This window comes from Acrocarpospora pleiomorpha (assembly GCF_009687885.1).
GTDB lineage: Bacteria > Actinomycetota > Actinomycetes > Streptosporangiales > Streptosporangiaceae > Acrocarpospora > Acrocarpospora pleiomorpha.
Map to the genome: position 1 here is coordinate 59,030 of NZ_BLAF01000035.1, position 56,543 is coordinate 115,572.

Here is a 56,543-nt window from a genome sequence, read left to right on the forward strand (position 1 = left end):
CCGATGGCGGCGCGGGCCGTCGCCACCAAGCCGCTCACCATCACGATCACCAAGGTGCGCTGCGTCGACGACTGCCGCAACGAGGGCCTGGAAGCCGCGGGCGAGTCAGCCGCCGACTTCTACGCCAAGGTCTTCATCAACGGCGTCGAACACCGCACCCCGCGCGGCGCGGAGGACCAGGAGCTGATCGAGCCGTACTGGGCGGTGACCCAGCAGGTCGACGAGAACGCCCAGAGCGTGCCCGTGGCCATCCAGCTGTGGGACCACGACAGCACGAGCGGCGACGACCTCGGCGACACCAGCCCCCGCAACGACGACAACAACCTCGACTTCACCGTCAACTACGCCGACGGCCGCTGGTCCGGTGACGTGAACTGGCCGCAGTCGTGCGCGACCGGCGACGGCGACGATGACGACGAGCCGCGCGTCGAGGTCTGCTTCGACGTCAGCCCCACGCCCGGCTCCGACGCCGACGGGGACGGCCTGCTGGACGGCTGGGAGCGCAACGGCTACAACGACAACGGCGACGGGACCATCGACGTCGACCTGCCCGCGATGGGGGCCGACCCGAACCACAAGGACCTGTTCCTAGAACTCGACTACGAGCAGGGCCGCAACCTCAGCAAGTCCGACGTGACCGCGATGAAAGCCGCGTTCGCGGCCGCCCCCAAGAACGCGGGCACCCTGGCGGGCACCCGGGGAGGGGTGAGCGCGCAGCCCAATCCGGACGGCGCGCGCGGCATCAACCTGCACGTCGACATGGGCAACCTGGCCGACGCCAACCTGCGCGAGGGTACGGCGGCCGGAACCTGCCACGACGGCCTGGACAACAACGGGGACGGCCTGACCGACGGCAGGGACACCGGCGACTGCCTGAACCTGGACGGCGACGTCGAGGATCCGCTCCCCGGCAACTGCGGGAACAACGCCGACGACGACGGCGACGGCCGGGCCGACGCCGACGACCCCGACTGCCTGATCGGCGACGACCTGGGCGCCAACGGCCGCGGCAACATGATCTCCGGGCTGACCGCCTGCGACCTGGACGACGCGTTCTACGCCGCGAAGAACCTGATGTTCGACAAGCCCCGCCGCCTGATCTTCCGCTACGGGATCAGCGCCAACCCCGACGGCTGCACCGATCCCCCAGGCGGCAGCGGCGAGTACGGCGGCAACGACTTCATCGACTTCAACAACGACGGCGTCAGCGTCATGCACGAGCTGGGCCACACGCTCCTGCTCGACCACGGCGGTTTCGAGGACGACAACTGCAAGCCCAACTACGTCAGCATCATGAACTACTTCCTCAGCGGCGCCGGGATCGCCCGTCAGGGCGGCGGGCGCATCCTCGACTACTCCCCGCCGAGGGTCGCCTTCGACGGCGAATCCCGGGGGAACGCGCCCCTCGCCAACCTGATCGAGAACCAGCTCAACGAGAACGTGATCGTGGACGACGCCGACCCGGCCAACCGGTTCGTCTTCGTCAACGGCGCGGGCCGCCGCGCCCCGCGCGACCTGGACGTCCGGCCGGACTGGAACGGCGACCGCGCCGACCCGCCGTACGAGAACCCGGTGATCGCCAACATCGACACGGTGGGTCTCAACGGCGAGCCGGTGGAGTGCATGAACGCCAGCACCGACAGCACGCTGCGCGGATCCGACGACTGGACCTTCATCTCGCTGCCGTTCCGCCAGTTCGGCGACTCCGCCAACGCCCCGGTGCACCGGGCCGACCACCACGAGCCCACCGCCGCCCGGCTGGAGGCCATCTGGCGGGACCTGAACACCACCGACCTGGCCGTGACCGTGGCCGACGCCCCCGACCCGGTGGCGGCGGGCACCGAGCTCACCTACACGGTCACCGTCACGAACGAGGGCGACGCCCCCGCCACCTCGGTCCGCGTCGTCGACACCCTCCCCGCCGTCGTCACTTACACCGGCGCTTCCACCCCCTGTACGGCCTCCGGCGCGACCGTCACCTGCAACCTGGGCGAGCTGGGCGCGGGCGGCACCAGGCAGTTCACCCTCCGGGCGAGCGTGCCCGCCGGTCTGGTCCACGCCAACGGCGGCCCCAAGACGCTCACCAACCGGGCGGTCGTCAGCAACCTGGCCGGCCCCGACTCCGAATCGGCCGACAACGAGGCGAGCACCGCCACCCGGGTGGTCGCCGTCGCCGACCTGTCGGTCACCGCGCTCCAGGCCACGGCCCCCAGCCAGATCCTGATCGGGCAGACCCTGCCCGTGACGGTCACCGGCACGGTCGCCAACAGCGGCCCGTCCACCCCGATGAACGCCACCCTGACCACGGCCGCGACGGCCGCGTCGGGCGCGTCCATCACCCCGGCCTCAACCACCACCCCGGTGGCCGCGCTCGCCGCCGGAACCCCGCAAACCGTCCAGAAGACGCTCACCATCGGCTGCGCCCAGCCGGGACCGCACACCTACACGGTGACCGGCACGGTCACCCCCGCCAGTACGGACGACTCCGACCCCACTCCCGCCAACAACCAGCGCCAGGCCACCTTCACGGTCGACTGCATCGTCCCGGTCGCCATCAACATCGTGCCCGGCCTCAACCCCAACCTGGTCAACCTCGCCCACGGCGTCGTCCCGGTCGCGGCCCTGACCACCCGGGCGGGCGAATACAACCTCCCCCTCGCCTTCGACGCCACCAAGATCAAGCCGGAGACCGTGCGCTTCGGCACCAGAAACGGCGCCGCCGCCCACGGCGCGCCCCCCATCCACAACATCGGCATCAAGACCCTCAGCATCGAACGCGGCCCCCTCGAGATCGTCATCGACCTCGACCTAGACATGCTGATGACCTTCACCGCCCACGACACCGACCTACCCGCCAACGCCACCGAAGCCTGCCTCGCGGGCTCCTACTCACCCCGCCAGGGAGAGACCTACCGTTTCTTCGGCTGCGACGCCGTCCGCATGTTCCCCTGACCCCACAACCCAACGCGCGGCCCGCTCCGGCGGGCCGCGCGTCTTTCGGCGGCCAATGATAAGCGCACTTATAATAGGCAGACTTATTATTGGCTTCCGGTCAGCCGGTCAGGGCTGTGGTGTCGAGGAGCCAGTACTTTTCGGGGACGGCGAAGAGGGCGTCGACGCCCTGGTGGGTCATCGCGAAGGTGGCGGCGGAGCGGACCAGGTTGCGTTTGGACTCGCTTTTGGGGGCGGTGGTGGCCTTGTCGGGGGTGGCCCAGTAGACGAGGGGGTCGGCGACGCCGGGGTTGACGCCGCCGGCGCCGAGGACGGGCTCGGTGCCGTAGAGGGTCATCAGGGTGGCGGTGATGCCGGTGTCCAGGTCGTAGACGATCGAGCTGGGGGCCTTGTCGCCGGCGGGGGAGCCGCGCGGGGGGACGGTCTGCAGGAGCAGGTAGCGCTGGCCGAGCAGGCCGAACGGGAAGACCACCCAGGGCGGGAGCATGGCGCGGCGGGAGCCGTCGGGGCGCTGCACGAAGACGCGCACCGTGGTGGTGGAGACGATCTGGGTGCCGACGCACCAGCGAGGGCCGCAGGTGATGTCGGCGTCGGCGGGGGCGCGGACGGTGATGCGCTCGCCGGTGGCCAGGTTGAGCAGGCGGCGGTTGTCGCCGATCCACGGCCAGTCCTTCAGCCGCATGCCGTCGGTGTTCTGGATCCGCTGGACGTCGCCGCCCTTGAGCGGGATGCGGTCGAGGCCGCCCGCCGGGAAGGTCCAGAACAGGTCCTCGCCGCTGATGGCGAGTTTGGGGTCGCGGCCGACGGTGACGCCGGGGATGGTGGCGAGCAGCAGGGCCTCGCCGCCGTCGGCGGGCATGGTCCAGAGCTCGCCGACCGTGCCCGACTTCTCCTCGACGGTTCGGTACCAGGCGACCGCGCCGTCCGCGGCGACGGCCGAGGTGATCTCGTGTTCCTCGCGGCCCCGCCGGTTCGGGATCGTGCCCAGCGGCACGCCCAGGCCCATCTGGAGGTTGAAGGCGATGAGCGTGGACTCCTTGCCCGGGTCGCCGACCTCCTCCATGAGCACCCGGGTCGCGTCCATCCGGGCCAGCGGGCGCAGCGCCCAGTCCCGGAACGACCAGGCCGGGATCTTGGCCACGGCCTCCGGCCAGACCTCCCGTACGGACGGGAAGGCGGCCAATTGGGCCGGGAACGACGGCGCGGCCAGCGGGCGCGGCGGCGGTGTGACCGAGGGCGGACGGACCAGCAGCGCGGTCACGCCCGCCAGGACTAAGACGAGAAATCCAACGAAGGCGATATCACCCCAGGATCTCCGCGCCACGGGACCTCCCCCTTGTTGTCAGGCGATTTCATCGTGAATTGCGGGGCCCTATCTGTCGAGAGGCGGGCTCGACACCGGAAGTGTAGGTGGCTAACGTCCGTAGATGAGGTGATCTGATCCGCAGTTAACGAGAAACCTGTCTCATGGCCAGCCGCAAGCCGCCGACCAGGCGACGCACCGCCGCGGCCGTCCGAGATCACAGCTTTCTCATTAGATCCTGGGAGGCCGTTATGGCGGACCCGGACATAGCCTGGCCCGAGGAGAACCTCGAGCAGGTGGACGGAGAGGGCGGCGAAGCGGACGTGGGCGACGGGGCCAACTTACGCCTGCTGATCAGGGAAGAGGGCGCGACCGGATTCGCGGCGGCGCTGCTGGTGCTGAAAGGCGCGCTGATCGCGCTGGCGGCGGACCATCGGGACGGGGCCGCGCATCCGGACCTGGCGCCCGAGAACGTGATCGTCACCCCGGCCGGGGGGATCCGGCTGGTCGCCGACCCGGCCGAGGCGCCCGCGTACAAGGCGCCGGAACTGTGGCGGGGCGCGCCCGCCAGCCCGGCGAGCGACATCTACGCGGTGACCGCCGTGTTCTTCGAATGCCTCACCGGCGGGCCGCCGTTCGACGCGGCCGCGGCGGCGCGGCTGGGCTGGCTGCACCGGACCGTGCCGCCGCCGGTCGAGCAGGTGCCGGAAGGGCTGCGGCGGCTGGTCGAGCGCGGCCTGTCCAAGGCCCCGCAGCACCGGCCGTCCTCGGCCGCGGCCTTCGCCGCCGAGGTGGAGGCGGTGGCGGTGGCCGCGCTCGGCCCCGACTGGGAGCGGCCCGGCCGGGTCGCCCTGGCCGCCCTCGCGTCCTCCCACGCCTCCGCCGTCCCCGAGGAGCCGGTAGAGCCCCCAGCCCCCCGGCCCAGCCGCGTCAAGGTCGCCACCCTGGTGGCCCTCGCCGCGGCCGCGGTCGTCGTGGTGGCCGTCTCCGCCGGCGATCGGCCGTCGCGGCAGTCGTACCAGGCCGCGCAGCCGCAGCCCCGTCCGGCGGTGACGCTGCTCCCGACGCCCAGCCTGGTGACCGTCCAGCCGGCCGAGAACAGCGAGCCGCTCCCGGTGCACCACAAACCGGTGGTGATCGCCGAGGAGACCGGCGCCCCGCGCACCGCCAAGCCGCGAAAGAGCTCGACGCCCACGCCCACGGCGAAGGACGACCCCTCGAAATCGCACGCTCCGAGCGCCGAGCCCGAGGATGACCCGGCGACCGTGCCGGACGGCGAGTCGAAGCAGCCGCCGCCCCCCGCCTCCGAGCCGACCAGCGCGCCTATCCTGGAGGTCGAGGCCTCCGTCGAGCTGCCGATTCTCGGCGGCAACGGCCTGGACGTGTCGGTGGGCGTGCAGACCGGGCTGCTGGGCCTGTCCCTGTAGCCGACCCTGGAGGGTTCATTGATCGAGAAGATCCTGCCGGCGTGGGTGGAGAGCGCCGAGGCGTTCGCCGATCCGGTGGAGGCCACCCTGTTCCCCGAGGAGGAGCGGTACATCGCGAAGGCGGTGGACAAGCGGCGGCGGGAGTTCACCACGGCGCGCCACTGCGCGCGGCAGGTCATGGCCAGGCTCGGAATCCCGCCCGCGCCGATCGTGCCGGGCGAGCGCGGCGCGCCGGGCTGGCCGCCGGGCGTGGTCGGGGCGATGACCCACTGCGACGGCTACCGCGCCGCCGCGCTCTCCGTCGAAGCGGTCACGGTCGGCATTGACGCAGAGCCGGACGCGCCGCTGCCGGAGGGCGTGCTGGACACGATCGCGCTTCCCGGCGAGCGGCAGGCGCTCGGCGAGCTGGACGACTCGGTGCACTGGGACCGGCTGCTGTTCAGCGCCAAGGAGTCGGTCTACAAGGCCTGGTTCCCGCTGGCCCGCCGCTGGCTCGGCTTCGAGGAGGCGGAGATCACCCTCGACCCGGCGGGCACGTTCGCCGCCCGCCTGCTGGTCCCGGGGCCGCGCGGGCTCACCGGCTTCGACGGGCGCTGGCTGCGCGAGTCTGGCCTGGTGGTGACCGCGATCACGCTGGACTTTAACTAGAAAGTCGTGATCTGGACAGCCGCGACGGTGAATCGTCTGGTCGGCGGCTATGCGGCTGGCTATGGGACGGGTTTCTGGTTAACCGGGAAGGATCTGCCGCAAAACTCCGGGCGGGGCCGCGCGCGGACGCCACTCGCGCGGGTAGCCGAGCGAGACCTCCTCGAAGCGCACGCCGTCATACCAGGTGGTGCGGGGGATGTGCAGGTGGCCGTAGACGACCGTGCGGGCGTTGAAGCGCAGGTGCCAGTCGGCGGTCCGCTCGGTGCCGCACCAGATCGCGAACTCCGGATAGCGCAGCACGAACGTCGGATCCCTGACCAGCGGATAGTGGTTGACCAGGATGGTCGCCGTGCCGGGCGGGAGCTCGCTCAGGCGGCGCTCGGTCTCGTCCAGGCGGGCCTGGCACCAGGCGTCGATGCTCGGGTAGGGGTCGGGGTGGAGCAGCATCTCGTCGGTGCAGACGACCCCGGCCGCGTGGGCGATCCGCAGCGCCTCCGCCTTCGTGGTGACCCCCGGCATCCGGTAGGTGTAGTCGTAGAGCAGCAGCAGCGGCGCCACCGTGACCGGCCCCTCCGGCCCGGTCCAGATCGGGTACGGATCCTCCGGCGTCACCACCCCGAGCTCCCGGCACGACTTCACCAGCCGCTCGTACCGCTCCACGCCGCGGATCTGGTCCGGGTCGGAGGGATGGGTCCACAGGTCGTGGTTGCCCGGCGCCCACACCACCTTCTCGAACCGGGACGCCAGCAGGCCCAGCGCCCACTCGATGTCGGCGGCCTTCTCCGAGATGTCTCCCGGCACCAGCAGCCAGTCCGACGTCGTCCGCGGCCGGATCCGCTCGACGATCTCGCGGTTCTCCGGATACCCGATGTGCAGATCGCTGAGGGCCAGCAGAAAACTCATGGTCGAAAGTCTCTCAAGTGCACCGGGCGCGGCGGCAGGGGGGTTGAGGATCCCTGTCAACGCCCGGTAGCCGTTATCGTGTGCTGCATGCCTTCTCGAGTGCGGGCCTGATGCCCAGGAGCACCGCGCTGGAGATCGTGTTCCCGCCGCGGGCTCTCGTCCTGCTCACCGGCCTGCCCGGCGCGGGCAAGAGCACCCTGCTCGACCAGCTGTACGGCTTGCGCGGCGACGAGCCCCGCCCCGTCCTGCACGATGGCACCCTGGTGATCGACTCCCGCCAGGCCCGGGTCCGCTGGGCCCGCCTGCTCGCGCGCCTGCCCCGCCGGGGCCGCAGCCTGGTCGTGCATCTCGCTCACACGTGGCGGATCGTCCGCAGCCTCCCGAACGGGCGGCCCGTGGTCGCCCACTCCCGGGCGGCCTGGCCGCACCTGCTGTACGGCTTCGCCCTGCTGGCCCGCCTCACCGGCCGCCAGCTCCACGTGATCATGCTGGACGTGCCGGCGGAGACGGCCATGGCCGGGCAGATCGCGCGCGGCCGGGTCGTGCCGGAGGTGACCTTCGACCGGCACCGCCGCCGCTGGCGGGTGCTGCTGGACCGGGCCAGGACCGGCGCGCTGCCACCCGCGCACGGCGTACGCGTCCTCGACCGCCCCTCGGCGGACCGGTTACGTCGAATCGTTTTCGAACGTTCCCGGTGAAACGTACATGGGATGGCCCTGCGTACTTGTCATCCGTGGTTGACCAGGTCAGTCGTCGGGTCTAACATCCCGGGTTGCGTCGATGGTGAAAGTTTCGTGTGGATAAAGAAACTTTCGGAGAACTCGCACCCGGAGGTCGCGTCATGGCAAGGCTCTCCGCAGGTTCAGTTGTGTCCAGAATCCTGTTAGCCGCTGGGGTGGTGATCGCGGCCGGCGTCACGGCCGTGCCCGCCGAGGCGGGTGCCCAGCACGGTTCCTACATCGTCGGCAGTCCGGGAAACGGGCGATTCCCCCTGGTCGCCGGGGGCCGGGCGGCTCCGCTGGTGGTCAGCGCCGACGACTATCCCGGCGTGGTCAGGGCGGTCGGCGACCTGCGGTCCGACATCCAGAAGGTGACCGGCGTGCGCCCCGCCGTGTCCGGCCAGGCCCAGGGCGAGGTGGTGATCGTCGGCACGCTCGGGCACAGCCCGCTCGTGGACGGCCTGGTCGCCGCCGGGAAGCTGGACGTCTCCAGCATCGCGGGCAAGTGGGAGACCACCATCGAGCAGGTCGTGCGCGACCCGTTGCCCGGCGTGCGGAGCGCGTTCGTGATCGCCGGAAGCGACCAGCGCGGCACGATCTTCGGGGTTTACGACGTGTCCAAACAGATCGGCGTCTCGCCCTGGTACTGGTGGGACGACGTGCCGATCAGGCATCGGAGCTCGCTCTACGTCGAGCCGGGGCGGCACACCCAGGGCACTCCCGCCGTGAAGTACCGGGGCTTCTTCATCAACGACGAGAACCCGGCGCTCGGCACCTGGGGGCCCGAGTTCTTCGGCCCGGGCCTCGCGCCCGGCTTCGAGGGCGGGTTCAACCGGCACCTGTTCGCGAAGGTCTTCGAGACCATGCTGCGGCTGAAGGCCAACTATCTGTGGCCCGCCGTGTGGGGGCGGGCGTTCGCCGAGGACGATCCGCAGAACCACGCCACCGCCAAGGCGTACGGGGTGGTGATGGGCACCTCGCACGAGGCGCCGATGATGCGCGGCATCGAGGAGTGGAACCGGCACGCGGTGGCCGCCGTACGCGACTCGGCCGGGAACATCGTCACGCCGGGCCGTGACCCCTACGGGGGAACCGGCGAGTGGAGCTTCCGGCGCAACCCCGACGCGATCAAGGCGTACTGGCGGGACGGGATCCGCCGGATGCGGGACGAGGACTTCGAGGGCGTCGTCACGCTCGGCATGCGTGGCAACGGCGACGTGAGCCTGCCCGACGGCGACGGCATCGAGCTGATGCGCGGCATCATCGACAGCGAGCGCGAGATCCTCGCCCAGGAGTCCGGCCGGGACGTCACGGAGGTCCCGCAGGTGTGGACCCTCTACAAGGAGGTCCAGCGGTACTGGGACCGCGGCCTGCGCGTGCCCGACGACGTGACCGTCGTCTTCACCGACGACAACTGGGGCAACATGCGCAAGCTGCCCGACCAGAGCATGCCGCCCCGCGCCGGCGGCTACGGCCTCTACTACCACTACGACTACGTTGGCGGCGGCCGCAACTACAAGTGGGTGGACACCAACCAGCTGCCCAACATCTGGGAGCAGCTCAACCTCTCCTATGAGTACGGCGTGGACCGGCTCTGGGTGGTCAACGTCGGCGACATGAAGAACGAGGAACTCCCGCTCCAGTTCTTCCTCGACTACGCCTGGAACCCGGACAAATGGCCGCTGGAGAAACTGCCCGAATGGGAGAAGCAGTACGCGGCCCAGAACTTCGGCGACAGCAAGGCCGAGGCCGTCGCCGACGTCCTGCACACCTACGCCGCCCTGCAGTCCCGCCGCAAGCCGGAACTGCTCAACCGCCTGATCGGCCTGGACCCGGCCAAGGACCTGTCCACCGACTCCAGCGCGGTGCTCTACGACGACCAGGCCAGCCCCTACAGCCTGACCAACTACCGCGAACTGGAACGCGTGACCGCCGAGTGGGCCGCCCTGTCCGCCCAGGCCGAGAAGATCGGCCGCCAGCTCGGCAGCGCCGCCCAGGACGCCTACTTCCAGCTCGTGCTCTACCAGGTCAAGGCCACCGCCAACCTGTACGCGCTGCGCCTGGCCGAGTTCAACAACCTCCGCTACGCGGCGCAGGGCCGGGCCGCCACCAACGACCTCGCCGCGCTGGCCGAGGCCAGGTTCGCCGACGACCAGGCACTCAACCAGCACTACAACACCGGCCTGGCGGGCGGGAAGTGGAAGAACTGGCAGCTCCAGCCCAAGATCGGGTACGGCGACATCGCCCGCTACGGCCCGAACGCGCCCTGGCAGCAGCCCGAGCTCAACAACGTCGCGCTGCCCGACGAGATCTTCCCCGCGGTCAAGCGCATCCAGCTGCCCGCCGCCGCCGAGATGGGCGTGGCCGTGGACGGCTCGAACGCCTGGTGGCCGAACGCGACGACGCCGGCGGTGCTGCCCGCGTTCAGCCCGTACCAGAGCCAGCCGGAGCAGTACATCGAGGTGTTCAACCGGGGCACGACGGCGTTCGACTACCAGATCAGGCCGTCGGTCTCCTGGCTGAAGGCCGAGCCCAGCAGGGGCAGGCTGGACAAGCAGGTCCGCAGCACGCTGCGGGTGGACTGGTCGAAGGCGCCCAAGGGCACCACCAACGTGCCGATCACCGTCACCGGGCCCGGCGGGTCCAGGGTGGTCGTTCAGGCGGTCGTGCAGAAGCCGAACGTGTCGCAGGTCAAGGGGTTCGTCGAGGCGAACGGGTATGTGTCGATCGAGGCGGACAAGTACACCAAGGCGGTCTCCTCCGGCGGGGTGTCGTGGCGGCGCATTCCGGGCATCGGCCGTACCGGATCGGGTCTGACGCCGGTGCCGGTCACGGCGGCGCGGCAGACGCCGGGCGGGAACAGCCCGCGGCTGGAATACACGATGCACCTGTTCAGCACCGGTCCCGTCAAGGTCACGGCCTACCTGTCGCCGCGTAACAACGTGCTGCCCACCGATGGCCTCAAGTACGCGGTCTCGATCGACGACGGCGTCCCGCAGGTGGTGGACGTCATCGCCGCCACCGGCTCGAACGACACCGTGATGAACCGCCAGTGGGAGCGCAACACCTCCGACAACGTCAACCGGACGGTCACCACGCACACCATCGCGCAGCCGGGCGCGCACACGCTCAAGTTCTGGATGGTGGACCCGACGGTGGTCGTGCAGAAGCTGGTGGTGGACACCGGCGGGGTGCTCACCAGCTATCTCGGCCCGCCGCAGAGCACGCGGAGCTAACCCCCTCAGGGGCGCGCGGACCCGTTAGGTCGGGACGGGTCCGCGCGCCCATTCCCGTGTTTTTCCCTGACAGATTGCGACACTGACGGACAAAACACTTTGTGGTACCGAGAAACCCCGAAATTATTTAGGTTTCTTGGCAGATAAAGCCACTTGTGCCTGATCGGTATGACAGGTAGTCACGTCTATGTCAGCGCATCTGTCATGCGCGACGAACCAGCCACGAGCTATCCGAGCACCCAAGGGGGATCCATGGCCCGCAACCGATTAATCGGGTTAGCAGCCACGGCGCTTGTCCTGCCCTTCCTGTCCCTCCTCCCGGCGCAGGCCAGCGCCGCCCAGACCGCCGCGCCACCACCCGCTCCGAGCGACATGCGCGAACTCGACGCCAAGATCACCAAGCTGGACGGCAAGGTGGTCGACACCCCGTCCCGCTACCAGGCCTCCTCAGCCAAGGCGCGCACCGCCGTCGCGGGCGTGACTCCGCCGGTCGGCACGGTCCGCAGCCTGATCGCCCTCAACGACGTCGCGGGCAGCGCCTACCGCAAGGACTACACGCTGCGCGGCGTCGGCGACAAGATCGAGGTCTGGGTCGCCAACGACCTGGCGTTCCCGGCCGGGGACTGCCGCGCGCAGATCCCGAACACCACGACGATCACCGACGCGCAGGTCGCGTCCTTCGTCCACGAGTTCGACACCAACATGTACCCGAAGGAGACGGCGGCCTTCAGCACGCCGCCCGACCGGGACGGCTCGAACGCGCTGATCTCCGGCGACTTCTCCGGTGAGGGCGACAACACGGTCGCGCTCATCGACAACGTCAAGGACGACAACTTCTTCGACTTCCCCGCCGCTCCGACGTACATCGCGGGCTTCTTCTCCTCGGTGTTCAACGAGTGGATGGACCGCAACGTGATGACCGTGGACGCCTTCGACTGGGCGCACCGCACCGGCGCGAACCCGCCGGACGAGCCGACCGCGGACCTGTGCACCAGCCGCCCGGCCCGCCCGCAGGCGTACGAGGGCACGTTCGCGCACGAGTGGCAGCACCTGCTGCACTACTACACCGACCCGATCGAGGGCACCTGGATCAACGAGGGCCTGTCGGACTTCGCCCAGACCCTGACCGGCTACGTGGACGCGACCCGCACCGTGTTCGACCGCGGCGCCGACAGCCACATCTACTGCTACCAGGGCTTCGGCTCGGTGCAGACGGAGTTCAACCCCAACCCGCGCGACTGCGGCGGCCCGGAGAACTCGCTCAACCTGTGGGGCGAGGGCAACCCGAGCGAGGTCCTCGCCGACTACGGCCACGCCTACTCCCTGATGCTCTTCCTGTACGACAGGTACGGCACCGACTTCCTGACCAGGCTGCACCTCGACAACGAACGCCAGGGTCTGGCCAGCCTGGACGCGGCGCTCGAGGCCGAGGGCGTCGCCGACATGTACAAGGTGCTCCACGACCACCAGACCATGACCCTGGTGGACAAGATCGTCGGAGAGTCCCGCAACGGCGTCATGCTGGGCGTGCCGAAGAGCCGGGTGACCACCAAGAGCCTGCGCTCGACCGTCAACTTCGCCAACCCCAACGTCAACGACAACCCCGGCGCCGCCCCCAACGGCGCGGACTTCGTGGCGCTGCAGAAGACCAACGGCACCGTGCTCAAGGGCAGCGAGCTGAGGTCGCTCAGCTTCAAGGGCGCCAAGACGCTGCCGACGGCCCCGCTGACCTGGACGATCGTGAACAACGATCCGGACAGGCCGGGCAACCCGGTGCTCTGGTCCGGCAACGAGAACAACCTCAACTCCACCGCGGTCGCCCGCGTCACCGTGCCGGCCGCCGACCCGACGCTGCGCTTCCTGGGCAAGTACGGCGCCGAGTTCGGCTTCGACTACGCCTACGTGGTGGTCTCCACCGACGGAGGGGCCACCTACACGGCGCTGTCCAGCGACCGCACCATCGAAGGACCGCTCGGCCCGGCGCTCAACGGCACCACGACCGGCTTCGAGCCGCACACCTTCGACCTGTCGGCGTACGCGGGCCAGCAGATCCTGCTCGGCTTCCAGTACGTCAGCGACGGCGGTGTCAACGAGGGCGGGTTCCTGGTCGACGACGTCGCCGTCGGCGCGACGGCGGTCAGCGACGGGTCCAGCCTGGACCCGTTCGACTCGCCGACCGAGATCAAGCCGGTGACGGTGAAGAACTGGAACGTGCGCCTGGTCGGGCTCGACGAGTCCAACAAGATCGCGTTGCAGGTCGAGTTCAACAACAAGACCAGTTTCTCGCTGAACCGGCTGGAGCTGCTGCTGGCGGTTCCGTTCAAGAAGGTCGTCGCCATCGTGGCCTATGACGAGCCGACCGAGCAGGTCCAGCAGTACGCGCCGTACCAGCTGACGGTGAACGGCGTGGTCCAGCCGGGAGGCGCCACGCTGCCCTGACCCATCTGTTGTGAGCAGACGCCCGGCCGGGGCTTCCCGGCCGGGCGTCTGTGTCCGCTTCCGGCGGGCGTGATTGACCTGTCCGATCAGATAAACGGGCCGATGAGGCCGGCGAACTCCTCTGGGCCGACGATCCGTACGCCTAGACTTTCGGCCTTGGTCCGCTTGGAGCCCGCCTTCTCCCCCGCCACCAGCAGCGACGTCTTCGCCGAGACGTTGGAGGACGCCTTGCCTCCCGCGCGCTCGATCAGCTCGTTCATCTGGTTACGCGTCAGTGCCTCCAGCGCTCCGCTCATCGCGCCGGTCACCACGACGGACATCCCCGCCAGTGGGAGCTCGGACCCGCCACTCTCCTCCGCGGCAGTGCCGGGATCGGCAGGCGGCGTCCACCCCGGCTCTGTCATGGTGACCCCGGCCTTGATCAGCTTGTCGATGAGGTTGGCGAGCTCGACCAGCTCTGCCAGGACCACCGGCGCCTTCTCGGGGCCGATTCCCTCCACCGCCTGGATCGCCTCGACGTCGGCCGCGCGGATGGCGTCCATGCTGCCGAAGTGCCTGGCGATGCGGCGGCTCATGGATCGACCGGTGCCGCGGACCCCGAGCGCGCAGAACACCCTGCTGAGCGGCTGGCCTTTGGCCCGATCGATAGCGGCCAGCAGGTTGTCGGTGCTCGTCTCTCCCATCCGTTCCAGGCCTAGAACCTGGTCGCGGGTCAAGAAGAACAAGTCGGCGAAGTCGGCGATGAATCCCGCGTCCAGAAGCTGTTGGATGCGGTTTTCGGCCAGGCCCTCGATGTCGAGCTGGTCCCGGCCGACGGCGTAGCCGATAGAGGCGATCGCCCGGCAAGCGCGCCCGCGCACGCACCGCCACCGCTCCTGAGAGGAGTCGATCGCGTCGCCGCAGGAGGGGCAGACCTGGGGGATCTCGATCGGCTGCTCGTCGCCCGTGCGCAAGTGGACGACCGGAGCCTCGACCCGGGGGATCACATCACCCGCTTTGTAGACGACTACGCTATCGCCCAGCATCAAACCCCGGCGGCGGATATCGGCCGCATTATGCAGGGTCGCGTACGTGACGATGCTGCCATCCAGCTCGACCGGCTCCAGTACGGCGCGAGGGGCGATGATGCCGGTGCGGCCGGTGTTCCACTCCACGGCGAGCAGCTTGGTGATCTTCTCGGTGGCGGGCAGCTTGTAGGCGATCGCCCAGCGCGGCGCCCGCGAGCTGAATCCGGCCGCTGTCTGGTCGGCCGTCAGGTCGCACTTGATCACGATGCCGTCGATGCCGAACGGCAACTCGGGACGGGCAGCCGCGATCTCCTCGACACGCTCACGCACCCGCTCCAGAGTCTCGGCCATGATCCCCGCCACCGCCGTCGCGGCGGTCGTCTGCACACCCTGCGCCGCCACCCACTCCATGATCTCGCTGTGCGGCAGCTCCCGCAGACGCGTGGCCAGTTCGGAGTCGTCATCCGGTGGCGGCAGCACTCCGTAGCCGAAAAACGTCAACTCGCACACATACGGTCGATCCTGCGCCCGCAGCGTGCCCGCGGCGGCGCTGCGCGGGTTGGCGAACGTCGTCCCGTCATGCGCCTGCCGCTTGGCACACGCCTGCTCGAACTGCGCGGCCGTCATCATGACCTCGCCGCGCAGCTCAACCGTGACCGGGTCGGCGAGTCGATCGGGCAGGCCGACGACAGTGCCGATGGCGTGGCTGACGTCCTCACCTGAGATGCCGTCGCCGCGCGTGACGAGTTGCGCCAATCGGCCGTGCCGGTATCGGGCCGAGATCGCCAACCCATCGAGCTTGGGCTCCACGCTCCATGTCGTGACGGGCCTGCCGAGCCTGCGCTCCAGCCCGGCCGCCCAGTCGGTGAGCTGCTCGGCGCCGAACACATTGTCCAGGCTTAGCATGGGCACCGTGTGTGGCACATCGCCGACCACGGCTCCACCGGCCACCTTCCCCGTGGGTGAGGACGGCAGCACCGACTCGGGGTGGGCCTCCTCATACGCCTGGATGCCGCGGACCAGCCGGTCGTAGGTGTCGTCGTCGAGCGTCGAGGTGCCGTCGGCGTAGTAGGCCGCAGCGGAGTCCACAGCCAGCTGGACGGCTTCGGCGTAGGCCGTGTCGTCGGCCAGGACGGTGATCGGGGGCGCGTCGCTCATACGTTTATCATGCCGGGCGCCACTGACAATTCCGCCCTGCTATCTCTCCAGTTCGACGCTGACGGTGAGCGCGACCAGTAGGAGCGCGATCAAGGGGAGCGCGAGTGGTGTCAGGGGAGTGGCCAGGACGAGGGCGGCCGTGATGGGGAAGGCGAGGTTGGTCCGGTGGGATACCTGGTGAGGGCGGATGTGCACGAACCATACGCTGAGCAGGAAGATCGCGACTGGTACTGCGGTGGAGGCGCCCGCCGGGAAGGCGCTGATGTGTGCGATGTGTGTTTCGTAGTCGATCGAGACGGCCAGTCCGGCGCCTACGCCGGCGGCCGACGAGAAGATCAGGTAGTGGCCGTAGCCCCATGGGAACGAGGCTCGGTTGGAGGTGAGCAGTGGATGCGCGGGCCACGCGAAATACAGCCACCACATTCCGAACACGATCACCACCCCGCTCAGCGCCACTGTCAGCAGTTGCGCCGTGGCCAGTCCTCGGTCCAGCCCTGTCTGAATGGCCAGCGTGGCCGCCAGCACCGACTCACCCAGCACGATCAGCGTGAACAGCCCGTATCGCTCGGCGATGTGCCGCGGATGCCAGCTCGTCTGCTGGCGGCGCTCCGCCCACAACGGCACCACCATCTCCGCCCCCGCCAGCGCCACGAACACGACCAGCCCCAGCACCCCGTCCAGGTCGACCACCTGGGCGAGCCCCAGCCGCGCCAGCCACCCCGCCTGCACGACCCCGATCCCGATCGCATACCGGACCGCGCACGCCCGCCCCGCCGCGTCCTCCTTCGCGGCCCGCGACCACAGCGCCACCATGGCCAGCCGCATCACCGCGTACCCCAGGGTGATCAGCCCGAAGTCCTTGTCCTCGAACGCCCGCGGCACCCCCGCCGCGAGAATCAGCACCCCCACGATCTGCACCATCACCAGCACCCGATAGGGCACGTCATCGGTGTCGTACGCCGACGCGAACCAGGTGAAGTTCATCCAGGCCCACCAGATGGCGAAAAACACCATCAGATACCCGATGAGCCCCGCCCCCGCATGCCCCTCCGCCAACGCGTGATGCAAACTGGCCGCCGCCTGCGCCACCCCCACCACGAAACAAAGATCGAACAGCAACTCCAACGGCGTAGCCGCCCGATGCCCCTCCCGACTCCGCCCCACCATGACCCGCCGAAACCCCGGTCCACCCATAACCGCCCCAAAGACCCAAAAGAAAAAGACGCGCCACATGCTATTGCGCGCAAGGAGCCCCCCACCCCGGAGAAGACCGCCGTCGGTCAGCCGACCCGGTCGGACGCGGGCGTCATCCTCGGGAACGCCCGTTCACCCGCAACGCTGCTCAACCTTTCGATCTGGTGTCGATTGGTTGCGGCAACACTCCCACCCACCCATCCCTTTGATCTACCTTGGGCTCCGCCCGACCCCGTCATCCCCGTGGTCGCTTGAATGAAGGGGCGGCTTGATCCGCGTGGTTCTCCCACCCACCCATGGAGATAAGCCATCAGGGGGAGGGCGAGATGTGAGCTTCCCCGGCTGGCCGCGGGAGCCGGGAGGCGGTAGCTCGATGGAACGGTGTGGAACGCCTTTCAGGTATACCAACCTGGAAGGAGCTCCAGATGGCACCAACAGATCGACCCGCCGACCCCGTTCGTCGCGCGCCTGAATGGGGCCCGCCGCTGATCTACAGCATCGTAAGCCTGCTTTTCACCGCAGCGATATCGTCGATCATTACCCAGCGACACGGGCTCGTCCCCGGCATCTTGGCGGGGATCGCGTACGGAGCGATGTTCCTCCCCAGCATCCTGTGGAGCGCATGGGCCTCCGCCTGGTACCAACGGCATCCCTGGCTCAACGTCGTACAGTTCACACTCATCTACTTCATCCTGATCGCCGCGATCTTCCCCGACTACTCGTTGATCCGCTCCGGCCTGGGTGCATTGGCGGCGGGCGTGATCGTCGGTGGTTTGATAGCGCTCATACGGCGCTACCAGCGGCGTTCGACGCCCTGACAGGCGGCGGAGCGCGGCCTGGACGCTCGAGACCGGACGTATGGTGCTGCGCTCTGTCCCCATGGCCCAGCGTCATTTCGCCGCCGTTGGGAACTCAGTGAGGTCCTGGCCATCAGCCCGCCGAAGGGCGCAATTACATCCTGAGAAAGGTGCCGAGCCCTGCCTGGTGTTGTTTCGACGTGACGGACCGCGGGACGCGGCGGTGGTCCGCGGGCGGTTTATTTCGTTGCGGGCGGGGATGATCGGGGCTCAGACTGTGCCGGTGCTGATTCGACGTGAAGGACCGCAGGACGTGGCGGTGATCCGGGCTGTGGTGGGTGCCGCTTTTGCCAAGCCGGGGGAGGCTGAGCCGGTCGAGGCTCCGTTGGTGGATGAGTTGAGGGCCGATGTGGGGTGGTTGCCCGCGCTGTCGATGGTGGCTGTGACGGGGGCGGGTGAGGTTGTCGGGCATGTGGTGTGTACGCGGGGATATGCGGGGGACACGGCCGCGCTCGGGCTTGGGCCGCTTAGTGTGCTGCCCGGGTATCAGCGGCAGGGTGTCGGGCTCGCGTTGATGCACGCGACGCTGGGTGCCGCGGACGCGCTTGGGGAACCGCTGGTGGCGTTGCTCGGTAATCCCGCCTACTACGGTCGTTACGGGTTTCGGGCCGCCACGGGATTCGGCATCGAGTCTCCTGACCCGGCGTGGGGCGAGTACTTCCAGGTCCGGCCGTTGGCGGAGTACAGGCCGTCGATCAAGGGTGTTTTTCGCTACTCCGCGCCGTTCGACAATCTCTGAGTGTCGTCTGGTTATGCCGGGCGGATGGCTGCGAGTTGCTCGGCGAAGGGAACGACCTCGAAGTTCTTCGCGTCCTTGAAGTTCTTGGCGTCCTCGAAGTTCTTTGTGTCCTCGGTGCTGTTCGCGGGCTCGTCGGTGCCGGTGGGGACGGCGGTGAGGGACGGGCGGTGGAGGAGTAGGGCGGCGAGTTCGTGTGCGGCGCGGGTGATGCGGGTGGAAAGGGCGGATGCGCCGGTTGAGGCCCAGTCCTCGGAGGCCGCGTAGACGGCGGTGGGGATGACCGTCGCGTGGAGGTAGCTGAAGAGTGGCCGGAGGGCGTGTTCCAGGGCCAGGGAGTGGCGTGCGCTGCCGCCGGTCGCGGCGATCAGGACGGGCTTGCCGGTCAGGGCGGTGTTGTCGAGCACGTCGAAGAAGGACTTGAAGAGGCCGCTGTAGGAGGCGGTGAAGATCGGGGTGACCGCGATCAGGGCGTCCGCCCTGGTGACCGCGTCCAAGGCGTCGGCGAGGGCGGAGGAGGGGAAGCCGGTGACCAGGTTCTTGGCGATGTCGACCGCCAGCTCGCGAAGTTCGATCACGCGGACCTCGGCCGGGCGCTCGGCGGCCAGGGCGAGCCGGGTCGCCTCCGCCAGGCGGTCGCCCAGCATCCGGGTCGAGGACGGCTGGCTCAGTCCTGCGGTCACGACGGCGAGCTGGTAGGCGTGCATTGATGTCCTTCCTGGTCGACTGACGACGTCGGCTGGCGCCGCCGGAGTGTGATGTCGAATCGCGGTCGGTGGGGTCGGATGGTGGGATCGAATCGCGGTCGGGTGTGAGGGTTCGGGGCGACTCAGATCAGGGACGCGATTGGCTTAGACGAAGACGGCTTGCTTAGACGGGGACGGATGGCTTAGACGGGGACGGAATTGGCTTGGGCGACTAGGAACTCGTGGGTTGGGCCGTTGGGGACGTCGGCGGGGCGGTTGACGGCGAATTCGCGGCGGAGGACAGGGATGACTTCCTCGCCGAGGATGTCCAGCTGTTCGAGGACTGTCTTCAGGGGGAGGCCCGCGTGGTCCATCAGGAACAGTTGCCGCTGGTAGTCGCCGAAGTGGTCGCGGAAGGTCAGGGTCTTGTCGATGACCTCCTGCGGGCTGCCCACCGTGAGCGGTGTCTGCTCGGTGAACTCCTCCAGTGAAGGGCCGTTGCCGTACACGGGGGCCTTGTCGAAGTACGGACGGAACTCGCGGACCGCGTCCTGGGAGTTCTTCCGCATGAAGACCTGGCCACCGAGGCCCACATACGCCTGCTCGGGCGTGCCATGGCCGTAGTGTGCATACCTTTCCCGATAAAGGCTGATAAGGCGGACGAAGTGTTCCTTCGGCCAGAAGATGTTGTTGGCGAAGAAACCGTCACCGTAGTACGCGGCCTGTTCGGCGATCTCGGGGCTGCGGATCGAGCCGTGCCAGACGAACGGGGGCACGCCGTCCAGCGGGCGCGGGGTTGAGGTGAAACCTTGCAGGGGCGTACGGAACCGGCCTTCCCAGTCGACCACGTCGGTGCGCCACAGCTCGCGCAGGAGGGCGTAGTTCTCGACCGCGAGGGGGATGCCGTTGCGGATGTCCTGGCCGAACCACGGGTAGACGGGGCCGGTGTTGCCCCGGCCGAGCATCAGGTCGACCCGGCCGTCGGCCAGGTGCTGCAACATCGCGTAGTCCTCGGCGATCTTCACCGGGTCGTTGGTGGTGATCAGGGTGGTCGCCGTGGACAGGATCAGCCGCTCGGTCCTGGCCGCCACGAAACCCAGCAGGGTCGTCGGCGAGGACGGCACGAACGGCGGGTTGTGGTGCTCGCCGGTCGCGAACACGTCCAGCCCGATCTCCTCGGCCTTCAGCGCGATCGCCACCATCGCCTTGATCCGCTCGTGCTCGCTGGGAGCGCGCCCCGTCGTCGGGTCCGGCGTGACGTCGCCCACCGTGAAGATTCCGAACTGCATTTCAACCCACCATCCTCATTGACCTGCACATCCGATACGGGCGGCACCAGCCCGGACAGCGCCGTGACACACCAACTTATTCCGCGCCGCAACAATCATCACTCGCTAGGATCGGGCCTCATGACCGACGCGATGATCCGGACCATCTCCTCCCGAGTGGTGTACGCGAACCCGTGGATGACCGTGCGCGAGGACGAGATCGAACGGCCGGACGGCTCGCCCGGCCTGTACGGCTACGTGGACAAGCCGGATTTCGTGCTCGTCATCCCAATGGAACGTGACGGATTCCACCTCGTCCAGGAATTCCGGTATCCGATCGGCCGCCGCTCGTGGAGTTTCCCGCAGGGGGCCGCCGTCGCGCGGGACCGGGAGGAGGAGGCGCGGACCGAGCTGGCCGAGGAGACCGGGCTGACGGCGGTGAGCCTGGAGCGGATCGGCCGGTTGGACAACGCGCACGGAACCACCAACCAGGGCTTCCACGTTTACCTTGCCACCGGGCTGACCCCCGGACCGGCCCGGCGGGAGGCGTCCGAGCAGGACATGATCCAGACGTGGGTGCCCCGAGCGGAGCTGGAACGCATGATCGACGACGGCCGGGTCGGGGATTCGTGCTCGGTCGCGGCATACGCGTTGCTGCTTCTCCGTGAGCGAACCGGCAAGTAGTGCTTAATTAGAGGTATCCAGAGATATTGGGGGCGGATGTGCGGCGGGACGGACAGGTGCTCATCTTCGATGCGGATGACACCCTGTGGGAGAACAACATCCTTTTCGAGCGGGTCATCGATGACTTCTTCGAGTGGCTGGCTCATCCCACCCTGGCCAAGCCCGAGATCAGGGCGATCCTCGACGACATCGAGCGGGCCAACGCTGTCGTGCACGGCTACGGCAGCAAGGTCTTCCTGCGCAGCCTGGCCGAATGCCTGGAGCAGCTGAACGAGCGCCCGGCCACGATCGAGGAGCAGCGGCGGATCGAGCAGCTGGCCGTGCGCCTGATCCGGGGCGAGATCGAGCTGATCCCGGGCGTCGCGGACACACTGGCCGATCTCGGCCAGCGCCACCGCCTGCTCCTGCTCACCAAGGGCGACCCCGCGGAACAACAACGCAAACTAGACGCCTCACAACTTGCCCGACATTTCGGAAATATCCATATTGTTCCGGAAAAGGGGGTGGAGGTGTATCAGCGGCTCGCCCGGGAACACTCCCTGGCGCTCCCGTCCACCTGGATGATCGGCAACTCCCCGAAATCCGACATCGGCCCGGCCAGGCAGGCCGGGATGAACGCGGTCTTCATCCCCCACGAGCACACCTGGGTCCTGGAACACGCCGAACTCGACCCGCATGACCAAGGCGTCCTCCGGCTGACCCGATTCCCCGAACTACTCGACCACTTCTAACCACCAAAGACAGCCGCGGCTGTCCGGATCACGACATCTCATAAATAGTTCGGCCTCGGCGAGGGGGTCCCGAATGTCAGGAAATCCCAGGTACGTGGATGTGGCGCTGGCCGGGGAACGTGCCAGGGAGTTCGAAGGCGAGCGCCGCCGCAGGATCGAGGAACGCCGCAAGCAGGAGGAGGACCGCCGCCGGGCCAGGGCCGCCGCGCACGCGTCCCGGCTGGCGGTGGAGCGGGAACGGTTGTCCGGGCGGCTGGTCGCGCTGGCCCGCCGTACCGAGGCGCTGGCGGGCATCCGGGTGAGCGGCACGGCCGAGGACGAGCGGCAGGGGGTGCTGCGCACGCTGGCCGTGCTCGGCACCCGGCTGGCCCGGGTCTCCAACCAGGCCGACGCCGACGCGGTGCACCTGGACCTGGTGGCCGCCGCCCGCCGCCTGGAGGCCGTCCGGGCCGGTCTGGCCGCCGCGCTGGCCGAGGACGAGCGCCTGGCCGCCCTCACCCTGGTGGAGACCCGCCTGGACGAATGGGACGACCGGGAGGCGCTGGACGCCGACGGCGCGCAGGCGGTGGCCGACCAGCTCGCCGCCGTACGCGCCGGGGTGGCCGACACCCGCACGTTCCGCTTCGGCTACGCCCGTCTGAACGAGCAGGTCGGCGAGCACCTCACGCTGGTGGCCCGCAGGACCGCCCTGCTCGCCGAGGCCAGGGACAGCGCCCAGGAGGCGGCCGAGTCGCTGGCGGCCATCCTCACCGAGGCCGACGCCCTGGCCGTGGAGCTGCCCGGCCGCGACGACGCCCAGGAGATCCGCGACCTGCTCGCCGCCCACCTGGCCGCGGGCCGCTTCCAGGAGGCCGCCCACGGCGCGGTACGGCTGGCCGGCGCGGCCCCCCCGCTGGAGAAGGCCCTGGAGGAGCACCTGGACCGCCGCGAGCTCGCCCGCCACGTCACCGAGGCCGCCGTCCTGGCCGGACTGGTGATCGTCGAGGTGAGCCCGGCGGCCCGCGCCGCCCGCCTGGCCTACGACGGCGACCTCACCGCGGAGGTGGTGGCCCGCCTCCGCGACGAGGGCGTGGACCCCGTCTCAGCGCAGTAACACCCTGGCCCGGTAGGGCCGCATGACCACGTCCAGCCAGGCGAGCCCTTCTGGGGTGTCCAGCTCGACGTGGAGCGGCGTGGCCGCGATCGGGGGCGCCGGGCAGCGGTCCTCGAACAGGATGACGCTGCGCTTGGGCAGGTCCCGGCGGGAGATCCAGTCGAGCCCGGCCGCGCTGGTGTCGTGCTCGCGCATCCAGTGCGCCCACCGCCGGGTCCGCGGGTATTCCGGCGGCTCGGCCTGGATCAGCCACTCGTCCTGGGCCACCGCGGCCAGCGCGGGCGTGCTGGACAGCGAGATCAGCGGCAGCTCGCGGGTGGTCTCGACCAGGGACAGCCGCCGCCCCTCCAGCTGGGACAGCGACAGCTCGCGCGGCCCGTCGTCGTTGAACTTCATCGACCGCAGCAGGCATTCGGCCAGCGCGGTGCTCTGCTCGTAGGCGAGGTAGCAGTGGCCGTACGGGTCGGTGGACTCGCCGTCGAAACGGCCGCCGTGCATGCCGGGGTCCGGCCGGGCCGGGACGAAGGAGTCGACCGGGAACTCGCGGTAGTGCACCCGCCAGAGCTGGGTGCCGCGGGGCAGCAGCAGGCGGTGGGCGGCGATGGTGTGATTGTCCGGGGGGTCCTGCGCGGGCACCTCAGTACTCCTCTCGAAGGGCCTGCGCGGCCTCGATGACGTCGCCGGGGCGGCCGGCGACGAGGGACGCGGGGATGTCGCCGAGCAGGGCGTTGCCCCGGAGCCACCAGTGCGCGGCGCCCCAGGGGTCGCGCCCGGCGGCGAGGATCTCGTTGACGGCGCGCACGGCCGGCAGTTCCCTGCCGTCGGGGCCGAACTGGAAGGCGGGGATCGTGACGCCGCCGGGGCCCGGCAGCCGGAGCAGGTCGGGCGAGCCGGGGTCGCCGCCCTGGGCGCGTACCTCCTCCGGGGTGAGGGAAGGAGCGGCGCGGAGCCGATCGCGGACCCGGCGGATGTCGGGATCGATCTCCTGCGGCGGGCCGAGGCTCGCCAGGTCGGGGAGCATCGCGCGGAGCACGTCGAGGGTGGCGGCGATCTCGGTGTCGATGACCGGGCCCCGGTATCCGCCGGACAGCTCCTCGGTGATGGTCCGCCGGATCTCGTGGCCGCGCGGCAGCCCCAGCTGGATGAGTTCGAGCAGGTCGTACCAGGCGGCCTCGGCGTTCTCCTCGGACTCGACGGCGATCTGGTCGAACAGCGGGAGCAGCTGCGCCCAGATCTCGGGGTCGACGTCGGCGCGGATCTCGTGGAGGCGTTCCATCACGTAGCGGGCGAGGTCGGGAGGGCGCATCAGATCCCCTGGTGGGTGAAGGCGGCCCAGACGGCCGGGTCGGCGAGGTCGAGGCCGAGGTCCTCGATCTCGTGGGCGATGGTGTCCGGCAGCAGGGGAGCGCGGCCGGGGTCGGCCATCCAGCGCTGGGCGGCCCGCAGCGCGCCCGCCGGTCCGGTGCTCGCCAGGTGGTGGTGGAGCACGAACATCAGCGCGGCGGTGCGCGGGTCCTCGGCCACCAGCCAGCGCGAGCCGATCACCCCCGAGGCTCCCGCCTGCAGGAACGCGGTGGCCAGGGTGAGGGTCTCGTCGTGGTCGCGGACGCTCAGGTCGCTGACGCAGGCGGACAGGACGACCAGGCCGCCCGGCCCGCCGGTGCGTTCCAGGGCGAGGATCTCGGTGACGCTCAGCTCCCGGTCGGCCAGTTTCAGGTGGGAGGCGGGCGGCGGGTCGGCGGAGACGGCGTGGCAGGCCAGGTGCGCCATCGACGCGGACATCCGGCCGAGCACCCGCTCGGCGGTCGCCGTCCCGTCGGAGCCGGGGAAACGCCCGTACGCGGGCGCGCCCGGATAGTGCGCCCGCCGCAGTTCGGTCACCTCCCGGCGAGACCAGAACAGTTCGTCGCGGGTGGGATTGCCGACCAGGACCGGGCTCTCCCGCAGCGGCGCCCGGCCGCGCCCGGCCGCCTGGATCAGCTGCCGGGCCGACGCCGCGTACGAGACGACCGCCTCGGTGGCCGCATGCCAGGGCACCAGGCCGAGCACCCCGGTGGGCACCAGGACGAGCCGCCCGCCGGGTAACCGCTCCATGATCTCCCGGGCGGGCACCTGTTCGAGGGCCTCCCGCCAGGCCTTCCTGTCGAGCGTCCGGCGGAAGGCCTCGTGCGCCGCGACGTACCCGCTGAAGTCGACGTCCGGCAGCGGGATCGGGTGCGCGTCACCCGACGCCGGCACCACCAGCGCGACCGACGGCAGCAGGTAGACCAGCGCCGACGCCTCGCCGAGCGCGCCCGCGATCTCCGGAACCGACGGCGCCGAGCGGAGCGCGCGATGCGCGGGCGTGCCCCGGAGCACGGCTAGCACCCGCTGCCGCAGCTCGTCGGGCGGCTTGCGGTCCAGCACCTCGTTCATCAGCGCCGCGGTGCTCCCGGAGGTGCCGTCCACCGACCAGACGTCGGGCGGCCTGGCGCTCTCCCAGGCGGCGGCCAGATCCGCGTGCCCGTGCGCGGTCAGCAGCGCGGACAGCTCCCCGGCGGCGGTGGCCGCGTGCAGGACCAGGCCGCGCCCGAGCTCCAGCGCCTCGACCGCCGCCTCGGCCCGCCCCTGGGCCAGCGCCCACCCGGCCACCTGGACCGCGCGCTCGGCGGCTCCCCGCGCCACCATGAGCCCGTGCCCGGGACCCGCCTGCGCGAGCACGTCGTCGGCGTGCCCGCGCAGCGCGTCGAGCCCGGCCGCGACCGCGTCCGCGCCGCGCCCGGCCTCCCTGTAGGCCTGCGCCAGCTCGCCGGTCCCCGGCGACGCCTCCAGATGCCGGATCGCGCTCTCAAGATCGCCGGGAGCGTTCCCCGCCTTGAACCGCGCCAGGTACGCGTTCCCCAGCGCCTGCTCGAGCCGCGGCCCCAGCCAGTACGGCGGATCCGGCAGCTCCCTGGCCCGCTCCAGCAGCTCGATGGCCCGGCTCAGCAGGCCCTGATCGCCCTTCGAGATCCCGCGCAGCAGCAGGGCCAGCCCGGCCCTGGCCACCATGGCGGCCCGATCGGACTGGTCGGTGCGCGCCGCCGTGGCTGACTCGATCATGAGATCGATGCCCTCCTCGGTCTCCTCGGCGTCGTCGCGCGCGTGCCCCCGGAAGATGCGGGCCATCGCCAGCACCCCCTCGATCCGGCCACGCCCGGGGTCCAGCGGTGTCATGGCCGCGTGTTCCCCGGCGAGCAGGTCGATGCCCGCGTCGAGGCCGTCCAGGTCGCGCAGGCGCATGGCCAGGATCACCCGGGTCAGCCCGGTCATGATCCGCAGCGTGCGCACGTCCCGGTCGGGGGTCTCCTGCAGATCCATGATCTGGCGGGAACGTTCGAGGAAGAACCCGGCGGCCTCGGCGTCCTCGATCCGGCCGAGGAACTGGTGCCGGTCGCTGAGGGCCGCGCCCAGCACGCCGACGATCATCGGCGCGAACTCGTCGCCGGGCGGGATCAGCTCGGCCGCGCGCCGCAGGTTGCTCATCGTCTCCTGACCGGCCGCCCGGTCGCCGAGGTGGTTGGCCTGGACGAGCTGGGCCATGCCCAGCAGGAACAGGTCCTTGGCCCGGGTCGTGTCGTCCACGGTGTCGCCGTGCTCGGCGATTCCCCGCGCGGCCAGGGCCAGCAGCCGCGTGATGCCGCCGTGGGTGGGGTCGAACGCGGTCCGGGTGAGCAGCGCGCCGCCGACCATCCGCATCGTGTCCTCATACAGCGGGTGGCCCGGCCGTAACGCGTCCAGGGCCCGCTCCAGCAGTTCCGGCGCGGCGGCCAGGTCGGCGTCGGTGGCCGGGGTGCCCGCCTGGCCGCGCAGGGCCCGCGCCAGGCCGAGCTCGCGCAGCAGGATCACCCGCAGCAGCTCGTCGGACCCGGCGAGGCCGACCGCTTCGGCGAGTTCCTCGATGGTGTCGTCGATGATCTCCGCGTCCGGGTCGAGGCGCAGGTGGGCGGCCTTGAGCAGGGCCTGCAGAGCGGTGCCGTGGGGGCCGGAGGGCGGCAGCGCGGTGGTCAGCGCGACGGCCTTGGTGAGCAGCGGCAGCATCTCCTCGTATGACAGCTCGCCGAGGTGCAGCCGGGCCATGTGGCGTAGAAGCGTGGCCATGGTGAGCAGGCCGGTGGCGTGCGCCACGACCTCCGGCGGGGCCTGCCCGTCCTGCGTCACCGGGGTGATGAGCTCGATCACGGCCGCCACGTCGGCCTGGACGTCCGCGCTCAGTTGCCGCCCGGTCAGCAGCGGCATGACGACGGCGGCGAAGTCGGCCGGGCGGCCGTCCCGCATGCCGATGGGGACCACCCGGGCCAGCCGCAGCACGCCCGCCCCGAACCGGGCCATGTGCTCGCGTTCCGTGTCCAGGCGGCCGCCCAGCAGGCCTTCGAAGAGGCCGATCGCGGTGTCCCTGTCGGAGTCCTGGCCGTCGAAGCCGAGGTGGCGGGAGCAGAGCAGCCCGGCCAGCTGGAAGTCGGCGAGGGCGTCGCGCGGCGCCGCGAGCAGCGCGGCGATCCGCTCGTCCAGGTTCACGGGCGCTCCTTGCCGCGCCGGGCCAGCACGATGGTGATGTTGTCCCGGCCGGAGGCGTTCATGGCCAGCGCCCAGAGGAGTTTGACCGCCTGGCTGTCGTCGCCGGCCGAGTTCAGCGCCTCCTCCATGTCGGCCACGGGCACCAGGTCGGTGAGGCCGTCGGTGCAGATCAGCCAGCAGCCCGTCCGGGTGTCGACGCCGGTGTGCACGTCGATGTCGGCGCCGAAGCCGCCGATCACCTGGGTGACGAGGTGGGTGGGGGGCGGGGGAGCGCCGGGTTCGCCCAGCCCGGGGGAGTCGTCCACCGAGAGCTGGCCGAGGAAGCGGTCGTCCAGGCGGTAGACGCGGGAGTCGCCCACGTTGAACCAGGTCGTGGTGGCGGGGGTGAACAGCAGCCCGGCCAGGGTGGTGGCCATCCCGGTGAGGGCCGGGTGCTCGGCGGACATGGTGGTGATCTGGGCGTCGATGTCCTTAATCAGGCTGGCCAGGTCGCCGGGGGTCTCGGCGGTGGAGCCGTGGCGGGCCAGCACGCCGACCGTGTGCGCGGCGGCCACCTCGCCGCCCGCGTGCCCGCCCAGGCCGTCGGCGACCGCCACCAGGACGGTGCGGGACAGCGTCAGCGAGCAGGTGATCGGTTCGGCCATCGAGATCTCCGAGATGACCAGCCCGGCGGCGGTCACCGCGTCCTCGTTGTGGTCGCGCACCGCGCCGACGTGCGTCATGGCGGTTACCACCAGCCGGTCATCCATCGGTGTCCTCTCCTAGCCGTACCCGTGCCTCCACGTCGGCGGCCAGGCGGAGCAGGTCGCCGTCGTGGAGGGAGATCGCCTCGCCCGAGACGGCGGCGACGCCGTTCACGAACGTGCCGTTGGTGGAGCCCTCGTCCCTGACCCAGGCGGAGCCGCCGTGGTCGACGCGGAGGGTGGCGTGCAGCCGGGAGACGTTCTCGAAACGCTGGAACACCCGGGCGTAGTCGCTGATGGCGGGGTCCCGGCCGAGCACGGCAGACCCGCCGGGCGGCACCGTCACCCACCCGCCGGGGAATTCCAGCTGGAGCGTTCTGGGCGCGTCTCGCCGGGTCCCCGCCGGCCGGTTGAGCGGTTTCAGGCATTCGACGCAGACCAGGTTGCCCGGATCGGGGATCTCGGCCCCGCATTCCGGGCAGCCGTCCCGGGCCGCGGGCAGCGGTCCCACCCGCGTCCCGGCCGTCAGCAGCGGGCCGCCGCAGGCCGGGCAGAGCGGCGCGCCCTCCGGTCCCAGGTTTCCGCAGAACGGGCAGATCAGGTCCGCCATGACGCCTCCTCGATCTCCACACCGGCGCGGCGCAGAGCCTCCGCCGCGCGGTCGAGGTCGTCCCGGCGCGGCACGCCGATCAGGTAGACACGATCTCCTTCCACACCTACCTGAAGGCGCGGGCCTTCGGGCTCCTCCCCGCCGTACCTGGCCTGGCCGAGCGGGGAGATGGGGGTGATCACCTGGTTGGCCGAGCCGCGCAGCCAGCCGCCGCCGGGCCGGTTTCGCGCGTACGGCCCGGTCACCACCGCGTCGCAGGCGTCCACCAGCCGGGAGAGCCCGGCCCGGGAACGCAGCCGGGACAGCGTGTACCCCGAGTACGCCAGCACGTCCACCGGCCGGTCGGCCGCCCACGCCCGGATGCCGGCGATCAGCTCGGCCACCGCCTCCGGCTGCTGGAACGGCTCGCCGCCGGAGATCGTGACCCCGTCCACCGGGCCGCTCAGCGAGGCCAGCCAGCCGAGCACGGTGCCCACGCTCACCTCGGTGGCCGGGTCGGACGGCCAGGTGTCGGTGGCGACGCAGCCGGAGCACCCGATCGAGCAGCCCTGCACCCAGATCCCGGCCCGCACCCCCGGCCCGAGCGCGGTCACCGGGTAGTGGCACCGGTTCAGCCGCAGCCCCGTCACGCCAGCTCCAGCGTCACGGTCGGCCCGTCCCGGCGCACGGACACCACGTCCACCCGCCCCCGATGCCCGGGCGGCAGCTCGAACAGCGCCCGGGCCAGCGGGTTCACCAGCAGCGACTCCAGCGCCGCGCCGATGCCCCGCCCGCCCTTCTCCAGATCGGCCGTGCACCACTCCCGCAGCGTCTCGCGGACCGGACCGGCCAGCAGCACGTCGATGCCGTGCTGCTCGCTGACCGCCCGCAGGATGTTGTCCAGCTGCGAGTCGAAGATCCGCCCGGCCGCCTCGGCGCCGACGAAGTCGAACACCACGATGTTGTCCCCGAGCCGGTTCAGCAGCTCCGGCCGCCCGAGCACCCGGGTGAAGTGATCGGCGATCGCCGCCCGGATGGTCCGCTCGATCCGCTCGTACGGCATGCCCGGCCGCACCTCGCTCCCCGCCATGCCCAGATTGGAGGTGAAGATCAGCACGCACTCGGAGAAGTGGGTGGTCGTGCCCCGCCCGTCGGTCAGCCGCCCGTCCTCCAGCACCTGCAGGAACTTGTCCAGGATGCGCGGATGCGCCTTCTCGATCTCGTCGAACAGGATCACCCGGAACGGCTGCTGCCGGACCGCGTTGGTCAGCTCGCCCCCCGCCTCATGCCCGACATATCCGGGCGGAGCCCCGATCAGCCGGTCACCCGCGTGCTCGGCGGAGAACTCGCTCATGTCGAACCGCAGATACGCCGACTCGTCCCCGAACACCAGCGCCGCCACCGTCTTGGCCAGCTCGGTCTTGCCCACACCCGTCGGCCCCGCGAAGAACAGCACCCCGCGCGGGCGCGAGGACGACCGCGCCGCCTGCGCCCCGGAGAGCCCGAGCGCGGCCCGCTTGAGGATGTCCAGCGTCTTGACCACCGCCGCGTCCTGGCCGACGATCCTGGCCGGGACGCTGGTCTCGCCCTCCTTGATCCGCCGCCGCAGGAAACCGCGCCGCCACGGGTTGTCCAGCACCCCCAGCTTGTAGGTGCGGACCGCGTCCGGCAGCTGCTCGAACCCGAGCCCGCGGTCGCGGGCCAGCCGGGTCACGTCCACCATCTGCTGCAGCGCCAGCCCCTCGGCCTGCTCGGCGAACGCGTCGCACACCGCGGGATCAGGGTCGGCCACCCGGAACGACCTGGCCAGCAGCCGGGCCGTCTCCTGCCGGTCGCCGAAGTCCGGGCTCGGCACCCCGATCGCGCGGATGCGCTCGTTGCCCGCCGTCAGCCACGCCGGGAGGTCCAGTTCCCGCTCCACGAGCCAGATGACCGGGTTGTAGAGCGGTCCGGGGCGGGCGTTTCCCGGCAGGAACAGCGGCAGCGCCGTACGCGAGGATTTCAGGCAGAACAGGAAGAAGTCCCGCTCCGCCGGGTCGAGATGGTCCGGGCTGACCACCAGCCGGGAGGCGTAGTCGACCAGGAACGCCCCCCGTACCGGCGGCTCCCCGGGCTCCTGCGGCCGGCAGAACGCGGTCAGATCCGCGCGCAGCCGGGTCAGCGACGGCGGCTGCTCGCCCGGCTTGCCGCCGAGCAGCCGGGTGGTCGCGTCCAGCGCTCCCGGCTCCGGCGGGTGCACGCTCAGCCCGTCCACCGGATCGAAGCACAGCAGCGCCGCGTACCCGTTGGATTCCAGCACCCGCCACACCAGGTCACGCAAGGGCCGCAGGACCGGTTCGCCGTCCGGGGAGCGGACGAGGTAGAAGTCGCGGAGGTTTCCGTACAGCACGTACTGCGACTGGACCGCCAGGGTCGCGTCGATCTCCCTGGCGAAGGCCGGCCAGCCCATCGGTGCCGATGCCATCGAATCCAACCGTGCCCCCTCAGTCCGGACGTTCGCGATGCCTGGCTTGAGTCAACCGGCGCGGGCGGGCGCCACGCGGGCGGGCCAGCGGGGCGGGCCGCGTGCCGGGCGGGAGCAGGTGCTCGACCTCGGTGTCCACGCCGTCCGCGCGCAGGCGCGCCCTGGCCTGGTCGAAGGCGTCGCACCACTCCCGCTCGCGGGCCGCGTCGGCGTCGCCTCCCGCGGCGGTGCGGACGACGGCCGAGCGGACCTGGCCCGCATCGGTCACGACCAGCTGCACGGCGTGCTGGTCCCAGCCCTGCTTGGCCAGGCGCAGCGTCTCGAAGCCCTCCTCGACCTGGTAGCCGAGGTCGCCGAGCGCGCCGAGCAGGCTCTCCCTGACGTGGGCCCGGTCGGCGGCGGCCACCACGGCGGCACACGCGGCGCGCGCCTCGGCGCGCAGGGCGGGCGGGAAGGCGGCGCGCCCGGCCACCACCTCGGCGAGCCCGGCCTCGAGCGCGCCGTGCTCGCCGGGGGCGTCGAGCTGGAGGGCGTGCAGCAGCCGCGCGGCCTCGACCGCGTCCGTGCGGCGGCTCACCGCCGCCAGGCTCGCCAGCTGCACCCGATGGCGCACGTCCACCACCCGGGTGCGCGCCTCCGCCGGACCCGCCGCCTCGCCGACCCGGCGGGCGGCGTCGCGGATGGCCCGCAGATCGTCCGCCGAGACGTGGGCCGGGATCCGCTTCAGCACGCGCTCCAGCGTCTCGGCGATCTCCTGGTCGGCGGGCGCCTCCGGCAGGTCCGCCAGCAGGGCGGCCAGCTCGGCGGCGGAATCAGCCCGACCGGTGCCGCCGAGAGCCTGGATCAGGTCGTCGAACACGGTTCTGGTCATCGCCGCCGCGTTGAGCCCGGCCAGGCCGGCGTCGGCCCGCGCCATCCGGTCGTCGGCCTCCGCGCACCAGCGCAGCAGCTCCTCGGCCGTGCGCCCGGACGGCGCCAGCGGCTCCGGCAGCTCCGCCGCCAGCCGCTCGCCCCCTGGGATCCGCGCGCACGCCTGCGCCAGCACGGCCAGCCGCGCGTTCCGGTCCAGCACGCCGCTGGCCACCGCCCCCCACGCGCACGCCTGCTTGTGCGCCTCCTCGGCCCGGGCGACCACGCCGTTCATGTGCTCGCCCAGCGCGCTCACGCCCTCCAGCGCCAGCGTCGTCCCGGCGATCGCGGTCCGGCTGGCGAACCCCACGGCCACCGCCGCGCCCGCGCCCGCCAGCGCCGCGATCACGAATACCTCGCCGCTCATACGTTCCCCCCGAGGGTGGTCGTCCTGGCCTGGCCGAGCTCCCGTTCCCAGTTCTGCCAGCGGCGGTGCGTCCACAGCCCGTACGCCACCGCCACCCCGGCCGGCAGGATCAGGTAGCGCACCAGCAGCCCCGCCACGATGTTGACGACGATCAGCAGGAAGATGAAGATCACCGCCGCCGCGATGAGGCCGCCCCGCCCGCTACCCGCCAGCTCCGACAGCGAACGCATGATCCCGGCCGAACCCCGCGCCCCCGCCGCGATCCGCCCCAGCGGCCCCAGCAGCGAGTAGCGCGGGTAGTACGACCCGGCGATCTGCGCCGCCACCGCGACCTCGGCGAACCCGACGCACACCCACACCAGGACCATCACCAGGAACGGGATCGACGGCTCCTCGGCCACGACGGCCCCCGTGACCGGATGCGTGGTCTCGCCGGGCAGCGCGTCGGCCAGCCACAGGATGATCAGCCAGAGCACGCTGAAGATCCCGACGGCCAGCGCCGCCCAGCTCACCGCCCTCGTCCGGCCCGCCACGCGCTGGGATTCCAGCTCCTGCCAGCGCTGCTCCCTGGCCAGTTCGGCGGCCCGCCGCTGGGCCTGGCGGCGGGCTTCGTCCTCGGCCCAGGCTCGCGCGGCGCCGGTGCTCAGGTGGGCGGCCAGCAGCCGGGCCGGGTCGCCGGAGTCGATCAGCTCCGCGAACCAGGGGACCGGCACGGGCAGCGCGGCCCGCACCTCGTCGACGGAGCGGCGCAGCACCGCCGTGGTGCCGTCCTCGTCCAGGGCCAGGGCGAGCAGGCCGCTGCGGACCTGCGCGCCGTCCAACTCCAGGTGGGCGGGGACGGAGGATTCCAGGTGCCGCCAGCGGGCGTCCACGCCGCGCAGCTCCTCGGCGCCGGTCAGGTCGGCCAGGACGGGCAGCAGGTGGTGGCTCCACAGGTCGGTCATGGCCGCCCGCGCCTCCCGGGGGCGGGCCAGCGCGGACGCGGCGAGCTCCAGCAGATTGGCCCTGGTCATGGCCATGCCGCGATAGAGCGGCGGCAGGGCGGGGTCGAGCCAGTAGAGCAGGTAGAGGAGCTTGACGTCGGGGGAGAGGGCGGTGGAGGTCAGGCGCAGGTCGATGAGTTCCTGGCGGCCCTCCACGTCGTCGGTCTGCGGGTCGTCGAACTGGCGGAGCCAGGCGCGGAGCGTGCCCCAGCCCTCGCTGGGGTGTTCCGGCGTGCCCATGGTGACCAGGAAGCGGCGGGCCGCGTCGTCCCAGCGGGCGGCCATGGCCCGCGCCAGCGGAACCCTGGCGGTGTAGTGCTCGCCCAGGAACAGCAGCGGAATCCGGGTGCCGTCGCCGCGCGGCCCTTGATCCTCGGCTACCTCCGGGGCGCCCCCGGCCAGCCACGCGCCGACCTGCTCGGCGCCCCACCGGACGGCGGGATCGCGGCGCAGCAGCCCCCGGCAGAGCAGGCGCAGCCGGGGGTCGGCCACGCCCGCCACGTCCATGCCCTTGGTCAGCAGGTGATGCATGACGGCCTGCTCGGTCATGCCCTCGAACGGCGACCGGCCGGTGGCCAGCTCCAGCACGACGACGCCCAGGGACCACCAGTCCCACTGCCGCGAGACGGCGCCGCTGAAGGACTCCGGCGGCGCGTAGGCCAGCGTCCGCGAGGCCGTCCCGAACACGATCGAGGCGTCGATGCCCCGGCTGAGCCCGAAGTCGGCCAGTGCCAGATCGAGCGGTTCGGCCGTACGGACCAGGATGTTGGCGGGTTTCAGGTCGCGGTGCACCGCCCCGAGCGCGTGCAGCTCGCGCAGCGCCTCGGCCAGCTGCGCGACCACCGCCGCGGCGTCGACCGGGCCCTGGCGCAGCAGCTCGGCCAGGGTTCCGCCGGAGACGTACTCCTGGACCTCGAAGTCCCGCCCGCCGGCCTCGCCGGTCTCGAAGATCCGTACGACCCGGCGCGAGCGCAGCCCTCGCACGGCGGCCCACACCCGCGGATCGGCCCGGTACCCGGCGCGGTACACCTTGATCACGAACTCGGTCCCGGCGCGATCCCGCACCACCGCCAGATCGGCTTCGGCCCCCTGACCGGCGATCGGCCGCACGACCTCGTAGGTCTCCGCGAGCGCCGGCGGGAACCCCCCGACCCCGGCCCGCGCCCCGTCCCTGCGCGTCTCCGGGACGGCGTCCCTCCTGGTCGCAGGCACCTCTCCTGGGGGGAAACCCATGGGACACGACTCCTCGGTGACGAAACGCCCGGGCCCCCCAACCCACCACGTACGACCCTAATATAGGCAAGACCGAAGATTCATAGAACGAGATATGTAGTTAGCACTACATTACAGATCTTCCCAGAGTCGATCCTCGGGCAGGGCCGACGGCGGGTCGCCGACCCGGGTGGCCAGCGCGCGGGCCTCCGCCAGCAGCGGATGGCCGTCGCCGAGCGCGGGCTTGCGGTGCGGCAGCACCTTGCGATCCAGCAGCGGCGCCAGCAGCTCGCGGACCTCGCTCGCGTGGCCGGTTCGCGCCCGTTGCAAGGCGGTGTCGAGACGGCCCGCGAGCACCAGCGGATGGGTCGGGTCCATCGCCTCCTTGCCCAGCGCGGCCAGCGCCGAACTCGCCGTGCTCGCCGCGTCGTCGTCGGCCAGCACGGTGGCCGCCCGCGCCATCAGCAGCAGCGTCTCCGCCTGGCCGGGATGGTCGTCGTCCAGCTCGCGCTCCGCCTCGGCGATCGTGCCGAGCAGCCGGGAGGCCGCCTCGGTCTCGCCCATCGCCAGCATCGCGGTCGCCCGCACCCGCCGCGCCGCCCGGTCCGGCGGCAGCCGCTCCAGATCGTCCAGGGCGCGCGCCACGTCGCCGGAGGCGACCAGCGCGCGGGCCCGGATCAGGACCGCGTCACGCCGCAGCCGGGGCGAGACCCGCTCGGCGAACCAGGGGCTCAGCACGATCGCCTCCTCCAGCAGCCGCACCGCCTGCGCGGGGAACCCCGCCGACAGCTCGATCTCGGCCAGCCGGACCAGGTCGTACTGCGGCCAGTAGCCCTCCTTCGGCAGGTGCAGCTCGCGCAGCCGCATCGCCTCGGTGAGATGGTGGCGGGCCTGCGCCGGATGCCCGGCGGCCAGCAGCGCCTCGGCCAGCGTGACCCGGGCCGAGGCGGTGTTCACGTTGTCGGGCCCGAGCCGGTCCTCCCGGTCGGCCACCACCTGCTCGGCCAGTGTCACCCCGGCCGCCACCCGGCCGGACCGGGTCTCGGCCCCGGCCAGCGCCTGCCGGGTCAGGGTGAGCCGCCGCCACGCCGGGCCGACCCCGATCTCCGGCACCCCGCGGGCCCGCTTCTCGGCCACCCGCAGCAGCGCTTGCCGCCCCGCCGCCGGGCGGCCCTCCTCGACCAGCACCTCGGCCAGGTTGTGCTCGGCCCTGGTCACGTACGACTCGCGGTCGTAGGTGTCGGGGAAATCCGCCGCGATCCGCGCAGACTCCTCGAAACCGGCCCGCGCGCCGGTCGTGTCGCCCAGCCGGAGCAGGGCCAGGCCGCGGCGGCTGGCCACGTCGCAGCGCCACGGCTGGTCGCTGGGATTGCTCCCGATCAGGCCGGTCAGCTCCGCGCCCACCTCGGCGGCCCGCACCAGCAGCGGGCTGTCGTCCAGCAGGACCTGGAAGACCACGTCGAGGGCGCGCACCCGGGCCCGGCCGTTGGGGCCGATCCGCTCGGTCAGCTCGCAGGTGCGCTCGGCGGTGTGCAGCCGGTCGGCCCACTCCCCGGCAAGCGGCACCAGATCCCGGGACAGCCAGTAGGCGGCCAGCGCGTTGGCCTGGTGGTCGACCGGGCCCTCCGGGTCGTCCACCATGGCCCGGAACGCCAGCTCGGACAGGCGCTCCGCGCTGTGCAGGTCCCAGCCCTCCGGTGGCACGGTCACGGTCAGCGCGGCCTCGCGCAGCCGTGGCGCCAGATACTCCGCGTACGCGGTGACCCGGCCCTCCCAGCCCGCGGCGGCGGCGGCGCCGAACGTGCCGGGCAGCCAGCCGGGCGGGGTCTGCGCCGCGGACGGCCGCTTCTCGGAGGTGGAGATGTCGCCGATGCCCAGCCGCACCTGCGCGAGCATGAACCGCTCGAGCTGGTGGAAGCGGGCGATCCGGCGCAGCGCCGTGGTCACCAGGGCCTGCGCGCCGAGCACGGACCTGGTCGGCTCGGGAGCCGGCTCGCCGCTGGTGAACTCGTCGAAGGCGTGCTTGACCGCGAGCGCCACCAGGACCCGGCGGCTGCGGACCTCGTTGTACAGCCAGACCGCGCTGCGCCCGCTGTCCTTCTCGGCGCCGCGCGGCAGCCTGACGCGCTCGGCGACGTCCTCGGCTCGGACCTGGTGGTAGTCGCTGCGACGGAAGGCCGCGGCCGACGCCGCGGCGATCGCGGCGAGCCTGCGCTCTTGGGCCAACACCCCTCGACTCCCCCTTGTGTCGGTTTTCTCCAATACGTTCTACAAGTGAATGTATCTCACTATGGTTGAGCGAACCTTAGGCTTATGAGCTGACTCTCGCAAGGCCCGCCCTCAACTCGCCCCGAAGCCGACCGGGCCGCGACCAGGTTCCGCGCCCCCGCCGGCTGTTGGCTGGAGACCACGGGAAACACCGGTTTCCGCGAGACGGGGTTGATCATGAACGGATACCAGCGCGCCACCGCCGAGCTGGCCGAACAGGGCTGGACGGTGCTCCACCGGCAGCGGTTCGGCGCCGACCACGCGTCAGTGCTCGCCATCGCCGGACACTTCGGCCGGCCCTCGACCAGGGACGGCGGCCAGGCCGTCTGGGAGGTCAGGCCGCGCCCCGGCCGGGCGAACGGCACCTTCTCCGAACGCACCGGGCCAGCCGCCTTCCACACCGACGCCCAGTACCACGCGCGCCCCGAGGACTACGTCTGCCTCTTCGTGGTTCGGCCCGCGGCCGACGGCGGTCACACCCGCGTGCTCGGCGCGGAGGCCGCCCTGTCCACCGTGCGCCCCGCCACCCTGGCCGCCCTCCGCCAGCCCGCCTGGACCTGGACGGTCCCCGAGGTGTTCCAGGCCAGCGCGCCCGCCGCCCGCCCGGCCCCGGTGGCCACCGCCGACGGCACGATCCGCTGGCGCGCCGACAACCTCGCCCAGCCGCTCCCCGGCGATCAGGGCCGCGCCGCGGCCGACTTCTCCGCCGCGCTGGAGCGGGCCGAGGCCCGCGAGGTACGGCACCGCCCCGGCGACGTGATCATCCTCGACAACCGCCGCGCCCTGCACGCCAGGACCGCCTTCCAGGACACCGACCGGCTCGTGCTCCGGGTCCGGCTGTGGCGAAGCTGAGCCGCGAGGCCGTGCACGCGTGGGCGGTGGCGCGGGCGAGCGCCGCCATGGCGGTGCCCGCGTCCGGCGCGGAGGCGGCGGCCTGGACCGTGCGCGGCTGGGCCGAGGTGGCGCTCGGGTGCGCGCTGCTGGGGCGGGCGTTCGACGGCCTGGACCAGGTGATCAGGGCGGCCGGGATCCGGCACGGCGGCCCCGCCGCCACGCGGCTGCGGGCGCTGCGCGCGCTGGGCGGCCGGGTGCCGCCGTCCTACCCGGACGCGGGCGATCCCGGCCCTGTCGCTCCCATCGGTCCGGAAGTGTGGCGGCTTGGCCAGCTGGTCGCCGAGTTCTGCGCCGCCGTTCCGATGGGGCCCCCGGCGGGGTTGTCGCGGGGGCGCGACTCCGCCAGGGGGCAGCTCCGGTGGGGCGAGCGATACCGGCCCGAGCCCGCCCGCGGCCACCGGATCGTGCGCGGCGACGCCTACGCGGGCATGGTCTGGCGCACCTGGCTGCGCCTGCCCACGCGCAACGGGAGCGAGAACGTGCTGGTGGCCGTGGGGCGGCCGGAGCCGGAGCCGCGCCGCCGGGTCTGGCTGGGCATCCACGAGGGCGCCCACCTGGACCGGCTGGCCGCCGTCGACGGCGAGCTGGAGTTCGGCGCGGGGCTGCTGGCGGCGGAGTCGTACGCGATGGCCGTCGAGTTCGTCGCCCTGCTGGAGGCCGCCGCGGACGGGCAGGTGGAGCTCGCCCGCTGGCTGCGCCTGGGCCTGCTGGAGCGGGTCGGCCGCCTGCCCGGCTTCGACGGCCGGATCCCGCAGGCCAGGGGATTCCACGCGCCCGAGCTCGTCCCGCTGCCCACGCTGGCCGCGACCTACGTCACCGGGCCGCTGAGCCTGCTCTGCGCGCCCGGCGACACCCCCCTGCACGCCCGCTGGCGGGCCGCGCTCCAGGAGGCGCCGCGCGCGGCCGAGGTGGTGGCGCGGATCAGCGCGACAGTGCCCGCACCACCGTCTCCGCGACCTCCGGCGCTGGCACGGTGAGGTGCACCTCCCAGTCCGGGTGGCGTTCCAGGTTCTCCACGATCGCGGTCCACAGCCAGTGCAGGCCGGTGCGCAGCGGCAGCGACCCCCGGCCGGTCCCGATCAGCGGGAAGCACATCGACCGCAGCGGCGGCGCGAACGTGTCCCGCTCGCTCTCGGCCAGCTGGAACACCTGGTGCACGGCGAGGGCGACCGCCGGGGGCGGCACGTCGTAGACGTTGCTGCCGGTGCGCGGCGCGGCCACCGCCGCGTGGTAGACGCGGCGGACGCCGTTCATGGACAGGCTGCCGGGACCGGTCGGCGCGATCGTCCCGACGGCCACCGGCAGGCCGGTCCGGCCGTGCGCGGCCAGCCACTCGCGCAGCTCGCGCTGGATGACGTCGTCCACCACCTCGCCGGTCGGGCCGCGCCTGGCCCCGGTCCTGCGCACCGCCGCCGACACCGACGCCATGAAGGGCTTGGACATCTCCAGGTACACGTTCTCCGGCGACACCAGGATGTCCACGCCGGTGACCAGCTCGATCGGCTGCACCTGCACGATCACCCAGGCCGCTCCGGCGGCGACCGGGATCCTGGCCCGGTCGATCGTGCGCGGCTCTGTCACGACCGCGTCACCGTCGCCGCACAGCGCCAGGATCTGCTCGGCCACCTGGGCGAGCACCAGCCGCTCCTGGTGCTTGCGGAAACGTTCCACGCTCACCCCGAACTCCCGCGCGGCCCGCCGCCTGCGGTCCGAGGCGGCCCAGTCCCTGGTGCCCTGGACCAGGCCGAACGTGTACGCCGCCGCCGACCCCAGGTTGCCCTCGCCGAGCCGCCGCACCGCCTCGCCCAGCAGCCGTTCCACGGCCGCGACGGCGTCCAGGCCGGGATGGCGCAGCCCCGCGGCCCGCAGCACGGCGGGCAGGGGGGCATCGCGCAGCCGCATCAGGCCGCGCTCGCGCAGGACCCGGAGGTCGGCGACGAGCCCCTCGTGATCAGGCAGCTCAGGGGGCACGCCTGAAGGATGCCCATTTCTTTAGTCAGCTATCACTCCGCGGGGGCGGCAACCGCCACGAAAGCCGCCCAGATCTGCGGATGACCCGCCGTGTCCAGCCAGCTCCAGTACTCCGCGCCCTTCGCCGCCAGCGCGGCGCGCGCGTCGGCCAGCCGCCCGTCCGCGTCCCCGGACGCCGCCAGCAGCCGCATGACCGCGCGCCGATGCTGGGCCGGGCTCCGCCGCCGGAACACCTCCTGGGTGCGCCGGAGCGCCTCCGGCACCGAGCCCGCCGTGCGCAGCCGCCGGTGGAAGTCGGTCATGAACAACGCCGTCGCCAGGTCGTGCACCGGCCACAACGTGACCACGGCCGCGCCCGCCCCCGTCGCCAGCACCCCGCTGATCAGCCCCCGCACGTCGTCCCCCGGCGAAACCCCGCCCTGCCCCGTACGGCAGGCGCTCAGCACCACCAGATCCGCCCCGAGCGCGGCCCCGGCCAGATCGGCCAGGTGCAGTGCCTGCCCGTCCGCGAACAGCACCGCCGACGACAGCGGGCTCGACTCCTCCAGCCACGCGTGGGTGGCCAGATGCAGCACCGACGCCCCGGCCGCCGCCGCCAGCACCGCGTCCTTGGTGGCCGCGTCGCCGAGCAGCGCCTCCCCGTCGCCGGGGTACTGGCGCGCGATCACTCCCGCCTCAAGGCCGCTGCCGGGCAGCCTCCGGGCGTGCCGGCCCTCCGGGGCACGCATGAAGGCGGGATCGCCCACCGCGAGCAGGCGCCCTCCGGCCAGGGCCTTAGGCAGTACAGGACGCAGGAACGGGAGCGCTCCCGCGCCGGGCAGCACGGAGAGCGTGCGCTGGGCAGCGAGCGGCGCGCCGCGCCAGGGCAGCACGCCGAACGGCAGCGAGTGCAGCGCCCCCGACGGCACCACGAGCACGTCGCGGTGGGTCAGCAGGGCCTCGTGCACCGGCGCGAGCAGGACGGCGGCCAGCTCCCGGGCCGGTCCAGCCGGGTCGCCGCCGTTGGCGCACGCGTTCCTGACCGCGCGGACCAGGCCCGCCACGCCGTCCACGTCCAGCACCCGGGACACCAGCGTCCCGGCGGCGTCGATCGCCCAGACCAGCAGCCGGTCCTCCCGCAGCAGGTAGCTGACCAGGAGCGTGCCCTCCGGCAGCAGCCGGGCCACGGCCTCGGCGCCGAGCGGCTCCCCCCGGGTGTCCAGCTCTCGCCACAGCGCGGGATTGTCCCGCGCCAGCTCCTGCTCCAGAGCGGCCAGCCGCTGCTCGGCCCGCGCCGACCGCTCGGCCAGCCGCGGGTCCGGCGGCTCGCCCCCGGCCAGCCGGGTCGCCGCCAGGTGCTGCGGCAGCGCCACCTCGGCACCGGCGGCCCGCCAGCCCGCCAGGGCCGGGATCTCCGCCTCGCCGGTGGCCCGCCGCGCCTCCAGCAGGTCCAGGAAGGCGCGGGCCCGGGAGCGCTCGCCCACGCAGAACGCCTCCGCGGCCAGCGCGTCCGCCCTGGCCGCGTCCTCGGACCTGGCCGCCTCGGCGGCCTGCAGCAGGCAGTGCGCCGCGCCGAACTGGATCCGGGACACCACGCGCGGGTCGGCGGCCGCCCGGCGCGCCGCCTCGCCCCGCACCACCTCGATGGAGCGCAGCGCCTCGCGGTAGAAGCCCACCGCTCGGCCGTAGCCCACCCCCGGCCCCCGGCCCGCCGCGCGGGACTCGGCGGCCAGGCCGCGCGCGGTCTCGCCCTCGATCTCCAGCGCGGTCCACGGTTCCAGCGAGCGCCGCCACCAGTCCTCGCCCAGCATGCCGCGCAGCGCCCGCAGCTCGATCTCGGCGTCGGCGTAGGCGCGGTAGCTCACGAAGGTGGCCGCGGCCAGCTCGTGCTCCCCGGCGCGGGCGAGCGTGTCGGCGCCCGGCTCGATCAGGTCCGGCATGCCGAGAGCGGCCGCCCGGCCGGCCTGGTGGGCGCGGTAGGCGCGGTGCGCCCGGTAGGCCGCCGCCGCCCGCGCCCATTCCCGCCGCCGCCCCAGCACGTGGGCCCGGTGCAGGTCGCGGCGCTCGGGGTCGGCGCGCTCCACGGCGCGCATCGCCTCGGTGAAGAGCAGGCTCGCCTCCCGCGCCTGCCCGCGCGCCAGCGCGGCCACCGCCCGCGACGCGGGGATGTGCACCTCGGCGGCCTCCAGCGCGTCCCCCGCGTTCTTGACCAGCAGCCACGCTTCGAGCAGCTCGTCCAGATTGGGGGCGAGGGTGTCGTCGTCCTCGTCCTCCAGATCGGCGGGCTCCGGGTCGTCGTTCACCAGAGGCAGCCTGGCCATGGCCGACCTGATCCGGTCCGCCGTGCGCCGCAGCGCGTCCGGGTCGTCGCCGGTCGTGTTCAGCAGGCGCAGGTGCGCCAGCAGGATGCCGACCAGCCGGACGCTCTCCCGCAGCGCCAGCGCCGGGCGGCGGCGGATGTCGGCCTCGAACAGGGCCGCCGCCTCCGCCAGCGACACCTGCGCCCCGGCCCGGTCCCCGACCTGCTGCCGGAGCGTGCCCAGGTCGGTGACGGACTGCGCCTCGTTGCCCGCGAACCCGAGCGCGCCGTGGATCCTCCTGGCCAGCCGGTGGCAGGACGCCGCGCGCTGGTAGTGCCCGGCGCGGGCGGCCTGGTGGCCCTCCTGGGAGCAGAGCGCGCCCAGCCCTTCCGCCAGGCTCAGGCTGCCCGGGCCGTGCGCCCAGACGGCCAGCTCAGCGATGCCCTCGGCCGGGTCGAACGGCTCGCCCGCGGCGATCGAGGCCAGCGCCAGGTGCGTCCACGCGGTCCAGCGCAGCCGCTGGTCCCCGGCCTCGCGGGCCATCTTCTCCGCCTCGGTGGCCAGCGCCACCGTCGCCGCGCCGTCCCCCGCGAGCCTGGCCAGGTAGGCGCGGCGTAGCTTCAGCCCGGCCAGCAGGCGCTGCGCGACCACCTCCTCCTCGGGCGCGTCGCCCACAGCCCGTTCCGCCGCCGCGTACGCCCGCTCGGCCAGGTCGGGCCTGATCCGGCGGCCGGGCAGCACCCGGGCCTCGGCGGTGCGCGCGCCGAGGCTGAGCACCGGCCAGTGGTCCAGCAGCAGCGGCGAGGTGCGGATCGCCGCCGCCCAGTCGCCGCGCGTCAGCTGGGCCAGCGCGTAGCCGTGCGGATCGCCCGCGCACCGCTGTTCGGCCTCGGCGAGCAGCTCCGCCGCGCGCTCGTCCATCCCGGCCTCGTGGCAGAGGGTGGCCATCGCCCGGCAGACCAGCGCGGCCACCGGATTCAGGCCGGGATCGGCGGCCAGCGTGCCGCGCAGCCCGGACAGCCGGCCGGTGACGGCCTCCAGCAGCTCGTTCAGGTCCTCCGGGGTGCTGCCCGCGGTCACCGCGGAGCGCAGCGTGGACTGGGCGGCCGGCAGGTCGGCCAGGACCCGGAGGATCACCCCGATGTTGAGGTCCAGGCTGAGGTTCGCGACGTTCCCCCGGGTCGCCGCCTGGTAGGCGCGGCTCAGCCGTTCCTCGTCCAGCCGCGCGGTCTCCGGCCAGGGTTCGCGGGCCTCCATCTCCGGCGTCACCGCGCCGCAGCCGTCCGGCCACTGCGCGTAGCGGCCGATCCGCGCCAGGCGGGTCCAGGCCAGGCAGCGGACCAGCAGCGCCGAGCCGTGCGGCGCCAGCCAGGCGGCGCGCTGGAGCAGGTCGAGGGCTGTGCCCATGTCACCGGCCCGGGTGGCGGCGGTGGCCTGGGCCAGCAGCCGTTCGGGCGAGTCCCCGGGTGACTTCCCGGACGGTCCACCGTACTCGGGAGCGAAGAAATCCACTGAAATCCACTTATTCCGATCTAAGGCCGGACTCGGCTGAGCGTGGTCCCCGCCTGCTCAGCCGAGCGTCCAGGCGCTGTCGTTGATCTCGGTGATCTTGACTAGGGGGATGAGGTCGGGGTGGTCACGGAGGTGGACCGCCATGGGGCCTGCTGTGGGATCAGCAGCAGGGCCACGACGACCGCGAGGCCGACCACGAACGTGGTCAGGATGCCCAGCAGGATGTAGAGGCTCTTGGGGACGTCCCGGCGCGGCGCCGGGGCGTAGGTGACGGGCAGGCGTGTTGCGGGAATGAACACCGTGCCGTGGTGGACTTCCTGCTCATGGTGTTGCTCTGACATTGCCTCGCCGATCTGAAGGGGAGCCTGGTAGGGCGGCACTCGAAGAGTTCAGTCAGATTGACGGTTCCCTATCGTAATTGGTTTACCCCACTATTCCTAAGCGTGACACAAGTGGATGAGCCGGACCAGTCGCCAGCGATGATCGTGTGTTTGGCAGACTTGGCGTGTGTCCGGTCTGACCAGGAATCGTGGGAGTGTGAGCAGCCATGGTGCATGAGCGAGCGGGACAGCCCGCCCAGCCGTCCGACCTCGCCGACATCGCCCGGCTCGTCACCGCGTACTACGCGCTCCACCCCGACCCGGGACAGCCGGGTCAGCGGGTCGCGTTCGGCACCTCGGGGCACCGGGGTTCGGCGCTGAACACCGCGTTCAACGAGGATCACATCCTGGCCACCAGCCAGGCCATCTGCGAGTATCGCGCCGCGCGAGGGGTGGACGGGCCGCTCTACCTGGGCGCGGACACGCACGCGCTGTCGGAGCCCGCGCGGGTGTCGGCGCTGGAGGTGTTCGCCGCCAACGGCGTCCGGGTGCTGATCGACAGCAGGGACGGCTACACGCCGACGCCCGCCGTGTCGCACGCGATCCTCACCTACAACCGGGGCAGGACCACCGGCCTGGCCGACGGCGTCGTGGTGACCCCCTCACACAATCCACCCGTGGACGGCGGCTTCAAGTACAACCCGCCGGACGGCGGACCGGCCGGGTCCGAGGCCACCTCCTGGATCCAGGACCGGGCCAACGTGCTCATCGCGGGCGGGCTGAAGGAGGTGGACCGCATTCCGTACGAGCGGGCGCTGGGCGCCGACACGACCGGGCGGCACGACTTCCTCGCCGCGTACGTCGAGGATCTCGGCTCGGTCGTGGACCTGGACGCGATCAGGAACGCCGGGGTGCGGATCGGGGCCGACCCGCTGGGCGGCGCCAGCGTGGCCTACTGGGGGGAGATCGCCGACCGGCACCGGCTCGACCTCACCGTGGTCAACCCGCTGGTCGACCCGGCCTGGCGGTTCATGACGCTGGACTGGGACGGCAAGATCCGGATGGACTGCTCCTCGCCCTACGCGATGGCGTCCTTGATCGCGAACCGGAACGCGTACGACCTGTCCACCGGGAACGACGCCGACAGTGACCGGCACGGCATCGTCACCCCTGACGGCGGCCTGATGAACCCCAACCACTACCTCGCCGTCGCCATCTCCTACCTGTACGGCAACCGCCCCGGCTGGAGCGCGAGCACCGGCGTCGGCAAGACCATGGTCAGCAGCAGCATGATCGACCGGGTCGTGGCGGGACTCGGCCGCCGCCTGGTCGAGGTGCCCGTCGGCTTCAAATGGTTCGTCCCCGGCCTGCTGGACGGCTCGATCGGCTTCGGCGGCGAGGAGAGCGCGGGCGCGTCGTTCCTGCGCAGGGACGGCTCGGTGTGGACCACCGACAAGGACGGCCTGATCTTGGCCCTGCTCGCGGCCGAGATCACCGCCGTCACCGGCGTGACCCCGAGCGTGATCTACCAGGGCCTGGCCTCCCGCTACGGCGACCCCGCCTACGCCCGGGTGGACGCGCCCGCCACCCGCGAGGAGAAGGCCGTGCTGGCGGGGCTGTCGGCCGGGCAGGTGACCGCCGACACGCTGGCGGGCGAGCCGATCGTCGAGGTGCTCACCGCGGCCCCCGGCAACGGCGCCCCGCTCGGCGGCCTGAAGGTCGTCACCGAGTCCGCCTGGTTCGCCGCCCGGCCGTCCGGCACCGAGGACGTCTACAAGATCTACGCTGAATCTTTCCTCGGCCCCGGCCATCTGGCCCAGGTCCAGGAGGAGGCCCGCACGGTCGTGTCGGCGGCGCTGGGCGGCTGACCATTGACCATTCCCGGGGGGCGGCTGAGAGGATGCCGTCATGCCGCTCTTTGATCTTCCGCTCGCCGACCTGCGCCGTTACACCCCTGCCGTCGCGGAGCCGGCGGACTTCGACGACTTCTGGTCCGCCACGCTGGCCGAGACGCGCGGGCACGCCCTCGCGCCGGTCTTCGAACCCGTGGACATCGGTCTTGAGCTCGTCGAGGTGTTCGACGTGACGTTCGCGGGCTGGGCGGGGGAGCCGGTGCGGGGCTGGTTCATGGCGCCGGCCGGGCGTCCGGGCCCGCTCCCGTGCGTGGTGCAGTTCCAGGGGTACGGAGGCGGGCGCGGCCTGCCGCACCAGTGGCTCTACTGGGCGAACGCCGGATACGCGCACCTGTTCATGGACACCCGGGGGCAGGGGAGCGGCTGGTCGGTCGGGCACACCCCGGATCCGGCCGGATCGGCGCCGGCGCATCCCGGCTTCATGACGCGGGGGATCGAGGATCCGGAGACTTACTACTACCGGCGGGTGTTCGCGGACGGGGTCCGGGCGGTGGAGGCGGCGCGGGCGCATCCTCGGGTGGATCCGGAACGGGTGGCCGTGACCGGGGTGAGCCAGGGCGGGGGCATCACGATCGCGGTGTCCGGGCTGGTGCCGGACGTGGCCGCGGCCATGCCGGACGTGCCGTTCCTGTGCGACTTCCCGCGCGCCATCCAGATCACGCCCAAAGACCCTTATACCGAAATAGTGCGATATTTGACTGTTCAGCGGGACAAGGTGGAGGCGGTGATGCGGACGTTGTCGTACTTCGACGGGGTGTCGTTCGCGCGGCGGGCCGCCGCGCCCGCGCTGTTCTCGGTCGGGCTGATGGACATGACCTGCCCGCCGTCCACCGTCTACGCGGCCTTCAACTCCTACGCGGGGGCCGACAAGAGCATCATCGAATACCCCTTCAACAACCACGAGGGCGGCGGTGCCTTCCAGGAGCGCGAACAGCTGAACTGGCTGAGGGCCAGGAAGTGAAGGTGATCTGCTTCATCCGCGCGCGTCCGGGCCCTCTCGTGGTGCCGCGTCACCCGCGTGCGCCCGGGAGCGAGGAGGTCCGGCACGCCTCCGTCCGGGGCACGTATCGTGACACAGGCACGATGGGGGGATTCCTGCTGTGATCACGCTCATCACCGGGGGCGCCAACGGCATCGGCGCGGCAGTGGCGCGGCGGCTCGCCGCCGACGGCGCGAAGATCGTCATCGCCGACCTGGATGACGTGGCGGGTCAGGAGCTCGCGGCTGGGATCGGTGGGGTGTATGTCCACTGCGATGTCTCCGTCCTGGCCGACAACGAGGCGGCCGTCGCCGCCGCCCTGTCCACCTACGGGGGCCTTGACCTGGCCTTCCTCAACGCGGGTGTGACCTCGGGCTGTGGTCTGGGGGAGGACTTCGACCTGGCGAGGTACCGCCGCGCGATGGGCGTCAACCTGGACGGGGTCGTGTTCGGCGTGCACGCGGCGCTGCCCGCGCTGACCGCGTCCGGCGGCACGATCGTGGCCACGGCCAGCATGGCGGGAATCATCGGGGTGGAAAACGATCCGATCTACGCGGCCAACAAGCACGCCGTGGTCGGCCTGGTGCGGTCGCTGGCCGGGCAACTGGCTCCGGCCGGGGTCCGGGTGCAGGCGTTGTGCCCGTCGTTCGCCGACACCGCGATCATCGGCGAGTTCCGGGAACTGCTGGCTGAACTGGACTTTCCAATCCTCCCCGTGTCCGACGTCGTCGAGACGTTCCTGCGGATGCTCGAAAGCGACGGAACCGGGGAGTGCTGGTTCGTGGTGCCGGGGCGGGACAGCGCTCCTTTCCGGTTCCGGGGCGTGCCGGGGCCACGCTAGGGTGAGGGCATGACGTGGCGACATTGATCCTCACCTGAGGCACGGTTCACGCGCAGGCTCTACGCCTACGCGTTCTTTGAGAACTTCGTCCTGCTCTACCCGGTGTATGCGGTGCTGTTCACCGACGCCGGGTTGTCGCCCGCGCAGATCTCCTCGCTCTTCGCCATCTGGTCGGTGACGGCGTTCGCGCTGGAGATCCCCTCCGGCGTGTGGGCCGACGTGTTCTCCCGCCGGACCATGCTGATTGCCGCGCCCGTCCTGACCGGCGCCGGTTTCGCGCTGTGGACCTTCTTCCCGGGGTACGCCGCCTTCGCGGTCGGCTTCGTGCTCTGGGGCGCGGGCACGGCCGCCTCCTCCGGCACCCTCCAGGCCCTGGTCTACGAGGAACTCGTCAAACTGGACGCCGAGGACTCCTACGCGAAGGTCATCGGCCGCCAGGACGCCATCGGCAACGGCGGGGGAGCGATCGCCACCGCGCTGGCCGCCCCGGTCCTGGCCGCCGGCGGCTACCTCGCCGTCGGCGTCGCCAGCGTGGCCGCCTGCCTGATCGCCGCCGCGCTGGCCAGGGCGCTGCCGGAATCCCGTACCCAGCCGGAGGATCGCGAGAGCTACGCCGCGGTCCTGCGGTCCGGCCTGGGCGAGGTGCGCGCCTCGCCCCGGCTCCGGCACAGCCTGATCCTGGTCGCGGTCATCATGGGCGTCACCGCCCTCGACGAGTACCTCCCGCTGCTGGCCGCGGCCACCGGCGTCGGCACCGCCGGAGTGCCCTGGCTGATGCTGATGTTGTTCGCCGCGTCCACGGCGGGCGGCTGGCTCGCCGGCCGGGGCACCCGCTGGACCGCCCTCGGCGTGGCCGCCGCCGCCCTGCTGCTCGCCACCGGCGCCGCCTGGCGCACGCCGCTGGGGTTCGCGCTGGTCGCCGCCGCGTACGGCCTCGTGGAATGGGCCACCGCCGCGCTGGAGGCCGACCTGCAGGCCGACCTCACCGACCGCTCCCGGGCCACGGTCACCTCCATGTCCGGCCTGGGCGCGGAGGTGCTCGCCGTGCTGGCCTTCGCCGGGTACGCCCTGGGCTCGGTGTGGGCGCAACCCTGGCTGCTGTTCACGCTGGCGGCGGTGCCGTACCTGCTGATCGCGGCGGCCGTCAGGCGGGGACCGCGCGGACCCAGCCGCGATCGGGAGTGAGGAAACCCGCGATGGTCAGGCCCGCCGCGTTCAGCGACTCCTCCAGGAAGCCGTCCTCCAGGCGCTTGCTGAGGTAGTAGTGGGTCCAGGTGCGCTCGCCCACCGTGTAGCGCATGGTCAGGCCGAGCAGGCCGGGCCCCGGGCGCTGGATGTCGGCCACCGCGACCGTGCGGCCGTCGCCGTCGACCCGTTCCATCGGGGCGATCGTGTCGTACCACTCCGGCGGCTGCCGCTGCAGGATCACGCTGCCGCCGTCGGCCACGTGCCGCCGGCAGGCGCGCAGGAACGCGGCGCGCAGGTCGTCGTCGGCCGTGTCGATCACGTACGACATCAGCAGCACGACGTCGAAGGCCTCGGCGAGGGCGAGATCCTGGATCGAGGACACGACCGTGGTGGCCCCGCTGACATGTCCCAGCATCTCCGGCGACTCGTCCACCGCGACCACCTCGTGGCCGAGCGCCAGCAGCCCGTGCGTCACCCGCCCGGCGCCCGCGCCCAGCTCCAGGATCCGCGCCCCGGCGGGCACCGCGCCGTGGATCAGCTCGGGTTCGCCGCGCGGTTTGAGGGTCGCGTAGTAGTCGACGGCGCAGCCGTCCCGCGTGATGGTTCCCGGTCCGGTGCCGTGATACAGCGGTCCTGTCGTCATGCGCCCATCTTGCCCCGCTTAAGGGCGGACTGCGGAGAACAGGACCTGATCGTGCCAGCGGCCGCCCCGCCACTGGGCGCGGCGCAGCGTGCCCTCCCGGGTGAAGCCCGCCTTCTCCAGCGCCCGCTGCTCGGCGAAGTTGCCCGCGTCGGTGAAGGACTGCACGCGCTCGGCCCGGGTGTGCGCGAACAGGTAGGCGACGAGCTGCCGCTGCGCCTCGGACCCGGCGCCCTTGCCGCGGAAGTCGGCGAAGACGCAGATGCCGATGGTCCAGCACCAGGAGGTCGCGTCCGGGCCCCAGGAGTTCATCCACCAGGCCACCCACCCGGCCTGCTGCCCGTCGGCCTCGATGGTGAGCCGCCCGGAGTCATGCCCGAGCAGGCCGTTCTCGGCGAACTCCCGGCGCAGGCCATGCGAGCTCCGGTGACCGAACCACTGGAACTCCCCGGTGCCCTCCGGGGTGGTGCGTTCCCGGTCGAAGATGTCCAGATCGCTCACCCTGACCGGCCGAAGCGTGACCTCCATCGATCGCCCTCTCTGTGTTGGCGGCGCAGGCGCCTTCCGCCTGTGTCTTCCCTCGTCTCTCCGGTCGCCGCGCACCCCGCGTCCCTCAGTCCGGACGCGGGCGCGCCTTCGCGGGTCGGCGGTACAGGATAAGGCGTCACGGGTCGGCGCGCGTCAGGTAGGTGCCGAAACCGGTCTCCAGGAGATCGAAGCCCACGTTCGCGGTGGCGACGGCGTCGGGGTAGATGTCGTCGGCCGCCTCCCCGGTGACGAGCCTGCGGGTGTTCATCACCTGGAGGCGGCGCCAGAGCGCGGTCAGCTGGCCGGCCACGATGGGCGCGCGCGGGTCGCCGGGAGCCTCGGCCTCCAGCAGGCGGGCCAGCCGCTCCTCGGCGAAGACCTGGATCATGTACAGGCGGGACATCAGGGACGGGGTGTTCCGGACGAGATACAGCAGATCCTGCAGCATCTGGCTGTCATCGAGGCCGGTGTCGGGACTGCGCCGCTCCAGGCGGTCCAGGAACGCCCGGCGGGAGGCGGCGACGATCGACTCGCCCGGCCGGCGCTCGCCGAGAATCTTGGCGGCGTCCGCGTTCATCTGCTCTTCCATGGGGGCGAGCACGAGGTCTTCCTTGGTCGGGAAGTAGTTGAAGACGGTCATCTTGGAGACCTGGGCGGCCGCGGCCACCTCGGCGACGGACACGGCGTCGAACCCCCGCTCCAGGAACAGCGCGAGCGCCGCCTCGTGGATGGCGTGCCTGGTCTGGAGCTTCTTCTGTTCGCGCAGGCCCATGTCGTGAGCGTACCAACGGGTCTAAATATTGACTTAGTCTAAACTTTGACTCAGTCTATGTACTATGACGGAGACGCAGAAGAGGCTCGCCATGGCGGGGTGCCTGCTCACGCTGGTGCTGGCCATCCTCGACCAGAACATCGTGTCCACCGCGGCCTGGTCGATCGTCAGCGACCTCGACCCGGCGCACGGCATCGAGCGCCTGCCCTGGCTGGTCACCGCGTACGCGCTGGCCGCCACGGTCGCCCTCCCGCTGTACGGGAAACTCTGCGACGTGTACGGCAGCAAGCTCGTCTACATGGGCGCGGTCGCCCTGTTCCTGGCCGGGTCCGTGCTGTGCGGGGTGGCGGGGGACATGACCTGGCTCATCGCCGCCCGCGCCGTGCAGGGCTTGGGCGGCGGCGGCCTGATGAGCGTCACGCTGGTGGTGTTCGCGCATCTCGTCCCCGCTGAGCAGCGGGCCGGCGCGGGCGGCGCCGGCGGCGTGATGGCCGGTCTCGGCCTGGTGGCGGGCCCGCTGCTGGGCGGGCTGCTGGCCGATCACCTCGGCTGGCGGTGGATCTTCCTCGCCAACCTGCCGCTCGGGCTGCTCGTCCTGCTGTCGGCGACCACGCTGCGCCTGTCCGACGGCGGCCTGCGCCACCGCATCGACTACCCGGGCGCGGCCATCTTCGCGGCGGCCGCGGCCGGTCTGCTCCTGGTCACCGAGTGGGGCGGCGACGAGCACGCCTGGACCTCGCCCACGATCCTCGCCCTCGGCGCGGCCACGGTGGCGCTCGCGGTCGCCTTCGTCCGGCGCGAGTTCACCGCCGCAGAACCGATCGTGCCGCTCGACCTGTTCCGGGATCCGGTCATGCGGGTCACCGTGCCGGTGCAGTTCCTGAGCAGCCTCGGGATGATCGGCTCGATCCTGTTCGCCATCATCTACCTGCGGGCCGCCCGGGACGTGCCCGCCGCCGAGTCCGGCCTCTACCTGATCCCGATGGCCGCCGGAATGGCCCTCACCGGCCTGATCTCCGGCCGCGCGATCGCCAGGGGAGCGGCGCCGCGCACGTTCCTTCTGGCCGGGCTCGGCTGTTCCGCCCTGGCCATGATCCTGCTCGGCTTCCTGCGCCAGGACACCCCGCTCTGGATCCTCGACCTCGACCTGGCCCTGCTCGGCGCGGGCTTCGGCCAGGTCCTCGGCATCATCATCCTGCTCGTCCAGAACGCCGTCCCCCTCAACCGCCTCGGCGTGGCCACCACCACCATCCGCTTCGTCCAGACCCTAGGCATCTCCCTGGGCTCCGCCCTCTTCGGCATCATCCTCGACCGCGTCACCACCGCCCACCTCCCCCCAGCCCTCACCCCAGACCAGGCCCCCGCAGCCATCGTCACAGGCATCAACGCCGTCTTCTTCACCGCCGCCGCGCTCATGCTCGCCGCCCTCGCTGTCGCCGCGTACGGTCATGTCGGCCGCAATCCCGTCACGGAGAGCGCGGGAAGTCGCACGCCTTCCGCTTGATTCCTAGTGAGGGGGTGTGGGCCGCTCTGCGCTCGCGGTCGCGGTCGTGCTCGCTGCCCTCGCCGTCACGGCGTGCGGTCATGTCTGCCGCGGCCCTGTTCCCGAGAGCGCGGGAAGCCGCACCCCGCCTGATCCAGGCGAGGGGGTTGTCCTTGGGGGCGTGGGGTGCCTTCCGCGTGATCTCAGCGAGGGGTCGTCCCCGGGGGGAGTCCGGGGCACCCGATGTGGAAGTCGTCCCCGGGGAGCACGAGTGCGAGGTCTGGAGAGGCATTCGCTGCCCTTGTGCGTGAACGGCGCCGGATAACGGCGAGCGACCTGGCTCGTTCTTGTTAGGTGCATCGCTTTGCGCTCCGGTGGTATCGCGGGCTGTGGCAACGCCCGTACACCGGCCGCTTGGCTGGCGATTAACCGTCACCTATCAGATGTCGAGGTCCAGGATCAGATGTCGAGGTCCAGGCGGGAGAGTGGCTCTACGAGTTCCTCCTCCTCGTAGGCGAGGTGGGAGAGGAGGACGTTCGAGAGCAGGTCCACCTGATCGCGGACTTGGGCGAGTCCCGCGGGGTCCTCGATCATGGCGACCAGGGCCGAGTCCAGGCCGGTCAGGATTTCGGCCACGATCTCGTGTTCCTGCTCCAGTCGCTCGACCACTGGGGCCAGGGATTCGTCGGCCGCCGCCAGCGCTGGGAACATGTGGGCGTCCTCGATGCTGTGGTGGGCGGTCAGGATCCGGCAGTAGGACGCGCAGAAACTCCCCAGCGTCCAGTAGTTCTGCCGCATGGTCAGCTCGTTGATCATTGATCGCAGCGCGGCGGCCTCGCTCTGACCGGCCGCGACCTGCTCCAGCGCGTCGCGGATCTGAGCGAGCTCACGACGCAGATGGTCATGGATCTGCACCAGCCGCCGCCCGTTCGCCCGCTGCGTCGCAGTCAGCGCGGCCAGATCCCGCTTCGGCAGCCGCGGCCGAGTAGCGTCATCCAACGGCCCACTCGCCCGCGCCACACCACCAGCCCCCGACACGCCATCAGCTCCCGCCGCACTGCCTGGTCCGGCCATAGCGCCCGCCTTGGCTTTCTCCGCCACGCCGCCTGTTCCCGCTTCAGAGCTCGCGGCCATACCGACTGTCCCGGCCACGCCACCGGACTGGGTCACTCCACCCGCCTCGGCCATCCCGGCTGCCGTCGCCTCCACGCCTCCGCGCTCCTTACCGACCAACTCCCTGACGGCGGGCGCGACTTCGGCGGCGAACGTCTTCAGCGCGTACTCACTATCGGCGGACATGATGAAGACGCTGAACCCGTGGTTGAGCGTCAGCTCGGCGAGCTGCTCGGCCCACTGCGCGGGCGGCCCGTTCAGAAACTCCGCCGACGGCAACGACGAGAAGCGCCCCGAGATGTTGTAGATCCGGCGGACATCTCCCGGATCACGTCCGGCATCCTCGGCGGCGGTGTCCACGATCTTCGTCAGTCCGGCGAGTTCCTCTGGTGCGGCGTACCCCGACGAGGGCACCCACCCATCGGCCAGGCGCCCACTCAGTTCGAGCATCCGCCGCTTGTACGCCCCCAGCCACACCCCGATCGGATGCGGCGGGAACGGCCCCGGCTGGGCGCCATCGAGACGGTAGTGGTCGCCCTGCAGCACCACCGGGTCGCCCGGAGCCCACAGCGCCCGCAGTACGACCATGGCCTCCTCAACCGCTTCGACCGCCTCGCCAGGGGAATGGTCAGGCCCGCCCATCGCGAGGATCCCGTCCCAGAAGTACCCGGCACCCAGCCCAAGCTCGACCCGCCCGCCACTGAGAATGTCCAGCGACGCGGCCCCCCGCGCCAGCACGGCAGGCGGACGCAACGGAAGATTGATCACATCAGGAAACAACCGGATCCGTGTGGTCCGCGCCGCCAGCATCGGCAGCAACGTCCAGGTGTCCAGAAACGACGGCTGATACGGATGATCCTGCACCCCCAGAATGTCCAGCCCCACCTCCTCAGCCATCACCGCCTGCCGAACCAGCCGCTCACCCCCAACCGCCTTCGGCACCAACCCAACCCCAAACCACAATTCATGCCCTAAGTCACCCATCGCCCCACACTCCCGCCCCGATCCACCGCTCATGCCCTAAGTCACCCATTAGCCTGCGCTCCCGTCCCGAATGACAGCTCATGCCCGAAGCTGCCCATTGATCGGCGTTCTCGCCCCGATCCACCGTTCGTGCCCGAAGCCGTCCATTGGCCTGCGTTCTCGTCCTGAATGGCAGCTCATGTCCAAAACTGCCCATTGATCCGTGCTCTCGCCCCGATCCACCGCTCATGCGCGAAGCCGCCTATTGGCCTGGGTTCTCGTCCCGAATGACAGCTCATGCCCGAAGTCACCCATCGACTCGAGCTCCCGCCCCGATCCACCGCTCGCCCCACGCGATCAACGGCCGGACCGCTTCCACCAGTTCTGTTCCTTTGTCGGTCAGCGAGTAGGTGATCTGCACCGGCGTGCTCGGCACGACGGTCCGCACCAGCACTCCTTCGGCGTCGAGCTCCCGCAGTCGCTGCGCCAGCAGTCGCTCCGAGATGCCCGGCACCGCCGTCAGGAACTCGCTGTATCGCGCGGCCCCGCGCGCGGCCGCCAGCAGGATGGCCCCGTTCCACCGCCGCCCCGCCAACTCGACCGCGACCTGAAACGCCGGACAGTGCCGCTCCACACTCTCAGGAACCCCACTCATAGTAAGTAACTTACCAGAAGGAAGCTAGCTCTCATATCGCGATAGAATTGATCACACAACCAAAGGGGGCCCCATGTCCGTACTGATCGCCTTCAGCGTCACCCCGATCGGCACCGGCGAAAACGTCGCCGACCTGGTAGCAGAAGCCGTCCGAGTCGTCCGAGCCTCCGGCCTCCCCAACCACACCGACGCCATGTTCACCACCCTCGAAGCCGACACCTGGGACGAGGCCATGTCCGTCATCCACGCCGCCGTCAAGGCCGTCGAATCCCGCTCCCCCCGAGTAAGCCTCGTCCTCAAAGCCGACATCCGCCCCAGCCCCGCAACCCGCCTCACCACCAAGGTGGAATCCCTGGAACGCCACCTCTCCTAACCCCATCCGCCCCACCTGACCAAACGCGGATTGATCCGCGCCACCCTTTGTTCTTCTGGGCTCCGCCCTGCGATCAGCTACCTACGGTGAGCCTTTCCGCGCAAGGGTTTGATCACTGAGCGCCGTCATGCCGTGGGGCGTGGTCGAAGTGCAGGAATACCGGCGCTGCGGCGACGATCACACCGATGCGCCAGGGATCGAGGCTGACGTTGCGAAGCGCTCGGAAAGCCATCTTCAGCAGCGAGTTGCCACGCCCGCCTATGGCCCGTAACCCGTTGGGGCCTTGTTGAACCGCTCCTGCATCGTGGTGAGCTTTCCATGCCTGGGGTGTCTTGAACGCGACCGTGGTGGTCTGCGACTCGCCTTCGTAGCCCAGGTCTCCCAACGAACGCGGGTCGCCGGCCGCGGCAGCCAACGCAGACAGGATCTCGGTGTGCACGCCTACGGCGGTGGTGTCGTGCTCGCGGCCGGGCCGCACCTGGGAGGTCCAGATCGGCCAGCCGTCCGGGACGGCGATGACCTGCATGTTGCCGCTCCGGGTGTGGTGCTTTCCCGTGCTTTCCCGACCACCACAAGTCCACTCCCTCGGTCGGGCCGAGGGCGGCGACTCGGTCGGCCGACCAGGGTGCCGTCGATGTTCACGTGGCTGTAGCCGGCGGCCTTGGCCGCCAGTAGCGCGCCGTACAGATTCGGCGCCAGCGCGGCGAGCACGTCGATGCTCTCATGAAGGCGCAGGTAGGAGGCAGTTGTCGATCGTGATGTCGACCGCCAACTGCCACACCCGGGGCGGCTCGAGCAATCGGCGGATCACCAGCACGCCATCCCGGCGTACCTGGACCTGCACCGAGTCCTGGGCGTGCTGTTGTGCGTTGCCGAGCAGGTTGGCTCGCCTGCTTGAAGCAGCCCAAGGCTCGGGTGCCGCGGCGGGTGCCCGTCGACGCCGATCGGCGCGTGCAGCAGACGCGACAGGTACAGCACGGTCTCCGCCCGCACGGACAGCGTGTGGTGGATGTGCCACTCAAATGGTGCAGGGCTCCTGTGAGGTTGATCTGTAGTTGGACTGCCAG

43 protein-coding genes and 1 pseudogene (1 of these 44 cut by a window edge) are annotated in these 56,543 nt (G+C 71.5%); 19 read left to right on the top strand and 25 right to left on the bottom strand.

The window, feature by feature from the left end; all coding sequences use genetic code 11:
* Positions 1–2,952, top strand: partial view of a DUF11 domain-containing protein gene (locus Aple_RS28610; RefSeq protein ID WP_155347823.1) — the 3' portion only. 66 nt of this gene lie to the left of the window's left edge; 2,952 of the gene's 3,018 nt are visible here — the last part of the coding sequence; its start codon lies off the left edge, out of view; its stop codon occupies positions 2,950–2,952.
* 100 nt (positions 2,953–3,052) lie between these two features.
* On the opposite strand, the gene Aple_RS28615 is transcribed toward Aple_RS28610, so the two are convergent.
* The gene (locus Aple_RS28615; protein ID WP_155347824.1) at positions 3,053–4,276 is read right to left on the bottom strand and encodes a hypothetical protein; all 1,224 of its coding nucleotides are present in this window, start codon (positions 4,274–4,276) and stop codon (positions 3,053–3,055) included.
* A 230-nt stretch (positions 4,277–4,506) separates the two neighbouring features.
* On the opposite strand from Aple_RS28615, the gene Aple_RS28620 reads away from it, so the two are divergent.
* Positions 4,507–5,682 (top strand): serine/threonine-protein kinase, encoded by a 1,176-nt coding sequence (locus Aple_RS28620; protein WP_170321702.1) that lies wholly within the window; start codon positions 4,507–4,509, stop codon positions 5,680–5,682.
* A gap of 18 nt (positions 5,683–5,700) precedes the next feature.
* Entirely contained in the window at positions 5,701–6,330 is a 630-nt protein-coding gene (locus Aple_RS28625) for a 4'-phosphopantetheinyl transferase family protein (protein WP_155347826.1), read from the top strand.
* Positions 6,331–6,408: 78 nt separating this feature from the next.
* On the opposite strand, the gene Aple_RS28630 is transcribed toward Aple_RS28625, so the two are convergent.
* On the bottom strand, positions 6,409–7,233 hold the full coding sequence (locus Aple_RS28630) for a metallophosphoesterase family protein (protein ID WP_155347827.1): 825 nt from the start codon (positions 7,231–7,233) through the stop codon (positions 6,409–6,411).
* Positions 7,234–7,343: 110 nt separating this feature from the next.
* Here Aple_RS28630 and Aple_RS28635 point away from each other — a divergent pair, with 110 nt between their 5' ends.
* The 3 genes from Aple_RS28635 to Aple_RS28645 all read left to right on the top strand — a co-directional run bounded on the left by Aple_RS28635 (position 7,344) and on the right by Aple_RS28645 (position 13,627).
* Positions 7,344–7,931, top strand: a complete 588-nt coding sequence (locus Aple_RS28635; protein WP_170321703.1) for an ATP-binding protein — start codon at positions 7,344–7,346, stop codon at positions 7,929–7,931.
* A 170-nt stretch (positions 7,932–8,101) separates the two neighbouring features.
* Positions 8,102–11,188, top strand: coding sequence for a glycosyl hydrolase 115 family protein (locus tag Aple_RS28640; RefSeq protein ID WP_246264847.1), 3,087 nt, complete (start codon positions 8,102–8,104; stop codon positions 11,186–11,188).
* Between the two features lie 252 nt (positions 11,189–11,440).
* The gene (locus tag Aple_RS28645; protein ID WP_155347830.1) at positions 11,441–13,627 is read left to right on the top strand and encodes a M6 family metallopeptidase; all 2,187 of its coding nucleotides are present in this window, start codon (positions 11,441–11,443) and stop codon (positions 13,625–13,627) included.
* An 86-nt stretch (positions 13,628–13,713) separates the two neighbouring features.
* Here the strand turns inward: Aple_RS28645 and ligA are convergent, their stop codons facing one another.
* Together ligA and Aple_RS28655 are read right to left on the bottom strand one after the other, a co-directional pair.
* Positions 13,714–15,792 (bottom strand): NAD-dependent DNA ligase LigA, encoded by a 2,079-nt coding sequence (gene ligA, locus Aple_RS28650; RefSeq protein ID WP_155347831.1) that lies wholly within the window; start codon positions 15,790–15,792, stop codon positions 13,714–13,716.
* A 39-nt stretch (positions 15,793–15,831) separates the two neighbouring features.
* Positions 15,832–16,986, bottom strand: coding sequence for a low temperature requirement protein A (locus Aple_RS28655; protein ID WP_373869644.1), 1,155 nt, complete (start codon positions 16,984–16,986; stop codon positions 15,832–15,834).
* Between the two features lie 425 nt (positions 16,987–17,411).
* Here Aple_RS28655 and Aple_RS28660 point away from each other — a divergent pair, with 425 nt between their 5' ends.
* Both Aple_RS28660 and Aple_RS28665 read left to right on the top strand, forming a co-directional pair.
* Positions 17,412–17,804 (top strand): hypothetical protein, encoded by a 393-nt coding sequence (locus Aple_RS28660; RefSeq protein ID WP_155347833.1) that lies wholly within the window; start codon positions 17,412–17,414, stop codon positions 17,802–17,804.
* Positions 17,805–18,066: 262 nt separating this feature from the next.
* Positions 18,067–18,582 carry a GNAT family N-acetyltransferase gene (locus Aple_RS28665; protein ID WP_155347834.1) on the top strand — a complete coding sequence of 172 codons (516 nt, stop codon included), beginning with the start codon at positions 18,067–18,069 and terminating at the stop codon, positions 18,580–18,582.
* Positions 18,583–18,593: 11 nt separating this feature from the next.
* On the opposite strand, the gene Aple_RS28670 is transcribed toward Aple_RS28665, so the two are convergent.
* A complete protein-coding gene (locus Aple_RS28670; RefSeq protein ID WP_155347835.1) occupies positions 18,594–19,286 on the bottom strand; it encodes an FMN reductase in 693 nt (230 codons plus the stop codon).
* A 182-nt stretch (positions 19,287–19,468) separates the two neighbouring features.
* Positions 19,469–20,554, bottom strand: coding sequence for an LLM class flavin-dependent oxidoreductase (locus Aple_RS28675; protein WP_155347836.1), 1,086 nt, complete (start codon positions 20,552–20,554; stop codon positions 19,469–19,471).
* Between the two features lie 120 nt (positions 20,555–20,674).
* Here Aple_RS28675 and Aple_RS28680 point away from each other — a divergent pair, with 120 nt between their 5' ends.
* From Aple_RS28680 to Aple_RS28690, 3 genes are all read left to right on the top strand, one after another.
* Positions 20,675–21,217: an NUDIX domain-containing protein gene (locus tag Aple_RS28680; RefSeq protein ID WP_155347837.1), complete on the top strand. Its 543-nt coding sequence runs from the start codon at positions 20,675–20,677 to the stop codon at positions 21,215–21,217.
* Between the two features lie 56 nt (positions 21,218–21,273).
* Positions 21,274–21,948 carry an HAD family hydrolase gene (locus tag Aple_RS28685; protein ID WP_246264848.1) on the top strand — a complete coding sequence of 225 codons (675 nt, stop codon included), beginning with the start codon at positions 21,274–21,276 and terminating at the stop codon, positions 21,946–21,948.
* Positions 21,949–22,021: 73 nt separating this feature from the next.
* Positions 22,022–23,041: a hypothetical protein gene (locus Aple_RS28690; RefSeq protein ID WP_155347839.1), complete on the top strand. Its 1,020-nt coding sequence runs from the start codon at positions 22,022–22,024 to the stop codon at positions 23,039–23,041.
* On the opposite strand, the gene Aple_RS28695 is transcribed toward Aple_RS28690, so the two are convergent.
* From Aple_RS28695 to Aple_RS28735, 10 genes are all read right to left on the bottom strand, one after another.
* A complete protein-coding gene (locus Aple_RS28695) occupies positions 23,030–23,677 on the bottom strand; it encodes an RES family NAD+ phosphorylase (RefSeq protein WP_170321704.1) in 648 nt (215 codons plus the stop codon). The two genes, Aple_RS28690 and Aple_RS28695, sit on opposite strands and share 12 nt — an antisense overlap.
* Position 23,678: 1 nt before the next feature.
* Positions 23,679–24,347 carry a hypothetical protein gene (locus Aple_RS52235; protein ID WP_170321705.1) on the bottom strand — a complete coding sequence of 223 codons (669 nt, stop codon included), beginning with the start codon at positions 24,345–24,347 and terminating at the stop codon, positions 23,679–23,681.
* Positions 24,347–27,577, bottom strand: a complete 3,231-nt coding sequence (locus Aple_RS28700) for a CHAT domain-containing protein (protein ID WP_155347841.1) — start codon at positions 27,575–27,577, stop codon at positions 24,347–24,349. Before Aple_RS28700 ends, Aple_RS52235 begins: the two co-directional genes overlap by 1 nt.
* Positions 27,574–28,326: a PP2C family protein-serine/threonine phosphatase gene (locus Aple_RS28705; protein ID WP_246264849.1), complete on the bottom strand. Its 753-nt coding sequence runs from the start codon at positions 28,324–28,326 to the stop codon at positions 27,574–27,576. Before Aple_RS28705 ends, Aple_RS28700 begins: the two co-directional genes overlap by 4 nt.
* Positions 28,319–28,870, bottom strand: coding sequence for an FHA domain-containing protein (locus Aple_RS28710; RefSeq protein ID WP_155347842.1), 552 nt, complete (start codon positions 28,868–28,870; stop codon positions 28,319–28,321). The genes Aple_RS28705 and Aple_RS28710 overlap by 8 nt, the downstream gene beginning before the upstream one ends.
* Complete coding sequence (locus tag Aple_RS28715; protein ID WP_155347843.1) at positions 28,858–29,499, bottom strand: 4Fe-4S single cluster domain-containing protein; 642 nt, start codon at positions 29,497–29,499, stop codon at positions 28,858–28,860. The genes Aple_RS28710 and Aple_RS28715 overlap by 13 nt, the downstream gene beginning before the upstream one ends.
* On the bottom strand, positions 29,496–31,313 hold the full coding sequence (locus Aple_RS28720) for an AAA family ATPase (RefSeq protein ID WP_155347844.1): 1,818 nt from the start codon (positions 31,311–31,313) through the stop codon (positions 29,496–29,498). Before Aple_RS28720 ends, Aple_RS28715 begins: the two co-directional genes overlap by 4 nt.
* A gap of 19 nt (positions 31,314–31,332) precedes the next feature.
* Complete coding sequence (locus Aple_RS28725; protein WP_155347845.1) at positions 31,333–32,589, bottom strand: hypothetical protein; 1,257 nt, start codon at positions 32,587–32,589, stop codon at positions 31,333–31,335.
* Entirely contained in the window at positions 32,586–34,784 is a 2,199-nt protein-coding gene (locus tag Aple_RS28730) for a protein kinase domain-containing protein (RefSeq protein ID WP_170321706.1), read from the bottom strand. Before Aple_RS28730 ends, Aple_RS28725 begins: the two co-directional genes overlap by 4 nt.
* A gap of 132 nt (positions 34,785–34,916) precedes the next feature.
* Positions 34,917–37,013, bottom strand: coding sequence for a tetratricopeptide repeat protein (locus Aple_RS28735; RefSeq protein WP_155347847.1), 2,097 nt, complete (start codon positions 37,011–37,013; stop codon positions 34,917–34,919).
* A gap of 216 nt (positions 37,014–37,229) precedes the next feature.
* Here Aple_RS28735 and Aple_RS28740 point away from each other — a divergent pair, with 216 nt between their 5' ends.
* Together Aple_RS28740 and Aple_RS28745 are read left to right on the top strand one after the other, a co-directional pair.
* The gene (locus tag Aple_RS28740; protein ID WP_155347848.1) at positions 37,230–37,904 is read left to right on the top strand and encodes a TauD/TfdA family dioxygenase; all 675 of its coding nucleotides are present in this window, start codon (positions 37,230–37,232) and stop codon (positions 37,902–37,904) included.
* Positions 37,892–38,923, top strand: coding sequence for a hypothetical protein (locus tag Aple_RS28745; RefSeq protein ID WP_155347849.1), 1,032 nt, complete (start codon positions 37,892–37,894; stop codon positions 38,921–38,923). Before Aple_RS28740 ends, Aple_RS28745 begins: the two co-directional genes overlap by 13 nt.
* Here the strand turns inward: Aple_RS28745 and Aple_RS28750 are convergent.
* The 3 genes from Aple_RS28750 to Aple_RS28760 form a co-directional block, all read right to left on the bottom strand.
* Entirely contained in the window at positions 38,868–39,917 is a 1,050-nt protein-coding gene (locus Aple_RS28750) for a macro domain-containing protein (protein WP_155347850.1), read from the bottom strand. The genes Aple_RS28745 and Aple_RS28750 overlap by 56 nt on opposite strands.
* A 32-nt stretch (positions 39,918–39,949) precedes the next feature.
* Entirely contained in the window at positions 39,950–43,708 is a 3,759-nt protein-coding gene (locus tag Aple_RS28755; protein WP_155347851.1) for a CHAT domain-containing protein, read from the bottom strand.
* Between the two features lie 101 nt (positions 43,709–43,809).
* Positions 43,810–44,049: a hypothetical protein gene (locus tag Aple_RS28760; protein WP_155347852.1), complete on the bottom strand. Its 240-nt coding sequence runs from the start codon at positions 44,047–44,049 to the stop codon at positions 43,810–43,812.
* Positions 44,050–44,255: 206 nt separating this feature from the next.
* On the opposite strand from Aple_RS28760, the gene pgm reads away from it, so the two are divergent.
* The 4 genes from pgm (at position 44,256) to Aple_RS28780 (ending at position 48,946) form a co-directional block, all read left to right on the top strand.
* A complete protein-coding gene (gene pgm, locus Aple_RS28765) occupies positions 44,256–45,896 on the top strand; it encodes a phosphoglucomutase (alpha-D-glucose-1,6-bisphosphate-dependent) (RefSeq protein WP_155347853.1) in 1,641 nt (546 codons plus the stop codon).
* 40 nt (positions 45,897–45,936) lie between these two features.
* Positions 45,937–46,902 carry an acetylxylan esterase gene (locus Aple_RS28770; RefSeq protein WP_155347854.1) on the top strand — a complete coding sequence of 322 codons (966 nt, stop codon included), beginning with the start codon at positions 45,937–45,939 and terminating at the stop codon, positions 46,900–46,902.
* Between the two features lie 139 nt (positions 46,903–47,041).
* Positions 47,042–47,761 (top strand): SDR family oxidoreductase, encoded by a 720-nt coding sequence (locus tag Aple_RS28775; RefSeq protein WP_246264850.1) that lies wholly within the window; start codon positions 47,042–47,044, stop codon positions 47,759–47,761.
* Between the two features lie 90 nt (positions 47,762–47,851).
* Positions 47,852–48,946, top strand: coding sequence for an MFS transporter (locus tag Aple_RS28780; protein ID WP_344317956.1), 1,095 nt, complete (start codon positions 47,852–47,854; stop codon positions 48,944–48,946).
* Here the strand turns inward: Aple_RS28780 and Aple_RS28785 are convergent.
* From Aple_RS28785 to Aple_RS28795, 3 genes are all read right to left on the bottom strand, one after another.
* Positions 48,906–49,592 (bottom strand): class I SAM-dependent methyltransferase, encoded by a 687-nt coding sequence (locus Aple_RS28785; RefSeq protein WP_155347857.1) that lies wholly within the window; start codon positions 49,590–49,592, stop codon positions 48,906–48,908. The two genes, Aple_RS28780 and Aple_RS28785, sit on opposite strands and share 41 nt — an antisense overlap.
* 18 nt (positions 49,593–49,610) lie before the next feature.
* Positions 49,611–50,117 (bottom strand): GNAT family N-acetyltransferase, encoded by a 507-nt coding sequence (locus tag Aple_RS28790; protein ID WP_155347858.1) that lies wholly within the window; start codon positions 50,115–50,117, stop codon positions 49,611–49,613.
* Between the two features lie 136 nt (positions 50,118–50,253).
* Positions 50,254–50,889 carry a TetR/AcrR family transcriptional regulator gene (locus Aple_RS28795; protein WP_155347859.1) on the bottom strand — a complete coding sequence of 212 codons (636 nt, stop codon included), beginning with the start codon at positions 50,887–50,889 and terminating at the stop codon, positions 50,254–50,256.
* Positions 50,890–50,953: 64 nt separating this feature from the next.
* Here Aple_RS28795 and Aple_RS28800 point away from each other — a divergent pair, with 64 nt between their 5' ends.
* Positions 50,954–52,393 carry an MFS transporter gene (locus tag Aple_RS28800; RefSeq protein ID WP_155347860.1) on the top strand — a complete coding sequence of 480 codons (1,440 nt, stop codon included), beginning with the start codon at positions 50,954–50,956 and terminating at the stop codon, positions 52,391–52,393.
* 438 nt (positions 52,394–52,831) lie between these two features.
* On the opposite strand, the gene Aple_RS28805 is transcribed toward Aple_RS28800, so the two are convergent.
* The gene (locus tag Aple_RS28805; protein WP_246264851.1) at positions 52,832–54,427 is read right to left on the bottom strand and encodes an LLM class flavin-dependent oxidoreductase; all 1,596 of its coding nucleotides are present in this window, start codon (positions 54,425–54,427) and stop codon (positions 52,832–52,834) included.
* Positions 54,428–54,755: 328 nt separating this feature from the next.
* Complete coding sequence (locus Aple_RS28810; protein ID WP_155347862.1) at positions 54,756–55,103, bottom strand: winged helix-turn-helix transcriptional regulator; 348 nt, start codon at positions 55,101–55,103, stop codon at positions 54,756–54,758.
* 73 nt (positions 55,104–55,176) lie between these two features.
* Between Aple_RS28810 and Aple_RS28815 the strand changes: the two genes are divergently transcribed.
* Positions 55,177–55,476, top strand: a complete 300-nt coding sequence (locus Aple_RS28815; RefSeq protein ID WP_155347863.1) for a thiamine-binding protein — start codon at positions 55,177–55,179, stop codon at positions 55,474–55,476.
* Positions 55,477–55,588: 112 nt separating this feature from the next.
* Here Aple_RS28815 and Aple_RS56390 read toward each other — a convergent pair.
* Positions 55,589–56,487 (bottom strand): annotated as a pseudogene (locus tag Aple_RS56390) (transposase family protein).
* Between the last annotated feature and the right edge of the window lie 56 nt (positions 56,488–56,543).

Excerpts from the sequence above, each read along its gene's own strand:
- pgm (WP_155347853.1), top strand. The coding sequence starts at position 44,256 with ATGGTGCATGAGCGAGCGGGACAGCCCGCCCAGCCGTCCGACCTCGCC.
- Aple_RS28785 (WP_155347857.1), bottom strand. The coding sequence starts at position 49,592 with ATGACGACAGGACCGCTGTATCACGGCACCGGACCGGGAACCATCACG.
- Aple_RS52235 (WP_170321705.1), bottom strand. The coding sequence starts at position 24,347 with ATGCGCCCTCCCGACCTCGCCCGCTACGTGATGGAACGCCTCCACGAG.
- Aple_RS28795 (WP_155347859.1), bottom strand. The coding sequence starts at position 50,889 with ATGGGCCTGCGCGAACAGAAGAAGCTCCAGACCAGGCACGCCATCCAC.
- Aple_RS28620 (WP_170321702.1), top strand. The coding sequence starts at position 4,507 with ATGGCGGACCCGGACATAGCCTGGCCCGAGGAGAACCTCGAGCAGGTG.
- Aple_RS28675 (WP_155347836.1), bottom strand. The coding sequence starts at position 20,554 with ATGCAGTTCGGAATCTTCACGGTGGGCGACGTCACGCCGGACCCGACG.
- Aple_RS28670 (WP_155347835.1), bottom strand. The coding sequence starts at position 19,286 with ATGCACGCCTACCAGCTCGCCGTCGTGACCGCAGGACTGAGCCAGCCG.
- Aple_RS28655 (WP_373869644.1), bottom strand. The coding sequence starts at position 16,986 with ATGGGTGGACCGGGGTTTCGGCGGGTCATGGTGGGGCGGAGTCGGGAG.
- Aple_RS28725 (WP_155347845.1), bottom strand. The coding sequence starts at position 32,589 with ATGAGCGGCGAGGTATTCGTGATCGCGGCGCTGGCGGGCGCGGGCGCG.
- Aple_RS28720 (WP_155347844.1), bottom strand. The coding sequence starts at position 31,313 with ATGGCATCGGCACCGATGGGCTGGCCGGCCTTCGCCAGGGAGATCGAC.
- Aple_RS28630 (WP_155347827.1), bottom strand. The coding sequence starts at position 7,233 with ATGAGTTTTCTGCTGGCCCTCAGCGATCTGCACATCGGGTATCCGGAG.
- Aple_RS28815 (WP_155347863.1), top strand. The coding sequence starts at position 55,177 with ATGTCCGTACTGATCGCCTTCAGCGTCACCCCGATCGGCACCGGCGAA.
- Aple_RS28790 (WP_155347858.1), bottom strand. The coding sequence starts at position 50,117 with ATGGAGGTCACGCTTCGGCCGGTCAGGGTGAGCGATCTGGACATCTTC.
- Aple_RS28810 (WP_155347862.1), bottom strand. The coding sequence starts at position 55,103 with ATGAGTGGGGTTCCTGAGAGTGTGGAGCGGCACTGTCCGGCGTTTCAG.
- Aple_RS28680 (WP_155347837.1), top strand. The coding sequence starts at position 20,675 with ATGACCGACGCGATGATCCGGACCATCTCCTCCCGAGTGGTGTACGCG.
- Aple_RS28740 (WP_155347848.1), top strand. The coding sequence starts at position 37,230 with ATGAACGGATACCAGCGCGCCACCGCCGAGCTGGCCGAACAGGGCTGG.
- Aple_RS28800 (WP_155347860.1), top strand. The coding sequence starts at position 50,954 with ATGACGGAGACGCAGAAGAGGCTCGCCATGGCGGGGTGCCTGCTCACG.
- Aple_RS28690 (WP_155347839.1), top strand. The coding sequence starts at position 22,022 with ATGTCAGGAAATCCCAGGTACGTGGATGTGGCGCTGGCCGGGGAACGT.
- Aple_RS28710 (WP_155347842.1), bottom strand. The coding sequence starts at position 28,870 with ATGGCGGACCTGATCTGCCCGTTCTGCGGAAACCTGGGACCGGAGGGC.
- Aple_RS28645 (WP_155347830.1), top strand. The coding sequence starts at position 11,441 with ATGGCCCGCAACCGATTAATCGGGTTAGCAGCCACGGCGCTTGTCCTG.
- Aple_RS28770 (WP_155347854.1), top strand. The coding sequence starts at position 45,937 with ATGCCGCTCTTTGATCTTCCGCTCGCCGACCTGCGCCGTTACACCCCT.
- Aple_RS28760 (WP_155347852.1), bottom strand. The coding sequence starts at position 44,049 with ATGTCAGAGCAACACCATGAGCAGGAAGTCCACCACGGCACGGTGTTC.
- ligA (WP_155347831.1), bottom strand. The coding sequence starts at position 15,792 with ATGAGCGACGCGCCCCCGATCACCGTCCTGGCCGACGACACGGCCTAC.
- Aple_RS28635 (WP_170321703.1), top strand. The coding sequence starts at position 7,344 with ATGCCCAGGAGCACCGCGCTGGAGATCGTGTTCCCGCCGCGGGCTCTC.
- Aple_RS28660 (WP_155347833.1), top strand. The coding sequence starts at position 17,412 with ATGGCACCAACAGATCGACCCGCCGACCCCGTTCGTCGCGCGCCTGAA.
- Aple_RS28705 (WP_246264849.1), bottom strand. The coding sequence starts at position 28,326 with ATGGATGACCGGCTGGTGGTAACCGCCATGACGCACGTCGGCGCGGTG.